At 72.2% G+C, this 50,325-nt stretch carries 46 protein-coding genes and 1 tRNA gene; 11 read left to right on the top strand and 36 right to left on the bottom strand.

All coding sequences use genetic code 11. From position 1 onward, the window contains the following. Positions 1-95 precede the first annotated feature (95 nt). Entirely contained in the window at positions 96-503 is a 408-nt protein-coding gene (locus tag ABD671_RS04820) for a response regulator (RefSeq protein WP_344732108.1), read from the top strand. 148 nt (positions 504-651) lie between these two features. On the opposite strand, the gene ABD671_RS04815 is transcribed toward ABD671_RS04820, so the two are convergent. Further along, positions 652-1,866, bottom strand: a complete 1,215-nt coding sequence (locus ABD671_RS04815) for a 3-hydroxyacyl-CoA dehydrogenase family protein (protein ID WP_344732107.1) — start codon at positions 1,864-1,866, stop codon at positions 652-654. Between the two features lie 58 nt (positions 1,867-1,924). Continuing rightward, positions 1,925-2,434 (bottom strand): GNAT family N-acetyltransferase, encoded by a 510-nt coding sequence (locus tag ABD671_RS04810; RefSeq protein ID WP_344732106.1) that lies wholly within the window; start codon positions 2,432-2,434, stop codon positions 1,925-1,927. Positions 2,435-2,458: 24 nt separating this feature from the next. Between ABD671_RS04810 and nucS the strand changes: the two genes are divergently transcribed. From nucS to ABD671_RS04795, 3 genes are all read left to right on the top strand, one after another. Beyond that, complete coding sequence (gene nucS, locus ABD671_RS04805) at positions 2,459-3,157, top strand: endonuclease NucS (RefSeq protein ID WP_344732105.1); 699 nt, start codon at positions 2,459-2,461, stop codon at positions 3,155-3,157. Between the two features lie 83 nt (positions 3,158-3,240). Then, positions 3,241-3,645, top strand: coding sequence for a hypothetical protein (locus ABD671_RS04800; protein WP_344732104.1), 405 nt, complete (start codon positions 3,241-3,243; stop codon positions 3,643-3,645). A gap of 46 nt (positions 3,646-3,691) precedes the next feature. Beyond that, complete coding sequence (locus ABD671_RS04795; RefSeq protein ID WP_344732103.1) at positions 3,692-4,030, top strand: DUF952 domain-containing protein; 339 nt, start codon at positions 3,692-3,694, stop codon at positions 4,028-4,030. On the opposite strand, the gene ABD671_RS04790 is transcribed toward ABD671_RS04795, so the two are convergent. After that, the gene (locus ABD671_RS04790; RefSeq protein ID WP_344732102.1) at positions 4,014-5,117 is read right to left on the bottom strand and encodes a PAS domain-containing sensor histidine kinase; all 1,104 of its coding nucleotides are present in this window, start codon (positions 5,115-5,117) and stop codon (positions 4,014-4,016) included. The two genes, ABD671_RS04795 and ABD671_RS04790, sit on opposite strands and share 17 nt — an antisense overlap. Positions 5,118-5,267: 150 nt before the next feature. Between ABD671_RS04790 and ABD671_RS04785 the strand changes: the two genes are divergently transcribed. Next, a complete protein-coding gene (locus ABD671_RS04785) occupies positions 5,268-6,395 on the top strand; it encodes an alpha/beta fold hydrolase (RefSeq protein ID WP_344732101.1) in 1,128 nt (375 codons plus the stop codon). A 68-nt stretch (positions 6,396-6,463) separates the two neighbouring features. Here ABD671_RS04785 and ABD671_RS04780 read toward each other — a convergent pair whose 3' ends face one another. The 5 genes from ABD671_RS04780 to ABD671_RS04760 form a co-directional block, all read right to left on the bottom strand. Then, positions 6,464-6,988 carry a ferritin gene (locus ABD671_RS04780; RefSeq protein WP_344732100.1) on the bottom strand — a complete coding sequence of 175 codons (525 nt, stop codon included), beginning with the start codon at positions 6,986-6,988 and terminating at the stop codon, positions 6,464-6,466. Positions 6,989-7,047: 59 nt separating this feature from the next. Beyond that, the gene (locus ABD671_RS04775) at positions 7,048-7,260 is read right to left on the bottom strand and encodes a hypothetical protein (RefSeq protein WP_344732099.1); all 213 of its coding nucleotides are present in this window, start codon (positions 7,258-7,260) and stop codon (positions 7,048-7,050) included. Positions 7,261-7,324: 64 nt separating this feature from the next. Then, positions 7,325-9,340, bottom strand: coding sequence for a protein meaA (locus tag ABD671_RS04770; protein WP_344732098.1), 2,016 nt, complete (start codon positions 9,338-9,340; stop codon positions 7,325-7,327). A gap of 142 nt (positions 9,341-9,482) precedes the next feature. Further along, the gene (locus ABD671_RS04765) at positions 9,483-9,791 is read right to left on the bottom strand and encodes an STAS domain-containing protein (protein ID WP_344732097.1); all 309 of its coding nucleotides are present in this window, start codon (positions 9,789-9,791) and stop codon (positions 9,483-9,485) included. A gap of 64 nt (positions 9,792-9,855) precedes the next feature. After that, a complete protein-coding gene (locus tag ABD671_RS04760; protein ID WP_344732096.1) occupies positions 9,856-10,464 on the bottom strand; it encodes a hypothetical protein in 609 nt (202 codons plus the stop codon). Between the two features lie 60 nt (positions 10,465-10,524). Between ABD671_RS04760 and ABD671_RS04755 the strand changes: the two genes are divergently transcribed. Further along, the gene (locus ABD671_RS04755) at positions 10,525-11,106 is read left to right on the top strand and encodes a cob(I)yrinic acid a,c-diamide adenosyltransferase (protein ID WP_344732095.1); all 582 of its coding nucleotides are present in this window, start codon (positions 10,525-10,527) and stop codon (positions 11,104-11,106) included. Here ABD671_RS04755 and ABD671_RS04750 read toward each other — a convergent pair. Further along, positions 11,095-12,315 carry an MFS transporter gene (locus ABD671_RS04750; protein WP_344732094.1) on the bottom strand — a complete coding sequence of 407 codons (1,221 nt, stop codon included), beginning with the start codon at positions 12,313-12,315 and terminating at the stop codon, positions 11,095-11,097. The genes ABD671_RS04755 and ABD671_RS04750 overlap by 12 nt on opposite strands. A gap of 132 nt (positions 12,316-12,447) precedes the next feature. On the opposite strand from ABD671_RS04750, the gene ABD671_RS04745 reads away from it, so the two are divergent. Beyond that, on the top strand, positions 12,448-15,651 hold the full coding sequence (locus tag ABD671_RS04745; RefSeq protein ID WP_344732093.1) for a DEAD/DEAH box helicase: 3,204 nt from the start codon (positions 12,448-12,450) through the stop codon (positions 15,649-15,651). A 20-nt stretch (positions 15,652-15,671) separates the two neighbouring features. Here ABD671_RS04745 and ABD671_RS04740 read toward each other — a convergent pair whose 3' ends face one another. The 25 genes from ABD671_RS04740 to ABD671_RS04620 all read right to left on the bottom strand — a co-directional run bounded on the left by ABD671_RS04740 (position 15,672) and on the right by ABD671_RS04620 (position 40,937). Further along, the gene (locus ABD671_RS04740) at positions 15,672-16,898 is read right to left on the bottom strand and encodes an MFS transporter (protein WP_344732092.1); all 1,227 of its coding nucleotides are present in this window, start codon (positions 16,896-16,898) and stop codon (positions 15,672-15,674) included. A gap of 29 nt (positions 16,899-16,927) precedes the next feature. Beyond that, positions 16,928-17,368 carry a DUF2550 domain-containing protein gene (locus tag ABD671_RS04735; RefSeq protein ID WP_344732091.1) on the bottom strand — a complete coding sequence of 147 codons (441 nt, stop codon included), beginning with the start codon at positions 17,366-17,368 and terminating at the stop codon, positions 16,928-16,930. Positions 17,369-17,400: 32 nt separating this feature from the next. After that, positions 17,401-17,805: a F0F1 ATP synthase subunit epsilon gene (locus tag ABD671_RS04730; RefSeq protein WP_344732090.1), complete on the bottom strand. Its 405-nt coding sequence runs from the start codon at positions 17,803-17,805 to the stop codon at positions 17,401-17,403. Beyond that, positions 17,805-19,259 (bottom strand): F0F1 ATP synthase subunit beta, encoded by a 1,455-nt coding sequence (gene atpD, locus ABD671_RS04725; RefSeq protein WP_344732088.1) that lies wholly within the window; start codon positions 19,257-19,259, stop codon positions 17,805-17,807. Before atpD ends, ABD671_RS04730 begins: the two co-directional genes overlap by 1 nt. Before the next feature lie 18 nt (positions 19,260-19,277). After that, complete coding sequence (locus ABD671_RS04720; RefSeq protein ID WP_344732087.1) at positions 19,278-20,192, bottom strand: F0F1 ATP synthase subunit gamma; 915 nt, start codon at positions 20,190-20,192, stop codon at positions 19,278-19,280. 3 nt (positions 20,193-20,195) lie between these two features. Further along, positions 20,196-21,824, bottom strand: coding sequence for a F0F1 ATP synthase subunit alpha (gene atpA, locus ABD671_RS04715; protein ID WP_344732086.1), 1,629 nt, complete (start codon positions 21,822-21,824; stop codon positions 20,196-20,198). 56 nt (positions 21,825-21,880) lie between these two features. Beyond that, on the bottom strand, positions 21,881-22,696 hold the full coding sequence (locus tag ABD671_RS04710) for a F0F1 ATP synthase subunit delta (protein ID WP_344732085.1): 816 nt from the start codon (positions 22,694-22,696) through the stop codon (positions 21,881-21,883). Beyond that, positions 22,696-23,259, bottom strand: a complete 564-nt coding sequence (locus ABD671_RS04705) for a F0F1 ATP synthase subunit B (protein ID WP_344732084.1) — start codon at positions 23,257-23,259, stop codon at positions 22,696-22,698. Before ABD671_RS04705 ends, ABD671_RS04710 begins: the two co-directional genes overlap by 1 nt. A 32-nt stretch (positions 23,260-23,291) precedes the next feature. Next, positions 23,292-23,480 (bottom strand): ATP synthase F0 subunit C, encoded by a 189-nt coding sequence (gene atpE, locus ABD671_RS04700; RefSeq protein WP_344732221.1) that lies wholly within the window; start codon positions 23,478-23,480, stop codon positions 23,292-23,294. A 140-nt stretch (positions 23,481-23,620) separates the two neighbouring features. Continuing rightward, positions 23,621-24,397 carry a F0F1 ATP synthase subunit A gene (gene atpB, locus ABD671_RS04695; protein WP_425574880.1) on the bottom strand — a complete coding sequence of 259 codons (777 nt, stop codon included), beginning with the start codon at positions 24,395-24,397 and terminating at the stop codon, positions 23,621-23,623. Positions 24,398-24,470: 73 nt separating this feature from the next. Then, the gene (locus tag ABD671_RS04690) at positions 24,471-24,671 is read right to left on the bottom strand and encodes an AtpZ/AtpI family protein (RefSeq protein ID WP_344732082.1); all 201 of its coding nucleotides are present in this window, start codon (positions 24,669-24,671) and stop codon (positions 24,471-24,473) included. 96 nt (positions 24,672-24,767) lie between these two features. Beyond that, positions 24,768-25,304: a hypothetical protein gene (locus ABD671_RS04685; protein ID WP_344732081.1), complete on the bottom strand. Its 537-nt coding sequence runs from the start codon at positions 25,302-25,304 to the stop codon at positions 24,768-24,770. Between the two features lie 166 nt (positions 25,305-25,470). After that, entirely contained in the window at positions 25,471-26,613 is a 1,143-nt protein-coding gene (locus ABD671_RS04680; RefSeq protein ID WP_344732080.1) for an MraY family glycosyltransferase, read from the bottom strand. Between the two features lie 7 nt (positions 26,614-26,620). Further along, complete coding sequence (locus ABD671_RS04675) at positions 26,621-27,343, bottom strand: L-threonylcarbamoyladenylate synthase (protein WP_344732078.1); 723 nt, start codon at positions 27,341-27,343, stop codon at positions 26,621-26,623. Continuing rightward, positions 27,340-28,185 carry a peptide chain release factor N(5)-glutamine methyltransferase gene (gene prmC, locus ABD671_RS04670; protein ID WP_344732077.1) on the bottom strand — a complete coding sequence of 282 codons (846 nt, stop codon included), beginning with the start codon at positions 28,183-28,185 and terminating at the stop codon, positions 27,340-27,342. The genes ABD671_RS04675 and prmC overlap by 4 nt, the downstream gene beginning before the upstream one ends. Further along, positions 28,182-29,258 (bottom strand): peptide chain release factor 1, encoded by a 1,077-nt coding sequence (prfA, locus tag ABD671_RS04665; protein WP_344732076.1) that lies wholly within the window; start codon positions 29,256-29,258, stop codon positions 28,182-28,184. Before prfA ends, prmC begins: the two co-directional genes overlap by 4 nt. 109 nt (positions 29,259-29,367) lie before the next feature. After that, entirely contained in the window at positions 29,368-29,586 is a 219-nt protein-coding gene (gene rpmE, locus ABD671_RS04660) for a 50S ribosomal protein L31 (protein WP_344732075.1), read from the bottom strand. A gap of 158 nt (positions 29,587-29,744) precedes the next feature. Beyond that, positions 29,745-30,116 carry a response regulator transcription factor gene (locus tag ABD671_RS04655; protein ID WP_344732074.1) on the bottom strand — a complete coding sequence of 124 codons (372 nt, stop codon included), beginning with the start codon at positions 30,114-30,116 and terminating at the stop codon, positions 29,745-29,747. A gap of 3 nt (positions 30,117-30,119) precedes the next feature. Further along, positions 30,120-32,057: a transcription termination factor Rho gene (rho, locus tag ABD671_RS04650; RefSeq protein WP_425574879.1), complete on the bottom strand. Its 1,938-nt coding sequence runs from the start codon at positions 32,055-32,057 to the stop codon at positions 30,120-30,122. Positions 32,058-32,223: 166 nt separating this feature from the next. After that, a complete protein-coding gene (gene thrB / locus ABD671_RS04645; RefSeq protein WP_344732073.1) occupies positions 32,224-33,114 on the bottom strand; it encodes a homoserine kinase in 891 nt (296 codons plus the stop codon). Positions 33,115-33,163: 49 nt separating this feature from the next. Further along, complete coding sequence (thrC, locus tag ABD671_RS04640) at positions 33,164-34,249, bottom strand: threonine synthase (RefSeq protein WP_344732072.1); 1,086 nt, start codon at positions 34,247-34,249, stop codon at positions 33,164-33,166. Further along, entirely contained in the window at positions 34,246-35,550 is a 1,305-nt protein-coding gene (locus ABD671_RS04635; protein WP_344732071.1) for a homoserine dehydrogenase, read from the bottom strand. Before ABD671_RS04635 ends, thrC begins: the two co-directional genes overlap by 4 nt. A gap of 80 nt (positions 35,551-35,630) precedes the next feature. Next, entirely contained in the window at positions 35,631-37,028 is a 1,398-nt protein-coding gene (gene lysA / locus ABD671_RS04630) for a diaminopimelate decarboxylase (RefSeq protein WP_425574885.1), read from the bottom strand. Positions 37,029-37,035: 7 nt separating this feature from the next. Beyond that, positions 37,036-38,703 carry an arginine--tRNA ligase gene (argS, locus tag ABD671_RS04625; RefSeq protein ID WP_344732069.1) on the bottom strand — a complete coding sequence of 556 codons (1,668 nt, stop codon included), beginning with the start codon at positions 38,701-38,703 and terminating at the stop codon, positions 37,036-37,038. A 161-nt stretch (positions 38,704-38,864) separates the two neighbouring features. Then, the gene (locus ABD671_RS04620; protein ID WP_344732068.1) at positions 38,865-40,937 is read right to left on the bottom strand and encodes a S53 family peptidase; all 2,073 of its coding nucleotides are present in this window, start codon (positions 40,935-40,937) and stop codon (positions 38,865-38,867) included. A 190-nt stretch (positions 40,938-41,127) separates the two neighbouring features. On the opposite strand from ABD671_RS04620, the gene ABD671_RS04615 reads away from it, so the two are divergent. The 3 genes from ABD671_RS04615 (at position 41,128) to ABD671_RS04605 (ending at position 44,411) form a co-directional block, all read left to right on the top strand. Next, positions 41,128-42,438: a cytochrome P450 gene (locus ABD671_RS04615; RefSeq protein ID WP_344732066.1), complete on the top strand. Its 1,311-nt coding sequence runs from the start codon at positions 41,128-41,130 to the stop codon at positions 42,436-42,438. A gap of 55 nt (positions 42,439-42,493) precedes the next feature. Then, positions 42,494-42,569 (top strand) — tRNA-Arg (locus ABD671_RS04610). A 336-nt stretch (positions 42,570-42,905) separates the two neighbouring features. After that, a complete protein-coding gene (locus ABD671_RS04605) occupies positions 42,906-44,411 on the top strand; it encodes a hypothetical protein (RefSeq protein WP_344732065.1) in 1,506 nt (501 codons plus the stop codon). A 237-nt stretch (positions 44,412-44,648) separates the two neighbouring features. Here the strand turns inward: ABD671_RS04605 and ABD671_RS04600 are convergent, their stop codons facing one another. Together ABD671_RS04600 and ABD671_RS04595 are read right to left on the bottom strand one after the other, a co-directional pair. After that, entirely contained in the window at positions 44,649-45,587 is a 939-nt protein-coding gene (locus ABD671_RS04600) for an LCP family protein (RefSeq protein ID WP_344732064.1), read from the bottom strand. After that, positions 45,584-46,255 carry a hypothetical protein gene (locus ABD671_RS04595; RefSeq protein WP_344732063.1) on the bottom strand — a complete coding sequence of 224 codons (672 nt, stop codon included), beginning with the start codon at positions 46,253-46,255 and terminating at the stop codon, positions 45,584-45,586. Before ABD671_RS04595 ends, ABD671_RS04600 begins: the two co-directional genes overlap by 4 nt. A 285-nt stretch (positions 46,256-46,540) precedes the next feature. Here ABD671_RS04595 and ABD671_RS04590 point away from each other — a divergent pair, with 285 nt between their 5' ends. After that, positions 46,541-50,296, top strand: a complete 3,756-nt coding sequence (locus tag ABD671_RS04590; protein WP_344732062.1) for a multifunctional oxoglutarate decarboxylase/oxoglutarate dehydrogenase thiamine pyrophosphate-binding subunit/dihydrolipoyllysine-residue succinyltransferase subunit — start codon at positions 46,541-46,543, stop codon at positions 50,294-50,296. Positions 50,297-50,325 lie beyond the last annotated feature (29 nt).

Below are 50,325 nucleotides of genomic sequence, written 5' to 3'. Positions count from 1 at the left end.
CGGTCGGCCGCTGCCGATGAGGGGTGCGTGGAGGCCACGGACGGCCTCCGACGAAGCCGCCGCCCACCCGGGGGCGCCGGCGAGGAGGGACCCTCATGCGCGTGCTCGTCGTCGACGACGACCCCGACCTCGGCCTGCTGGTCGAGCTCTTCCTGCGTCGGGCGGGGCACGAGGTGGTGCTCGCGGCGGACGGCGTCCTCGCGCTGGGCCTGCTGGCTCAGTGCCGGGTCGATGCGCGTCCGATCGAGGTGGTCGTCCTCGACCAGATGATGCCGCGCCTGGACGGCGTCGGGCTGACCCGGGCGATCCGTGCGGACCCGGCCACGACGGAGCTGCCGCTGCTGATGATGAGCGCGCACCACGAGCCCGAGGCGGCACTGGAGGCCGGTGTCGACGGCTTCGTCGGCAAACCCTTCACCAGCGCCGGGCTGCTCGCCGCCCTCGAGACGGTGGTCGCGGGTCGGCAGCGCGACCAGCGAGCGGCGCGGGTGCAGCCGGCCTGACGCGACCCTCTGACGCCGCGGACGGATCCCCTTGCCTGCGCACCGGACGCACGACGGGCGCCGCCGGACCTGCGTCCGGTGGCGCCCGTCGTGAGGGTGCTGAGTGGCGGTGCTGAGTGAGGTTGCTGAGTGACGGTGCTGACCGGGGTCAGCGGTAGTCGTGGAACCCCTGGCCGGTCTTGCGGCCGAGCTTGCCCTCGGCGACGACCTGCTTGAGCGTGTGCGCCGGGGTGAAGCCGGGCTGGCGGAACTCGCGGAGCAGCTCCTCCTGGATCGCCAGCGAGACGTCGTTGCCGACCACGTCGAGGAGCTCGAAGGGACCCATCGGGTAGGCCGCCTGCTCCTTGATCGCGGTGTCGATGACACCGAGCTCGAGGCCGGACTCCGAGAGCTTCACGGCGTCGTTGAGGTAGGGGAACAGCAGCGCGTTGACGATGAAGCCCGCGCGGTCGCCGCAGGACACCGCGACCTTGCCGGTCTTGGCGCACAGGGCGCGCACGGTCTCGTCGACGTCGGCGCCGGTCTGCACGGTGGTGACGACCTCGACGAGCTTCATGACCGGGGCCGGGTTGAAGAAGTGCATGCCGATGACGGCCTCGGGGCGGGAGGTGACCTCCGCGCAGGAGGTGATCGGCAGCGAGGAGGTGGTCGTGGCCAGGATCGCGCCGGGCTTGCAGATGCGGTCGAGGTCGGCGAAGAGCTCCTGCTTGATGTCGAGGTCCTCGGCGATGGCCTCCACCACGATGTCGACCTCGGCCAGGGCGCTGCGCTCGGTGGCGCCGGTCAGGCGGCCGAGGACGGCGGCCTTGGTGGCCTCGTCGGACTTGCCGCGGGCGATCGCCTTGTCGAGCGACTTCTCGATGAAGGTGCGCACGCCGGCGACCTTGTCCTCACCGCGGCCCACGTAGACGACGTCGTAGCCGGCCTGGGCGAAGACCTGCACGATGCCCGAGGCCATGGTGCCGGTGCCGACCACGCCGACGGTGCGGATGTCGTGGCGCAGCTGCGGGGCGTCGTCGGCCGAGGGGGTCTCGGAGTCCAGCGCGATCGCGCCGTCCTCGTAGGCGTAGAAGCCGCGACCGGCGTCCTTGCCCGTGGCGCCCTGGCCGGCGAGGGACTCCAGCAGGTCGGCGGGCTTGTGCAGCGGGTCGCCGGTCTCGGCGTAGCGCGCGGCGAGTGCGTCGCGGACGACGTCGAGGCCGATCTCGTCGAGCACGGTCAGGGGGCCCTTGGGGTAGCCGCAGCCGAAGCGCATGGCGGCGTCGATGTCGGCGCGCGAGGCGTACTTCTCCTCGTACATGCGCACGGCGTGGTTCAGATACGGGTAGATCAGCGTCTCGGCGATCTGAGCGGCGGAGGTCATGCGCCCGATCGTGACACATGTACTACCCGTCGGTAACCGATTCGTCCGGTGTGTGGGATCACATGCGCGACAATCGGACGCGCATCGCGATCCGCGCGCCGTATCCGGTGATCCCGAGCTCGACCTCACGCGCCAGCAGGCGCGCCAGCCACGGCTCGGGGGCGGCGACCTCCTCGAAGCCGAGGGCGGCGTAGAACGGTCCGTTCCACGGGACGTCGCGGTAGGTGCACAGGGTCAGCTCGGGGAAGCCCGCCCACCGCATCTCCTCCCGCGCGGCCGTCACCAGGGCGCGTCCGAGCCCCTGACGCTGATGGCTCGGATGCACGCTCACCTGCTCGAGGTGGGCATGGCCGTCGAGGACGACGACGTGCGCGAACCCCGCGGGCGGCGCTCCGACGACGAGCACGGTGCCGACGGCGTCCCGCTGTGCGCCGGTCGGGGCGGGGCGGCGCAGTTCAGGCGCGGGCCGGCCCCAGAACTCCTCGAACATCGGGCCGCCGGCGTCCTCGATCGCCGCGAGGTGCCGCAGATCGCTGGGACGGGCGAGGCGCACGCGCGGAGGAGCCATGGCGTCACTGTAGATTCGGCGCCCGTGAGACTCGTCGTCGCGCGCTGCCAGGTCGACTACGCCGGCCGGCTGACCGCCCACCTGCCGATGGCCACCCGGGTGCTGATGATCAAGGCCGACGGGTCGGTGCTCGTGCACTCCGACGGCGGCTCCTACAAGCCGCTGAACTGGATGTCGCCGCCGTGCACCGTGCGGGAGGGCAGCGCCGAGGACGGCCGCATCGAATGGACCGTCACCGCCAAGGCGGCCAAGGGCGCCGAGCCCGACACCCTGCGCATCCTCATCGAGGAGGTGCTCCACGACTCCCAGCACGACCTCGGCATCGACCCGGGCCTGCAGAAGGACGGCGTGGAGAAGCATCTGCAGGAGCTGCTCGCCGAGCACCCCGCCACCCTCTCCCCCGGCCTCACCCTCGTGCGCCGCGAGTTCCCCACCGCGATCGGCCCGGTCGACCTCATGTGCCGCGACACCGAGGGGCTCTCGGTGGCCGTGGAGATCAAGCGGCGCGGGGAGATCGACGGTGTCGAGCAGCTGACCCGCTACCTCGAGCTGCTCAACCGCGACCCGCTGCTGACCACCAAGGGCGCCGTGCGCGGCATCTTCGCCGCCCAGGAGATCAAGCCCCAGGCCCGGGTGCTCGCCGAGGACCGCGGCATCGCCTGCGCCGTCGTCGACTACGACGCGCTGCGCGGCATCGACGACCCGACCGACCGCCTGTTCTGACCCACCTGGGCGTGGTGGCGCCCGTCCACAGATCGACGGTGCGCGGGTGGCGGGTCCCGCGGAACCGACCTACCGTGGCAGCCATGGCGAGCGATCCCGGCACGAATCGACGCATCACGCGGCTCGAGAACGACACCGAGTCGATCTACGAGCTGCTCACGGCCATCGGGACCACTCAGCACGACCACACCCGCCGACTCGAGGAGGTCGGGAGCCGCCTCGACGGCCTCGAAGCCGGGCTCACCGCAGTGGCCTCCACGCAGGCCGACCACGGCCGCCGCCTCGACGGCGTCGAAGCCCACCTCACCGGCCTCGACACCCGACTCGACGGCGTCGAAGCCCACCTCACCGGCCTCGACACCCGACTCGACGGCGTCGAAGCCCACCTCACCGGCCTCGGGACCACCCTCGACGATCACACCCACCGTTTCGAGGCCATGGAAGGCACGCTCGCCGAGATCATCCGCCGTCTGCCCGAACCGTCGTGACCGGCACGCCCAGGTTCCACGTGGTTCTGCTGCTCCCCGAACGCCGATGATCATCCACCACCTCGCCCTGCGTACCGACTGGGACGCCGCGCTCGCGATCGGCGAGTACCGCGTCTCCACCCGCGGCCTGACCCTGGAGCAGGTGGGCTTCCTCCATGCGAGCACTCCCGCGCAGTGGCCGGTCGTGCGGGAGCGCTTCTACGCCGACCTCGACGATGCCGAGCTCGTGCTGCTCGACATCGACGTCGGGGTCCTCACCGCGCGCGGCATCGAGGTGGTCGAGGAACCCGGCGAGCCCGGGGGCAGCGAGCTCTTCCCGCACATCCGCGGCGCCCTTCCGTGCGACGCCGTGGTGGCGACGCGTCGGCTCAGCGATCGGGCGTGACGACCCGGGGCAGCACCACCCGGACGGCGGTCCCGACACCGACCTCGCTCTCGGCCTCGATGTGGCCGCCGTGCGCCTCGACGATCGCGCGTGCGATCGAGAGCCCGAGGCCGGCGCCCGGCACCTGCTCGCGCACCGAGAGCGAGGAACGGTAGAGGCGGTCGAAGATGCGCGGCAGTTCGTGGGCGGGGATGCCCGGGCCGGAGTCGCGCACCTCGAGCACGGCCACCGGCCCGGCCTCCTCACCGACGCGGGCACTGAGCACGATCCGCCCCCCGCTCGGGGTGAACTTCACGGCGTTGGTGAGCAGGTTGTCGACCACCTGTCCCAGGCGTTGGGCGTCGCCGCGCACGGTGAGGGACGGCGTCCCGTCGAGCTCGACGCGCAGGTCGATGCCACGCTGCTCGGCGCTGACCCGCGCCGCGTCGGCCGAGCCGCGCAGCACCGAGACCAGCGCGACCTCCTGGTCGGAGACGTGGTGACCGGCGGCGGTGTCGGTGAGGAAGGCCAGATCGAGCAGGTCGTTGACCAGGCGGAGTTCGCGGTCGGCGTTGCGCTCGATGATGGAGAGCATCCGCCGCGAGGTCGGGCTGAGCTCCGCGGCCGCGACGTCGCCGAGCAGCTCGACGTAGCCGATGATCGAGGTGAGCGGGGTGCGCAGCTCGTGGGAGACGGTGGCGATGAGGTCGTCGCGCACCCGGTCGGCCTCCTGCTGCTGACGGATCCGATCGGTGACGTCGGAGACCGCGACCCAGCACCGGTCGGCGCCGTCGTCCTCGAAGTGCGAGGCGCGCAGTTCGGCCGCGAAGGACCCGCCGTCGGGACGGCGGGCGGTCACCGTGACGGGCGCTCGCAGGTCGTCCTCGCCCGGCGAGGAGAAGGACAGGTCGTCGAGCCCGACGCCCAGGAGGCTGTCCATCGACATGCCGACGAGCTCCTCGACCGGCACCCCGAAGGCGGTGGCGCATGCGCCGCTGGCCGCGAGGACGACGCCGTCGTGGTCGACCAGGAGGAGCGGCTCGGGGACGTGCACGAAGCCCGCCCTCCAGGCAGCCTCGACCGCCGGTACCGCTCCCACCTCCCGCACGGTCGAAGCCTAGGACGTCGGCCTCGGCGACCGCGCGGGAACTGAGGTTCTCCGGGACCTCCGACCTGCGGTGGGCGGTAGGCATCGAGGTCACCAGCGTCACATACCGTCAGTCTGTTTCCGACCGCGCTATTGACATACGTTCACCACATGTCGTCGCACCACCCCGCCCCCCGCCGCGCCCTGTCCGCCCTCACCGGTCTCGGCCTCGCCGTCGTCCTCGCCGTCACGGGCGCCTCGGCCACCACCCCCGCCCAGGCCGACTCCCCCGCATCCGCCACGGGTACCCGCGCCACCGGCCCCACCGCGCCCACCGCTCGGGAGTCCCGGATCGTGCGGCGTGCGGTCACCTTCGACGTGGTGAACACCAACGAGAGCTCGGTGGCCTGCACCAGCGACCGCGGGAGCTACACGCTGCGCGGCACGCTGGTGGGCAGCCGTCGCGCGGTGAGCGGAGCCGACGGCGGCGGCCGGATCAACGTGCTGGTGCACGACGTCGGCACCGGCGGATGGTTCTGGCAGGCGCCGCAGCGGGCCTACGACTACGCCGGCGCCCTCGCCCGCCGCGGCGAGCTGACCCTCGTGCTCGATCGCCTCGGCTACGACGGCAGCCCCCTGGACGACGGCCGCGCGACCTGCCTGGGCGCGCAGGCCGACATGCTGCACCAGGTGATCCAGCGCCTCTACGCCGGCAACTACGCCTTCGCCGACGGCCGCGGGATCGCGCCGCCGCACGCGCTGCACGTGGTCGTCCACGGCCACGCCGTCGGCGCGGCCATCGCGCAGCTCGAGGCGGCCGACCACGACGACGTCGACGGCCTGGTGCTGATGTCGTGGTCGGACACCAACGCCTCCCAGCGCGCCGTCCAGGAGGCCGGCCGGCAGACGCTGACCTGCCTCGGCGGAGCCTCCTACGCCTCCTACGGCGAGACGGCGAACGACTTCGCCTCCCTGCTCTTCGCCGACGCGGTGCCGAGCGTGCTGCGCCGTGCGACGGCGCTGCGCAACGCCGTCCCGTGCGGCGACGTCACCAGCCTGTCGGGCCTGCTGCTGGCCTCCCTGGCCACGACCGGGCGCATCGAGGTGCCCGTGCTGCTGCTCTTCGGCTCCGAGGACGCGCTGAACCGGCCCGGCTCGGCCGATCGCCAGGCTGCGCGCTTCGGCGCGAGCCCGAGCGTCACCACCCGGACCTTCGCCGGCGTCGGCTCCGCGCTGCCGCTGGAGCGCAAGGCGCCGCAGGTGCAGCGCACGGTGCTGCGCTGGCTCGATCGGCACTGAGCGGCACCGAGCGCCCCCGACCCGACCGGCACCGACCCGATCGAAAGCCCGCCGTCCGCGGGCCGGTCTCAGACGCCGGCGATCGGCGGAGCGGTGGGGTCCTCGCCCTCGCCGCCGGTCTCCCGGGCGACCCACTCCTCGATGTTCTCGACGTCGTCGAGGTTGCGGCGCACGACGGTGAGCAGGTCGCTCATGGTGGCGACCTCCTCGACCTGCTCCTTGATGAACCACTGCATGAACTGCTCGCTGGCGAAGTCGTACTCCTCGCGGGCGGTGCGCAGCAGGGCGTTGATCTGCTCGGTGACCCGCTTCTCCTGCTCCAGGGCCAGGGCGACGGGTGCGGCGACGTCGGCGAAGTCCGAGCGCGGAGCCTCCACGCCGGGGATGCCGACGGTCGCGTCGGTGTCGAGGAGGTACTGCACCATCATCAGCGCGTGCTCGCGTTCCTCGAGCGCCTGCTGGTAGAAGAAGGCCGCCATCTGCGGCATCGTCTGGGCGTCGTAGTAGACCGCGCAGGCGAGGTACTGGTTGTGGGCGGCCAGCTCGTTGCCGATCTGGGCGTTGAGCTGCTCGGCGAACCGGGCTGCGACCACGGGTGACTCCTGGAGGATCGTGAGGACGGCGACCTGCCGGCCAAGGGGGCTGAGGCGGCTCAGGCGGCCTTGACGAGGTCCTTCTTGCTGAACTTCTTGCCGTCCACGCGGACGAGCTTGCGGTGCTTCACCGTATACCCGCACGGGAGCGAGCCGTCCTTGAGCATGCGCAGTGGACAGCGACCGCACTTCGACTTCGAGGCGCAGCACTTCAACTTCGGAGCCTTGACCTTCTTCTTCGAAGCCTTCGCGGCGCCTTTGCCCTTGCCCATGGGAGCAGGCTATCAGAACAGGTAAGGCGAGGCTTACCTGATCTGCGTCACATCGGTCGGCGGATCAGTCCAGGCCGTTGGCCGTGCGGATCACGCCGACGATGCCGTCCATGATCTCGGTGAGGCCGAAGTCCTTGGGCGTGTAGACCGCCGCGACGCCGAGCTCCTTGAGCCGGCGTCCGTCGGAGTCGGGGATGATGCCGCCCACGATCACCGGGACGTCGCCGATGCCGGCCGCACGCATGCCCTCGAGCACCGCCGGCACGAGCTCCATGTGCGAGCCCGAGAGGATCGAGAGGCCGACGCAGTGCACGTCCTCGGCGACGGCGGCCGACACGATCTGCTCCGGGGTCAGGCGGATGCCCTGGTAGATCACCTCGAAGCCGGCGTCGCGGGCCCGGACGGCGACCTGCTCGGCGCCGTTGGAGTGACCGTCGAGGCCCGGCTTGCCGACCAGCAGGCGCAGGCGACCGCCGAGCTCCTCGCCGGTGGCGCGCACGCGCTCACGGACGGCGGTCAGCTCGGCACCGGCCTCGGCCACGCCGATCGCGCCGCTGACGCCCGTCGGGGCGCGGAACTCGCCGAAGACCTCGCGCAGGGTGCCGGCCCACTCGCCGGTGGTCGCGCCGGCACGGGCGGCGGCGAGGGTGGCGTGCATGAGGTTGGCGTCGGTCTTGGCGGCCTCGGCGAGCGCCCGCAGGGCCTCGGCCACCGCGGTCTCGTCGCGCTGGGCCTTCCAGTCCGCCACCGACTCCTGCGCCAGCCGCTCGGCCTCCGGGTCGGCGACCATGATGGCGCCGTCGAGGTCGGAGGTGAGCGGGGAGGGCTCGGTGGTGGTGAACTTGTTGACGCCGACGATGATCTCGTCGCCGTTCTCGATGCGTGCGCGGCGGGCGGCGTGCGCGGAGACGAGCTCCTGCTTCATGTAGCCGGAGTCGACCGCGGAGATCGCTCCGCCCATCGCCTGGACGCGGTCGATCTCGGCCTTCGCCTCGGCCACGAGCTGGGCGACCTTGGCCTCGACCACGTGGGAGCCGTCGAAGATGTCCTCGTACTCGAGCAGGTCGGACTCGTACGCCAGCACCTGCTGCAGGCGCAGCGACCACTGCTGGTCCCACGGACGCGGCAGGCCGAGGGCCTCGTTCCATGCGGGCAGCTGGACGGCGCGGGCGCGGGCGTTCTTGCTCAGCGTGACGCCGAGCATCTCCAGCACGATGCGCTGGACGTTGTTCTCCGGCTGCGACTCGGTCAGGCCGAGGCTGTTGACCTGGACGCCGTAGCGGAAGCGGCGCATCTTGGCGTCGGTGACGCCGTAGCGGTCGCGGGCGATCTCGTCCCACAGCTGCACGAAGGCGCGCATCTTGCACATCTCCTCGACGAACCGCACGCCGGCGTTGACGAAGAAGGAGATGCGGCCGACGACCTTCTCGAAGTCGGCCTCGTCGACCTGACCCGAGGCCTTGACGCGGTCGAGGACGGCGATCGCGGTGCACAGCGAGTAGGCGAGCTCCTGCGCGGGCGTCGCACCGGCCTCCTGCAGGTGGTAGCTGCAGATGTTGATCGGGTTCCACTTGGGGATCTGGTGGACCGTGTAGGCGATCATGTCGGCGATCAACCGCAGGGAGTGCTCGGGCGGGAACACGTAGGTGCCGCGCGAGAGGTACTCCTTGATGATGTCGTTCTGGGTCGTGCCGGCCAGCTGGGCGGCGACCTCCTGGGGCGTCAAGTCGGGGTTCTGCTCCTCGGCCACCACCTGGTACATCGCCAGGAGCCACATGGCGGTGGCGTTGATGGTCATCGAGGTGTTCATCGACGTGAGCGGGATCTGGTCGAAGAGCTTGCGCATCTCCCCCAGGTGCGGCACGGGGACGCCGACCTTGCCGACCTCACCGCGCGCCATGACGGAGTCGGGGTCGTACCCGGTCTGGGTGGGCAGGTCGAAGGCGACCGAGAGGCCGGTCTGCCCCTTCGCCAGGTTGGTGCGGTAGAGCTCGTTGGACGCCTTCGCGGTCGAGTGACCGGCGTAGGTCCGCATCACCCACGGCTTGTCCTTGGCCTGAGCGCTCGTCGACTCCGTCATGAGGGTCAGGGTAGGCCCATATCTACCCGTTGGTAACCGGCGTCCGTGTGGGGAAACCGACACGGACGCCGCCCGCCGGCCGCGCGGACGGGAGGGGCGGCCGGGACGCTCGGGCGCTGATCAGGCGGTGGTCAGGCGGTGGTCAGGCGCTGATCGGCTCGCGCTCGACCTCGACGACCCGGATGAGATGGGTCAGGTGCAGCATGCGCCGCACCGCCGGCGTGCACCCGCGCAGCCGGACCAGCTGCCCGCTGCGGGCGGCCGCCAGCGAGGCCGCTCCCAGGACCCGCAGCGCGGTGAGGTCGACGACCTCGACCCCGCTCAGGTCGACGACGACGTCGTCGTCGAGGCGGCGGATCTGGTCGTGCAGCGCGTCGCGCACCGCGGAGGTGCTGCGCACGTCGAAGTCGCCGCTCAGCACGAGCGTGGGTCCGTCGGTGATGATGTCCATCGGCCCTCCCCAGGGTTGGCGCGCCGGGCGGACCCGACACGTGCCGTCACCACCATGACGCGTCTCAGGGGCGATCGGTTGCATCCGGATCGGCACGGAGTGTCACGACCTGACCCTGGACCAGTCCAGCCAGACCGGTGCCCACGCCGATCAGCGCCATCCCGATCGCGCCCTGCGGGGCGAAGATGTGGTCGGTGTGCACGAGCCACGCACCCGGCACCAGGAGCAGGCCGAGCAGGGCCGCCCGCGGACGCCGTCGGGCGAGATCGAGGGTGAGCGCGACGACCGCGACGAGCAGCGCTGCCGAGCCGACCTCGCCGATCGGCGTCCCGAGTCGGAAGAGCAGCGAGACCTCCTCCGGGCGCGGGACGCCCGGCCCGATGCGGCGGGTGACCCAGCCCGCGGCCAGCCCGCTGACGACGTCGAGCGCGGTGTAGAAGGTGGCGTACCCATAGGCGGCGAGCCGCACGAGCCAGGCCAGCGGGTCGCGGCGTCCGGCCACCACCCGCATCAGGGCGAGCCCGACGAGCGGGAAGACGACCAGACCCGCGAGGTGCAGGCCGAACCACGAGCGGGCGGTGTCGTAGGTCAGATGGTGCGGGTGCAGGACGCCCGCGGCGCCGAGCGCCAGCCCGGGCAGGGCCAGCAGGAGCGGGAGGCGCAGGCGGGTCATGCTCCGAACCTACGCGGACCGCGGGCGGGGCCTGCCCGACGGCTCGTTAGGCTCGGCGCCATGGTGAACCTGACGCGCATCTACACCCGCACCGGCGACGGCGGGGAGACCCGGCTCGGCGACATGAGCGTCACCACCAAGAACGACCTGCGCCTGCACGCCTACGCCGACGTCGACGAGGCGAACGCGACCCTCGGGGTGGCCATCGCGCAGGGGGCGCTGGACGACGACGTCGTCGCCGTCCTGACCCACGTGCAGAACGACCTGTTCGACGTCGGTGCCGACTTCTGCACCCCCGTCGTCCCCGACCCCGCGTACCCGCCGCTGCGCATCACCCAGGACTACGTCGACCGGCTCGAGGCCTGGTGCGACCGCTACAACGAGGACCTCGAGCCGCTGCGCTCCTTCATCCTCTCCGGCGGCACGCCGGGGGCCGCGCACCTGCACGTCGCGCGCACGGTGGTGCGACGGGCCGAGCGCGCCGCCTGGGCGGCCTTCGAGGTGCACGGCGAGACCATGAACAAGCTGGCGATCACCTACCTCAACCGGCTCAGCGACCTCGTCTTCATCCTGGCCCGGCATGCGAACCGCGAGCGCGGCGACGTCCTGTGGGTGCCGGGCGGGGAGCGCTCAGCCGACTGACGTCGCCGTGCCGGCGCCCGGACGCAGGCGCAGCGCCCACACGGCCAGACCCAGCAGCGGCAGGGCCGCACCGAACCAGCAGACCGCCGCCCAACCGCCCGCCTCGTGCAGCGCACCGGTGACGGCGGACGACGCCGCCCCACTGAGGAACACCGTGCCCATGAACACGGTGTTGATGCGGGCCCGGGCCTCGGGTCGCAGCGCGTAGATCTCCTGCTGGGCCATCACCTGGTGGCTCTGCACGGCGAGGTCGAGCAGGACGCCGCCGAGCGCGAGCACCCACAGGTGCGCCGAGCCGAGTCCGGCCGCGGCCACCGCCAGCGAGGCGAGCAGCAGCATGAGACCGCTGGCGCTGCGGCCCCGACCGCCGTCGGCCAGCCGGCCACCGAGAGGTGCCGCCGCGGCACCCGCCGCGCCGACGAGGGCGAAGACGCCGATGCCGGCCTGGGAGAGGCCGTGCTCGTCGTGGAGTTCGTAGGAGATGGCGGTCCAGTAGGCGGTGAACGCACCGAAGATCGCTCCCTGGCACAGCGCCCGGGCCCGGAGCACCGGCTCGGTGCGGGCGATCTCGACCACCGTCGCGAGCAGCGAGCCGTAGCCCGCGGTGTGCTCGGGTCGCCGCGTCGGCAGCACCCGCCGCAGCACGACGGCCAGCACCAGCATGAGGACGGCGGAGATCGCGTAGATCGCCCGCCAGCCCAGCACCTCGGCCACCAGGCTCGCGACCGTGCGGGCGAGCAGGATGCCCAGCAGCAGACCGCTCATCACCTGGCCCACGACGCGGCCGCGGGCGTCCTCGGGTGCGAGGTGGGCTGCGAAGGGCACCAGGATCTGCGCGACCACCGAGGTCACGCCCACCAGCACCGCGGCCAGCCCGAAGAGCCAGAAGGACGGCGCGAGCGCGGCCAGGGCGAGCGCCGCGGCGGTGCCGAGGAGCACGCGGGTGACCAGCGACCGGTTCTCGACCAGGTCGCCGGTCGGCAGCACGAGGAGCAGCGCGGCGGCGTACCCCAGCTGGGTCAGGGTGACCACGAGCGCCGCCGTCCCCTCCCCCACGCCGAAGGCGCCGGCGATCTCGCCGAGCAGCGGCTGGCCGTAGTAGAGGTTCGCGACGGTGGCACCGCACGCCACGGCCAGCAGCACGACCAGCGCCCGGGGCGGGGCGGTGGCGGGAGCGTCGGTGCCGGAGCGGGGGCTGGTGGTCGTCATCGGTGATGGGCAACCCACGAGGGGGCCGCACGATTCCGGCCCACCCCTCCGGCCCACCCCTCGGCGGGGGCGGGTTCCACCTGGGGATGAGGTGCGCGGGTTGTCGGCAGCGGTTGAGAGGATGGCCGGGCCATGGACATCCTCGACCTGCTCGCCGACAGCGACCCAGCCGACTTCTTCGGCGAACGCGAGCTCGAGCGGGGTGCCGAGTACTACGCGCACGACCGCCTCTTCTACGTCGAGAACACCACGCGCGAGAGCGATCGGGTCAGCGCCATGTGCTTCGCCCACGGCAGCGGGCGGCAGACCTACGTCGTCCACCTCGACGCGCGGGTGCACGCCGGGCGGTTGAGCCTCGGCACCACCTGCACCTGCCCGGTGGGCCGGCAGTGCAAGCACGGCGCGGGCCTGTACTGGGCCGTGCGGCCGGTGCGATCGGTGTCGCGTCCCCGCACCTGGCGCGAGGAGTTCGACGAGCTCACCCTGGTCGCCGACGACCTCCTCGACGCGGGGCGCGCTGTCGGCGTCGCGCTCGCCTTCGAGCGCGAACCGGCTCGCTACGGCTACGGCGGCAGCGGCAGCCGCATCACCCTGCGCCCCATGCGCCCGGGCGCACGACAGCCCTGGGTGCGCACCGGACTGTCGTGGAACGACGTCCCGCGGGCGGTGCGCGACGGCGACTACGACGCGCGCCAGCTCGCCGCCCTCGACGCGCTGCAGCGCTCCCTGGGTGCGGCGAACCACTGGTACAACGCCGCCACCGCTCCCCCGCTCGACGACTTCGGGCCGCAGCTGGTGCCGCTGCTGCGTCAGGCGCGCGACGCCGGCGTCGTCCTGCTGCCCATCGGGTTGCCGCCCCTCGAGGTGCTCGACGGCACCGCCCGGGTGGCCGTCGACGTCGTCGAGCGAGGCACGGGCGCCAGCGTGCTCGTCGGCATCGCCCATCCCGCCGGCTTCACCGACGGCGAGGAGGTGCAGGTCATCGGGTCACCCGCGCACACCGCCCTCCTGCCGGTCGGCACGCACCTGGCGCTGGTCGAGCTGGCCCCGCCGATCCGGGGGGCGGCCCTGGCCCTCCTCCAGCGCGCGGAGCCGATCCTGGTGCCGGCCGAGGAGGTCCCCGAGCTCACCGAGCGGCTCGGGGCGTTGACCCGGGCGCTGCCGGTCGCCTCCTCCGACGGGTCCGTCGAGGTGCCCGAGCTGCCCGCGCCGCGGCTGCGGGTCACCGTCACCTGGCAGAGCGCCGCGCTGGCCGACGTCCACTGGGAGTGGTGCTACGGCACGCTGCCGCCCTTCGATCTCGACGAGACCGACACCGCACCCGGTCCGGTGCTGCGCGACGCCGAGGCCGAGGCGGCGATCACCGCGCGACTCGACCCCCTTCCCGACCGCGCCCGCAGCACGAGCGCAGGCGCCGACGCCCTCCACCTCGCCCTGCTCGCCCTGCCGGTGTGGCGGTCGGTCGAGGGGGTCGAGGTCGTCGAGCACGACCCGCCCGCCTTCCGCGAGAGCCACGAGGCGCCGCAGTTCTCCTTCGAGGCGGCGCCGCCGGCCGACGACGGGCTTGCGGCGGGCGCCGGCCACCGCCCCGAGCACACCGACTGGCTCGATCTCGAGGTGATGATCCGGGTCGAGGGGCAGCAGGTCCCCCTGGCCCACGTGCTGGAGGCCCTGACCCTCGGTCAGACCCATCTCGTGCTGCCCAGCGGGCTCTACCTGAGCCTCGACCGGCCCGAGTTCGCCCGCCTCGCCGAGATCGTGAAGGCGGCCGCCGAGGTGCAGCGCGCCCCCGACGGGCAGCTGCGGGTCGGCCGGCGCGACCTCGGACTGTGGGCGCAGCTCGACGATCTGGGCATCGTCGACGCCCAGGCGGCGGAGTGGGTCGCCAAGGCGCGGGCCCTGCGCGACCTGGTCGAGCTCCCCCGGCCCGAGCCGATCGGCGTCGCCTCCACGCTGCGGTCCTACCAGCTCGAGGGCTTCCGATGGCTGGCCTTCCTCTGGCAGCACCGGCTCGGCGGCATCCTCGCCGACGACATGGGGCTCGGGAAGACGCTCCAGGTGCTGGCGCTCATCGCCCACACCCGAGCCGAGGAGCCGCTGCCCTTCCTCGTGGTCGCGCCCACCAGCGTGGTGTCGGGCTGGGCCTCCGAAGCCGCCCTGCACACACCCGGCCTGCGGGTGCGCACCGTGGAGGCCACCGCCGCCCGGCGCGCCGAGACGCTGGCCGAGATCGCCGAGGGCGCCGACGTCGTCGTCACCAGCTACGCCCTCCTGCGGCTCGACGCCGCCGAGTACGCCGGCATCGGCTGGGCGGGCGTCGTCCTCGACGAGGCCCAGCAGGTCAAGAACCACCAGAGCAAGGCGTACGCCGCGGTCAAGAGCCTCGGCGCGCAGTTCCTGGTCGCGGTCACCGGCACGCCCTTCGAGAACCGCCTGATGGAGCTGTGGTCGCTGCTCTCCCTCGCCGCCCCCGGGCTGTACTCCCACCCCGGCAAGTTCACCGAGACCGTCGTCCGGCCGGTCGAGCGCAACGGCGACGCCGCCGCCCTGGGCCGGCTGACGGCGCGCATCAAGCCCTTCGTGCTGCGCCGCACCAAGGAGCTCGTCGCGGCCGATCTGCCCCCCAAGCAGGAACAGGTGCTCCACGTCGAGCTCAACGCCCGGCACCGTCGGCTCTACGACGCCCACCTGGCCAAGGAGCGCCAACGCGTGCTGGGCCTCGTGGAGGAGGACTTCGACCGCAACCGCGTCGCGATCCTGGCCGCCCTCACGCGTCTGCGTCAGCTCGCGCTCGACCCCGGGCTGGTCGACGAGGCCCACGCCAATGTCGGCTCGGCGAAGCTCGACGTGCTGCTCGACCACCTCGCCGAACTGGCCGCCGAGGGCCATCGCGCCCTGGTCTTCAGCCAGTTCACGACCTACCTCAAGCGGGTGCGCGAGCGGCTCGAGCAGGCCGGCATCGCCTCGGAGTACCTCGACGGCGCCACCACCGCGCGCGGACGCGTCATCGAACGCTTCCGCACCGGCGAGGCCCCGGTGTTCCTCATCAGCCTGAAGGCGGGCGGCACGGGTCTGACCCTCACCGAGGCCGACTACGTCTTCGTACTCGACCCGTGGTGGAACCCGGCCGCCGAGGCGCAGGCCGTCGACCGCGCCCACCGCATCGGCCAGCAGCGCACGGTCATGGTCTACCGGCTCGTCTCCACCGAGACCATCGAGGAGAAGGTGATGGCCCTCAAGGACCGCAAGGCCGCGATCTTCAGCCAGGTGGTCGACGGCGGCGCCGGGCTCTCGGCCGGGGTGAGCGCGGAGGACATCCGCGGGCTGTTCGACTGACCGGGTCGCGTCAGGCCGCGTCAGGGCACCGGCGTCGTCCGCGGTTCGCGGGCGGCCAGCACGCTGATCGCCGCGGGCAGCATGAGCACGGTCACCGCGAGCACCGACTCCAGCGTGCCGATGGCATCGCCGAGCCGGCCCAGCAGCGGCGGACCCGCCAGGAAGGCGCCGTAGCCGATCGTCGAGACGACGCTGACCCGCGCCGCGGCCCGGGTCGGGTCGTCGGCGGCCGCGCTCATCCCGACCGGGAACCCCAGCGAGGCTCCCAGGCCCCAGATCGCGATCCCGACCGCCACCACGGGCCAACTCGTCTCGATCTGCGCCACCCTGCCGCCGTACACCGTCACGAGGCTGCCGACGGCCGCAGCCGCCGCACATGCCCACAGCACCGGCGCCCGGCCGAAGCGGTCGAGAAGCGGCGGGCCGAGCAGCCGTCCGGTCGTCATGGCCGTGACGTAGAGCGCGAAGCCGCTCACCCCGGCCCAGTGCGGCACGTCGTAGCCGTCGATGAGGCCGAGGGAGAGCCAGTCGTTGGCCGTGCCCTCCACCATCGCGAAGGCCAGCACCATCACCCCGATGGCCAGCGTGCGGGGCTCCAGCCACGCCGAGCGGCCGCGCACGGCGCTCGCGGCGTCGTCCGGTGTGCTCTGCTCGACCGGAGCGAACCGGCCGCCGGCCCACCACCCGGCCGCGGCGACCAGGACGACGGCCCCGATGAGATGCACCGGCATCGGCACGTGCAGCGCCGCCATCGGGATGCCGATCGCGGCGCCCGCGATGGATCCCATGCTCCACCCGGCGTGGAAGCGGGGCATCACGGTGCGACCTAGCCGGCGCTCGACCTCGGCGGCCTCCACGTTCATCGCGACGTCCCACACCCCGATGCCGACGCCGTAGAGCACCCAGCCGGCGGCGGTCGCCGCGACACTGCCCGAGGTGGCTGCGATCGAGGCGATCACCAGGCCGACGAGATCGAGCCCCGCACCGAGGCGCACGACTGCGCCCGCACCCCAGCGGTCGATGAGCCGACCGGCACTGGGCAGCGCGACCAGCGAACCGACCGCGATCGCCAGGAGCAGCAGGCCGAGGTCGGCGTTGTCGAGATCGAGGGACGAGCGGATGTCGGGCAGCCGCGAGGCGAGGGAGGCGAAGAGGACGCCGGCGACGATGAAGGCGGTGCCGACGGCGTCGCGGATCGCGCGGACCTCGGACGGGGTCTCGGAGTGCTCCGGCGCCGTGCTCACCATGGCGCCAGCCAATCACGCCGGAAGCGCGATCACGGCATCTGGGCGCCGGGTGGCTTGGCCTCCAACCAGGCCTGGAACCCGGTCAGCGAGGCGGGCCCCATGGCGAGCTCGACGTCGCGGCCGTCAGGTGCCCGGCACACGATGACGAGGTGGTCGGGGTAGAGCGCCATCTCCTCCGGACCCTCCGCTGCCCGGCGTCCCTCGTAGACGAGGTCGGTGCGCTGCCAGACCATCTTGGGCCGGACCGAGAGGGAGAAGATGCGGAACCACTCGAGCTGCTCGTCGGCGTAGCGCCCGACCCCGAGAAGCCAACCGCGCCCGGCCCTGTCGGACCGAGCGCGGTAGCTGAGCTCGAACGTGCCGCCGTGACGGGCGATCACGCGACGGCGCACCACGAGGGCGACACCGTAGAGGAGGATCAGGCCGAGGAGCGCGCCGACGACGTCGACGACGGCTTCCCACAGCGGCATCCGATCCCCTTCTCCTCGCCGGTGGGAGGAGCCTAGCGAACGCCTGCGCGCGCCTTCTCGACGGCCCGGATGCGCGCCTCGGCGCGACGGATGCGCAGCTCGCGCTCGTCGCCCGTGGGCAGGCCCTGGGCCTCGTCGAGCATGGCCCGAGCCTCGTCGACCGCGATCTCCTCGGCGAGCAGCGCGCGCTCGGAGAGCACCGAGACGCGGTTGTTCGCCACCGAGAGGAACCCGCCGTCGACCGTCGCCACGACCACACCGTCGGCGGTGTTGATCTCGACGACGGCGTCGGTCAGCAGCGAGAGCAGCGGCGCGTGCCCGGGGAGCACACCCACGTCGCCCTCCACCGTCCGGGCGATCACCATCGACGCCGGGCCGGACCAGACGGTCCGGTCGGCGGCGACGAGGGCGACCTCGAGGGAGGTGTCTGCTGCCATCAGAGGCTCTTCTGGATCTCGGCCCACTTCTGCTCGACGTCGTCCAGACCGCCGCACATGAAGAAGGCCTGCTCGGCCACGTGGTCGTACTCGCCGTCCGCGATCTTGTTGAACGCCTCGATGGTGTCGGCCACCGGGACGGTCGAACCCTCGATGCCGGTGAACTGCTTGGCGACGTAGGTGTTCTGGGACAGGAAGCGCTGGATGCGGCGAGCGCGGGACACGATGATCTTGTCCTCTTCGGAGAGCTCGTCGACACCGAGGATCGCGATGATGTCCTGGAGCTCCTTGTTGCGCTGCAGGATCTGCTTGACGCGGATCGCGCAGTCGTAGTGCGCCTGACCGATGTACTGCGGGTCGAGGATCCGCGAGGTCGAGGTCAGCGGGTCGACGGCCGGGTAGATACCCAGCGAGGCGATCTCGCGGGACAGCTCGGTGGTGGCGTCGAGGTGGGCGAAGGTGGTCGCCGGAGCCGGGTCGGTGTAGTCGTCGGCCGGCACGTAGATCGCCTGGAGCGAGGTGATCGAGTGACCACGCGTCGAGGTGATGCGCTCCTGGAGCGTGCCCATCTCGTCGGCCAGGTTCGGCTGGTAGCCCACGGCGCTCGGCATGCGGCCGAGCAGGGTGGAGACCTCCGAGCCGGCCTGGGTGAACCGGAAGATGTTGTCGATGAACAGGAGCACGTCCTGGTTCTGGACGTCGCGGAAGTACTCCGCCATCGTCAGAGCCGACAGGGCGACGCGCAGGCGGGTGCCCGGCGGCTCGTCCATCTGGCCGAAGACCAGGGCGGTCTGGCCGAGAACCCCGGCCTCCTCCATCTCGACCATCAGGTCGTTGCCCTCGCGGGTGCGCTCGCCGACGCCGGCGAACACCGACACACCACCGTGGTCGCGCGCCACACGGGCGATCATCTCCTGGATGAGCACGGTCTTGCCGACGCCCGCGCCACCGAAGAGGCCGATCTTGCCACCCTGCACGTAGGGGGTGAGCAGGTCGATGACCTTGATGCCGGTCTCGAACATCTGGGTCTTGGACTCCAGCTGGTCGAAGGCCGGGGCCTTGCGGTGGATGCCCCAGCGCTCGTTGACCTCGAAGGTCTCGCCCTCGGCGAGGTTGAGGACGTCGCCGGTGGCGTTGAAGACCTTGCCGAGGGTGGCGTCGCCGACCGGCACCGTGATCGGGCCGCCGGTGTCGCGCACCTGCGCGCCGCGGACGAGGCCGTCGGTGGGCTTCAGCGAGATGGCGCGGACCATGCCGTCGCCGATGTGCTGGGCCACCTCGAGCGGGAGCACGGCGGTCTCGCCGCTGAGGGTGACCTCGGTCTCCAGCTTGTTGTAGATGTCGGGCATGGCGTCGACGGGGAACTCCACGTCGACGACCGGGCCGATGACACGGGCGATCCGACCGACCGAGCCGGTGGCGCCGTGCGTGGTCTCTTCAACCGTTGCGGTCATGGGTGTTCTCCTACTGGATCAGTCGCTGGCGGAGGTGGCATCGGCCAGCGCGTTGACGCCACCGACGATCTCGCTGATTTCCTGGGTGATGCCGGCCTGACGGGCCTGGTTCGCGATGCGGGTGAACTTCTTGATGAGCTCGTCGGCGTTGTCGGTGGCCGACTTCATCGCCTTCTGGCGGGCGGCGAGCTCGGAGGCCGCCGCCTGCAGGAGGCAGAAGAAGATGCGGCTCTGGACGTACTGCGGGAGCAGACCGTCGAGCACCGCCTCCGCGGACGGCTCGAACTCGTAGAGCGGCAGCAGGTCGCCGGCCTCCGGCGCCTCGGTGCCCTCGACGACCTCGAGCGGCAGCAGGCGCACCGCGGTGGGCTCCTGCGTCAGCATCGAGACGAACCGGGTGTAGACGACGTGGACCTCGTCGACGTCGTCGCCACTGCCCTGCTCGGCGAGGAAGGCCTCGATGAGGGTCTCGCCGATCTCGGCCGCGACGTCGTAGTTCGGCTGGTCGGAGAAGCCGGTCCACGACTGCACCACCGGGCGCTGGCGGAAGCGGTAGTACGCCTCGCCCTTGCGTCCGGCGATGTAGGTGGCGACCTCCTTGCCCTCCTCGCGCAGCTTGGCGGCCAGGCTCTCGGCCTCCTTGAGCACGTTGGAGGAGTAGGCACCGGCCAGACCACGGTCGCTCGTGACGATGAGGACGGCGGCCCGTCGCGGGTTCTCGGCCTCGGTGGTCAGCGGGTGATCCACGTTGGAGAAGGTCGCCACGGCGGACACGGCGCGGGTGAGCTCACGGGCGTACGGCGCTGCCGCCTGGGCCCGCTGCTGCGCCTTGATGATGCGGGACGCAGCGATGAGCTCCATGGCACGCGTGATCTTCTTCATCGACTCCGTCGACTTGATCCGCGCGCGGTACTCACGCAGCGATACGGCCATGCGTCAGCTCCGCTTCTGCTTGACGATGGTCTCCTGACCCTCGTCGGCGAGCGCGTCGGCCTCGGCCTCGTGGCCGGCCTTGATCCCGCCGCCCGAGCCCTGGAACTGGGCGAGGAAGCTGTCGTAGGCGGCGGTCAGGCCCTCCTCGACCTCGAACTTCAGGCTCTCGCGGATCGAGGCCAGCAGGCCCTCGTGCGAGAGGCGCAGGTAGTCGAGGAACTCCTGCTCGAAGCGCAGCACGTCGGAGGTCTCGATCGCGTCGAGGCGGCCGGTGGTGCCGAGCCACAGCGAGACGGTCATCTCGTCGATCGGGTACGGCGAGTAGGCCGGCTGCTTGAGCAGCGCCATCAGGCGCTGACCGCGGGCGAGCTGCTGCTTGGAGGCGGCGTCGAGGTCGGAGGCGAACATCGCGAAGGCCTCCATCGCGCGGAACTGCGCGAGGTCGACCTTGAGCGAGCCGGTGACGGCCTTCATCGCCTTGGTCATGGCCGCGCCGCCCACGCGCGAGACCGAGACGCCCACGTCGATGGCGGGACGCTGGTTGGCCGCGAACAGGTCGGACTGGAGGAAGATCTGACCGTCGGTGATGGAGATGACGTTGGTCGGGATGAACGCCGAGACGTCGTTGGCCTTGGTCTCGATGATCGGCAGACCGGTCATCGAGCCGGCGCCGAGCTCGTCGGAGAGCTTCGCGCAGCGCTCGAGGAGGCGGCTGTGCAGGTAGAAGACGTCGCCCGGGTAGGCCTCGCGGCCCGGCGGGCGGCGCAGCAGCAGCGACACGGCGCGGTAGGCCTCGGCCTGCTTGGTCAGGTCGTCGAAGACGATCAGGACGTGCTTGCCGTCGTACATCCAGTGCTGGCCGATGGCCGAGCCGGTGTAGGGGGCGAGGTACTTGAAGCCGGCGCTGTCGGAGGCCGGGGAGGCGACGATGGTGGTGTACTCCAGCGCGCCGGCCTCCTCGAGGGCACCGCGCACCGAGGCGATGGTCGAGCCCTTCTGGCCGATGGCGACGTAGATGCAGCGCACCTGCTTCGAGGGGTCGCCCGACTCCCAGTTCTGCTTCTGGTTGATGATCGTGTCGATCGCGATCGTGGTCTTGCCGGTCGCGCGGTCGCCGATGATCAGCTGACGCTGGCCGCGGCCGATCGGCGTCATGGCGTCGATGGCCTTGATGCCGGTGGCCAGCGGCTCGTGCACCGACTTGCGCTGGACGACGGTGGGCGCCTGGAGCTCGAGCGCACGACGCTCGGTCGTGGCGATCTCACCCAGACCGTCGATCGGGGTGCCGAGCGGGTCGACGACACGACCGAGGTAGGCGTCACCGACGGGAACCGAGAGGATCTCGCCGGTGCGGCGGACCGGCTGGCCCTCCTCGATGCCGGCGAAGTCACCGAGGATGACGACGCCGATCTCGCGGTCCTCGAGGTTCAGCGCGAGGCCGAGCGTGCCGTCCTCGAACTGCAGCAGCTCGTTGGCCATCGCCGACGGGAGACCGCTGACGCGGGCGATGCCGTCACCGGCGGAGGCGACCGTGCCGACCTCCTCCTTGCTGGCGGCCTCGGGCTGGTAGTCGGCGACGTACTTCGCCAGTGCGTCGCGGATCTCCTCCGGCCGGATGGAGAGCTCCGTCATGGTGGTGCCTTCTCTCTTGTCTGTCGTCTGAAGTCTTCGGGTGCGGCCGAGCTGGCTCAGCCCGCGATGCGGCGGCGTGCGTCGGCGAGGCGACTGGCGACCGTGCCGTCGATGACGTCGTCCCCGATCTCCACGCGGATGCCGCCGATGACGCTGGGGTCGACCAGCAGGTTGAGATGCACCTGGCGGCCGTACTGGCGCGCGAGCGCGCCGGCCAGGCGGTCCTGTTCGGCGTCGGAGAGCGCGCGGGCGACCCGGACGGTGGCCACGCTCTCCCCCCGCACCTCGGAGGCGACCTTCTGGTACTCGCCGAGCGCGACCGCGAGGGTGCGGTAGCTGCCCGAGAGCGCCTGGGTCACCAGGGTGACCGTGGCGGGCAGTGCCTTGCCACCGAGCAGGTCGGCGACGAGCGCGGCCTTGTCGGCCTGGCTGCGCGCCGGCTCGGAGAGGGCGTCGCGCAGCGCCGGCTCGCCCTTGACGAGCTCGCCGAAGGCGAAGAGCTCGTCGGCGAGGCGGCCGGCGTCGTCGCCGGTCGAGCGCACCGCGGCGACCACCGAGAGGTGCTCGAGGGCGTCGGCGAGGTCACGCGTGGTGGTCCAGCGCCGACGGACGGCGTCGGCGACGAGGTCGAGGCTCGCACCGCCGACCTTCCCGCCGAACACCTCGCGCGCCAGGCCCGCCTTCGCCTCCGCCGGCACCGAGCCGTCGGTGAGGAAGCGGCGCAGGGCGCCCTCGGACCGCAGCGTGAGCGCGACCTGGAACAGGTCGGCCCCGACCGCGGTCGCGGTCTCGGTCGACCCGGAGACCGCGGACTGCAGCCCCTGGGTCAGCGCGGCCACGGCCTCGGCCGAACCGCCACGGAAGCTCGCCATCAGTTGACCCCCGGGGTCCCGGCCTCGAGGTCGGCGAGGAAGCGCTCGACGACGCGGCTCTGACGGGCCTCGTCCTCCAGCGACTCGCCCACGATGCGGCCGGCGAGACCGGTGGCCAGCGCGCCGACCTCGGCCCGCAGCGAGGTGACCGCCTGCTGGCGCTCGGCCTCGATCTGGGTCTTGCCGTGCTCGACGATGCGAGCGGCCTCGGTCTGCGCCTGCTCGCGCATCTCGGCGATGATCGCGGCGCCCTGCTCGCGCGCCTCCTCGCGGATGCGAGCGGCCTCGTGCCGGGCGTCGGCGAGCTGCTTCTCCAGCTCGGCCAGCTTGGCGTCGGCCTCGGCCTGCTTGGTCTCGGCCGCGGCCAGGCCGCCCTCGATCGCCGTGGTGCGCTCAGCGAACGTGGCCTCGAAGTTCGGCACCACGAACTTCTTCACGGCGAAGAAGAGGATGCCGAAGACGACGAGGGAGAGGGCGATCTCGACGAGATGCGGGACGAGGGGGTTGAGCTCCTCGCCCTCTCCCGCAGCCCTCACCACGAGGGGAGAGATCAATGCGTGCATGCCAGGTCCTTCCGGTCCCGCGATGGGTCAGGTCAGCTGAGGACGAACGCGAGGGCGATGCCGATGATGGCGAGCGCCTCGGCGAGCGCGAAGCCCAGGATGGCGATGGACTGCAGGCGGCTCTGGGCCTCCGGCTGACGGGCGACACCGCTGATGTAGGCCGCGAAGATCAGGCCGATACCGACGCCGGGGCCGATGGCCGCGAGGCCGTAGCCGATCATGTTGAGCGAGCCGTTGATTTCACCAAGCACGGTGATGTCCTTTCGGTTTGGTGCTACTTCGAGGTGGTGTTACCGGGGGTGGTGCGGGGTGCTGCCGGGTGGTGCGGGTGCGCTGGACGACCGGTGCGGACCGGTCGGTCTCAGTGCTCGTCCGCGATGGCGCCAGCGATGTACATGGCGTTGAGCAGGACGAAGACGTAGGCCTGGAGGAACTGGATCAGCACCTCCAGCATCGCGACGGCGATGAAGAGGATCCACGACACGATGCCGACGGGGACGTAGGCCGCGCCCATCTGGATCAGGTGCTCGCCGCCGAGGGCGAAGAGGATCAGCAGGAGGTGGCCGGCGAACATGTTCGCGAAGAGTCGCAGGGCCAGCGTGACCGGCCGCACGAGGATGTTCGACATGAACTCCAGCGGCACGAGCAGCAGGAGGATCGGGCCGCCGACGCCCGAGGGCACGCTCTGCAGCTTCAGGTAGCCGATCGGACCGTGCTTGACCATGCCGGCGGCGTTGTAGATGACCCAGCTCAGCGCCGCGAGCCCGTAGACCATGCCCGAGCGCGAGAACGTCGGGAACTGGATGAAGGGGATGGTTGCGAAGAAGTTGTTGAGGAAGACGAAGAAGAAGAGCGTGAACAGGTAGGGCACGAACTTCTGGAAGTCGTGGCTGCCGATGATGTCGCGGCCCAGCGAGTTGCGGACGAAGGAGTAGGCCTCCTCGCCGGCGAACTGCAGCTTCCCGGGGACCATCGCCCGCTTGCGCGAGGCGAGGTAGAAGAAGGCGAAGACGAGGATCGCCGCGAGGACGACCTGCAGCATCGGCTTGGTGACGCCGGAGCCGGCGATGCCGGGCAGGTCGAAGTCGGCAGGCCCCGGGGGCGTGAAGGACTCGGCCTTGATCAGAAGGCTGGTCACCATGTGTCCTCGTTCTCCTCTGCGGGTCGTGCGTCGTGGTGGTCCAGGTGCGGGGGTCGTGCGGTCGTCCGGCTCATCGCTCGTCCTCCGGCGGCGGCGCCTTGACCGCCTGCCAGGTGGCGAACAGGCCCAGTGCCGCCCCGATGAGGATGCCGACCACCACGAGGTAGTCGGTGTCCAGCCATCGGTCCAGCGCCCATCCGACGGCGCCGTAGACAAGCACGCCCGCCACGAGTCGTCCGAACGCCACCCACGGGTCACCCAGAGGCGTCACCTCGGGGTTCTCGCGAGCGGGCGTCGGGGGGTCGTGCCGCTCGGACGGAGAGTCTTCTCGTCCCATCGCGAACCGGACAATAGCAGTCGACATGGGTCAGCGCTCACCCGCCTGAATCCGGTCCGCGGAGCGGTCGACGGAGGCCTCCGAGGAGGTCGCGGAGGAGGCTGCGGAGGAGGCTGCGGAGGAGGTCGCCGCGGGCAGGTCGTAGACCGGGATCCGCCGCCGGGTCGCCAGCGCGACGTGGCCGGCGGTCCAGCCCAGGACGGCGGCGATGGCGGCACCGCCCAGCCAGCGCCGGTCGAGATCGGACTCCAGGACGCCGGAGCGCTGGAGGATCACGAAGACGAGCGCGAGGGCGAGCACCTGGAGCAGGTAGGTGAGCAGCGCGAAGAGCAGCGCGAACTGGGGGGCCAGCCCGGCGACGACGTCGACGGAGGCTGCTCCCATCAGCATCACCCCGACCACGATCGCGGTGCCGGCCAGAGCGCCCAGAGCGCCCGCGGACCCCGCTGCGACGGCGCCGACGGCCGTGAGGGCCAGGCCCGCGACGGCGGCGAGTCCGGCCGCACCCAACAGGACGCCGCCGCCGGTGGCGGGAGCGGTGACCTGCTTCGACGCGGTCGTCATCATCGGCGGCCGTTCTGTGGAGGTGGGGCGGGCTGGATCGGGAGCGCCGGACCCCGTTCTCAGGGGCCTTTCAGCAGCTCGTGAAAACTATCACAAGGTCTCCGGCGGGCAGCAACTGGATCGATCCAGAGCGACCGCTCCCCCACGCTGCGCCACCGAGCGCGGGGCGTCAACCCTCCACGCGCAGGGCCGCCGGCCGGTGCAGGATCGGCACGACGAAGGTCAGCACGACCACCCCGAGCGTGCACACGCCGACCGCCGACCACACCCACACGCCCCGGTAGAGGCTCGCCGTGACGGTGCCGAACCCGATGAGGGCGGCCCACAGCCACATGATGAAGGCGGCGCGGCGCTGGGAGTGGCCGATCTCCAGCAGGCGGTGGTGCAGGTGCTGCTTGTCGGGGGCGAAGGGCGAACGACCCGCGCGGGTGCGCCGGACGACGGCGAGCACGAGGTCGAGCATCGGCACCACGAGGATCGCGAACGGCGGCAGCAGGAGCGGGAGCAGCGTCGGCAGCAGGGACGCCGTCCCGCCCGAGCCGTCGCGGGAGATGTCGGCGGAGTCGAACTGCCCGCTCAGGGTGACCGCGCTGGCCGAGAGCATCAGGCCGATGAGCATCGATCCGCTGTCGCCCATGAACAGCCGTGCGGGGTTGACGTTGTGCGGCAGGAACCCCGCGCACGCGCCTGCCAGCGCGATCGCCAGCAGCGCCGGCGCGGTGGCGCGCGGAGCCGAGTTGATCGAGGTCAACTGGTAGGAGAAGAAGAAGAACGCCAGCGCGCCGATGCCCACGACACCGGCCGCGAGCCCGTCGAGGCCGTCGATGAAGTTGACCGCGTTGACCGTGGCCACGACGACGAAGCCGGTGAGCAGGGCGCCCTGGGCGGGGTCGAGGGCGAACACGGTGCCGCCGGAGCTCGGGAAGTAGTAGAAGCGGATGCCGAAGCCGATCAGGAAACCCGCCGCGAGCACCTGGCCGCCGAGCTTGGTCAGCGCGTCGATCTCGAAGATGTCGTCGAGCACGCCGACGGCGCAGATGAGGATGCCGGCCACGACCACCACCCCGGCGTCGCGGAGCACGAACGGCCCGCCGGCCTGGGAGATGAACGGGAGCTCGCGCGCCACGAGGTAGGCCGCCACGATCCCGCCGAGCATCGCCAGGCCGCCCATGTACGGGATCGGCTCGTCGTGCACGTCGCGGTCGCGCACCCGCGCGACGGCGCCGGTGCGCAGGGCGATCTCCCGGGCGATGACGGTCAACAGGTAGGTGATCGACGCCGCCACGAGGAAGACCAGGGCGTACTCCCGCACCCGCTCCTCAGCCCCCGGGCGTGGGGTCGGCGGGCTGGGCGGGCTCGGCGGGCTCGGCCGGCTCGTCGGCGCCGTCGAGGGTGACGGTCGCGCCGAGCGGCTCGAGGACGGCGTTGAGGTCCTCCAGCGACAGCGCGCCCACCCGCAGCACCCGGCCCTGGGCGCCGGTGACGTCGACGATGGTCGAGGCCTCGCCGCCCGGTGCGGGGCCGCCGTCGACGATGACGTCGACGTCGTCGCCGAGCATGTCCTCGGCCTGGTCGGCGTCGGTGGCCGCCGGCATGCCGGTCTTGTTCGCCGAGCTGACCGCCAGGGGGCCGGTGCGCTCGAGGATCTCGCGGGCGATCTCGTGGTCGGGCATCCGCACTGCGACCGTGCCGCGGGTGTCGCCGAGGTCCCACTGGAGCGAGGGCTGCTGGTGGCACACGATCGTCAGCGGGCCGGGCCAGAACTCCTCGACCAACGCCCGCGCGTAGGCGGGGATGCGGATCGCGAGCGCGTCGAGGGTGCTGGTGGCGCTCACCAGCACGGGCGGGGGCATCTCGCGGCCGCGACCCTTCGCGGCCAGCAGGGCGCGGACGGCGTCGTGGTCGAACGCGTCGGCGCCGATGCCGTAGACGGTGTCGGTGGGGAGCACGATCAGGCCGCCCCGCTGGATCACGAGGCTGGCGGCCTGGATGGCCTCCTCGCGCTCGTCGTCGGTTCCGGTGGAGTAACGCACGGGGGTCATCGTGCCAGCCGGGCGGTCGTGAAGCGCGCGCGACCGGCCAGGTCGCGGTGATCGCGCACGTCGAGCCAGCGTCCGGTGGCCGCGAACACGGCCGGCGCGGACTCCCCCTGGACGTCGGCGTGCTCGGCGCCGACGACGCCGCCGGGCCGCAGCAGCAGGGCCGCCCGCTGCGCCAGCACGCGCATCGCGACCAGGCCGTCGTCGCCGGAGAAGAGCGCGAGGTGCGGGTCGTGGTCGCGCGCCTCGACGGCCACCGACTCCCAGGCCTCCCACGGGATGTAGGGCGGGTTGCACACGACGACGTCGACGGTGCCGAGGAGGTCGTCGAACTCCTCGGCCATGTCGCCCAGGCGCAGGTCGACGCCGGTGCCGGCGAGGTTGCGCTCGGCCCACGCGTGGGCCGCGGGGTCGAGCTCGACGGCATGCACGCGGGCGTGCGGCACCTCGTCGGCGATGCTGCGGGCGATCGCGCCCGAGCCGGTGCACAGGTCGACGACGACCGGAGCGTCGAGGCCGGCGGCCTGCTCGATCGCCCAGCCGGCGAGCAGCTCGGTCTCGGGCCGCGGCACGAACACGCCCGGCCCCACCGCCAGGTCGACGTGGCGGAACGCCGCGGTGCCGGTGAGGTGCTGGAGCGGCTCGCGCGCGCAGCGGCGCTCGACCAGGGCGCTGAACGCGCTTGCGTCGTCGGCGCCGACGGCGTCCTGCAACGGCAGCAGGCCGCGGGGGACGCCGAGCAGGTGGGCCAGCAGCGTCTCGGCGTCGGGGCGCGGTGAGGCGACGCCGGCCGCGGCGAGGCGCGCCTCGGCGTCCGCGAGGAGGTCGCGGGACCGGGTCGTCACTGCTCCCCCAGCGCCGCCAACCGAGCGGCGAGGTCGGCCTCGACGCAGGAGTCGAGCACCGGCTGGAGATCGCCGTCGAGCACCTGATCGAGGTTGTAGGCCTTGTAGCCCGTGCGGTGGTCGGAGATGCGGTTCTCGGGGAAGTTGTAGGTGCGGATGCGCTCGGAGCGGTCGACGGTGCGCACCTGGCTGCGCCGGGCGTCGCTGGCCTCGGCGTCGGCGGCCTCCTGGGCGGCGGCGAGCAGCCGGGAACGCAGGATGCGCAGGGCCTGCTCCTTGTTCTGGAGCTGGCTCTTCTCGTTCTGGCAGCTCACCACGATGCCGGTGGGCAGGTGGGTGATGCGGACGGCGGAGTCGGTGGTGTTGACGCTCTGGCCGCCGGGCCCCGAGCTGCGGAACACGTCGATGCGCAGGTCGTTCTCGTCGACGCTGACATCGACCGGCTCGGCCTCGGGGAGCACCAGGACGCCGGCGGCGCTGGTGTGCACGCGGCCCTGCGACTCGGTGACGGGCACCCGCTGCACCCGGTGGACGCCGCCCTCGAACTTCAGCAGGGCGTAGGGCGTGGTGCCGGGCTCGGAGGCGCCCTTGGCCTTCACCGCGACGGTGACCGACTTGTAGCCGCCGAGATCGGACGGCGTCGCATCGATCATCTCCACCGACCAGCCGCGCCGTTCGGCGTAGCGGGTGTACATGCGCAGGAGGTCGCCGGCGAACAGGGCGGACTCCTCGCCGCCCTCCCCCGACTTCACCTCGACCAGGACGTCCTTGTCGTCGGCCGGGTCGCGGGGCACCAGCAGGCGGCGCAACCGCTCCTCCGCCTCCGCACGACGCTGGTCGAGGCCGAGGGCCTCCTCGGCGAAGGCCGGGTCGTCGCCCGCGAGCTCGCGCGCCGCCTCGGCGTCCTCCCCGAGCCGCTGCCACTCCCGCCAGGTGCCGATCGTCGCCGACAGCGCCGCGTAGCGCTGGTTGAGGCGCTTGGCCAACCGGGCGTCGGCGTGGGTCTCGGGCGCGGCGAGCCGCGACTCGAGCTCGGCGTGCTCCTCGAGCATGGTCTCGACGGCTTCGAACACCGGGATCCTCTCGGGACGTCGGGTGGCGGACGGCGGATGGCGGGCGCGGGAACGACACGAGCGCCGGCCCTCGCCCGGAAGACGGGCGGGGACCGGCGCTCGGAGTCGGCTACTTGCTCTGCTTGGCCTTGGCGTAGCGCGCCTCGAAGCGGGCCACGCGGCCGCCGGTGTCGAGGATCTTCTGCTTGCCGGTGTAGAACGGGTGGCACTGCGAGCAGACGTCGGCGTGGATCGAGCCGGAGGTCGCGGTGCTGCGGGTGGTGAACGACGCGCCGCAGGTGCAGGTGACCTGGGTGACGACGTACTCCGGGTGGATGTCCTTCTTCATGGGTCCTCGTCTCGGTGAACGGGCACCGGGTCGCCGTCGCGGGTTGCGGGGCGTGAACCGGAGCCAAGGAACAAGTCTGCCAACAGCGACCGGGCCGCGCCAATTCCCCGGCAGGCCTGCTGCCGTGCGACCGGTGGAATCGGCGCGAGCGGTGCGGGTCAGCCGGCCCGGGCCAGCAGCGCCTCGACGCGGGCCGCGAGCTCGCGGGGGCTGAAGGGCTTGGTGACGTACTCGTCGGCGCCCGCCTCGAGCCCGGTGGCGACGTCGTCCTCCTGCGCGCGCGCCGTGAGCAGGATGACCGGCAGCCCGGCGAGCTCGGGGTCGGCCCGGATCTCGGCGACCGCCGCCAGGCCGGTGAGGCCCGGCATCATCACATCGAGGACGGCGAGGTCGGGCCGCTGCTCCCGGCAGGCCGCCAGGGCCGCCCGGCCGTCGGAGACGACCGTGACGTCGTGCCCGAGCGAGGCCAGCTTGAACTCGACCAGCTCGCGGATGTCGAGATCGTCGTCGGCGATGAGGATGCGGGCCATGGCTCAGCGCGCCTCCGCGCCACCCCGCTGGACCTGCATCAGCAGGTCGATGTTCGTGCGCGAGGAGGCGATGCGGCGCAGGAGGTCCTCCAGCGCCGGCTGCGGCCCGTCGGGCAGCACCGCCCGCAACCCGTCGACGACGGCGAGTTCGGAGGTGCCCACGAGCAGGTCGAGCTTGCGGGTGCCCGAGGCCGCGACGTCGACCGCGGGGAACAGGCCGGCGCCGGCCAGGTCCGAACGCAGCCGCAGCACCTGGTTCGCCGTCCCCGTGAACTCCTCGAGGATCAGCTCGTCGGTGGCCGAGCCGGTGTCGGCCTGCACGGTCGCCACGATCGTCAGCGAGCCGCCGTTCTCGATGTTGCGGGCGGCCCCGAAGAAGCGCTTGGTCGGGAAGAGCGCACCGGAGTCGACGCCGCCGGCGAGGGTGCGGCCGCCGGCCGCGGCAGCCAGGTTGTAGGCCCGGCCCAGGCGGGTGATGCCGTCGAGCAGCACCACCACGTCGTGGCCGAGCTCGACGAGGCGCTTGGCCCGCTCGATCGCCAGCTCGGCCAGGACCGTGTGGTCGGTGGCGGGCCGGTCGAAGGTCGAGGCGACGACCTCGCCCTTGACCGAGCGCTGGAAGTCGGTGACCTCCTCGGGACGCTCGTCGACGAGCACCACCATGAGGTGGCACTCGGGGTTGTTGCGGGTGAGCGCCGCCGAGATGCGCTGGAGGATCGTGGTGCGACCGGCGCCCGGCGGGGAGACGATGAGGCCGCGCTGGCCCTTGCCCAGCGGCGCGACGAGGTCGATGACACGGCCGACCGCCTCGGCGGGGTCGGTCTCCAGGCGCAGGCGGTCCTGCGGGTGCAGCGGCGTCAGCTTGGCGAACTCGACCCGGTTGCGGGCCGACTCGGGGTCGGCGCCGTTGACCGAGTCGATGCGCACCATCGGGTTGAACTTCTCCTTGCGCTCGCCCTCGCGGGGCTGGCGCACCTGACCGACGATCGCATCGCCGCGACGCAGACCGAACTTCCGCACCATGGTCAGCGAGAGGTAGACGTCGTCGACGCCGGGCAGGTAGCCGCTCGTGCGCACGAAGGCGTAGTTGTCCAGGACGTCGAGGATGCCGGCCGCCGGCACCAGCACGTCGTCGTCGAGGATGATCGTGTCGGGCTCGTGGCGCTGGCCGCCGGCCACCCGGGTGCGGTCGCGGTCGCGGCCACGGCGGCGCCGGTTGCGGCTGCGACCCTCGCCGTCGAGGTCGCCGTCGAGGTCGCCCTCGGCGCCGTCCTGCTGCCCCTGCTGGTTCGGCTGGTTCTGGTCCTTCGGCTGGTTCTGCTGATCCTTCGGCTGGTTCTGCTGGCCGTTCTGCTGGCCGTTCTGCTTCTGGTTCTGCTGGGGCTTCTGCTTCTGCTGGCCCTGCTGGCCACCCTGGCCACCTTGGCCCTGCTGGCCACCCTGGCCCTTCTGCTGACCCTTCGCCGGCGCCTGCTGGCCGTTCTGCTGGCCGTTCTGCTGGCCGTTCTGCTGGGTCCGCTGGGCGGGCCGCTCCTGCGCCGCCGGCGCGTCGGCGTCCTGCCCGCCCGACTCCTCGCGGACGCCGCCGGACTGCTCGGGCTGCTCGCGTTCAGCGCGCTCAGTCCGCTCGGGCCGCTCAGTCCGCTCAGTCCGCTCGGGCCGCTCGGCGGCGGACTCCTCCCGCGCCGGGGCGGGGGTCGCCGGCTCGGCGGAGGAGTCCCTCCGGGCAGCGCCCTGGGCACCCGACTGGCCACCCGACTGGGCAGCCTTGATGGCGTCGATGAGCTGGGCCTTCTTCATCGACCCGGCGCCGGAGACGCCGAGGTCGCCGGCCAGGGACTTCAGATCGGCGAGCAGCATGCCGCCGAGACCTCCCGCCCGCTTCTTCGCCGGGCTCTGGGCCGGCGCGTCGGAGGGGGCAGGGGTGCTGGTGTCCGTCACGTGAATCCTTCGGGCGGTGCACGGCCGACGGGGGACGTCGGCGGATCGTCATGGATCCGGAGCCACGGCGGCCGCTGGAGCGGCGAGGCGACGGTGCGCCGGAGAGCCGCCGAGACCGGCGGCACGTCACCGAGACCGGGGACGTGCGTTCAGGGTAGCACCGCGGTCAGTCGGCGGCGCGGACGCCGACCGGCGAGACGGCCAGCGCCTCGGCCTGCCATCCCGGCGGACAGGAGCCCAGGACGACGTCGGCTGCCGGCAGCCCGGCGTCCGCACCCGATCCCGGCGCGGCGACGAGGGCCAGCACGGTCGGACCCGCCCCCGAGACCACGGCGGGGACGCCGTCCGCGCGCAGCCGGTCGATGAGCGCGAGCGAGTCGGGCATCGCGGGGCGCCGGTACTCCTGGTGCAGGTGGTCGCGGGTGGCTCGCAGCAGCTGGTCGGGGCGGCCGGCCAGCGCCGCGACGACGAGAGCGGCGTTGCCGGCGTCGGCGGCTGCTGCGGCATGGGGCACGGAGGCCGGCAGGAGTCCGCGGGCGGCCTCGGTCGAGAGCGGGGTCGGCGGCACGAGCACGACCGCGCCGATGCGCGGGTCGACCGGCGAGCCGACGGCGTACCAGCCCTCGGCGTCGTGGCCGGAGATGGTGAACCCGCCGAACCAGGCCGGTGCCACGTTGTCGGGGTGGCCCTCGATGTCGGCCGCGAGCGCGAACGCGGCGGCGTCGTCCAGGCGTGCCGGGCCGTCGGGCACGAGTTCGCGTGCCAGCCAGACTCCGGCGACGATCGCCGCCGAGGAGGAGCCCATCCCCCGCGCGTGCGGGATGCGGTTGCGGCACTCCAGGCGCAACCCGGGCGCCTCGGCGTCCAGGAGGCTCCAGGTGCGCGTCATGGTGCGGACGACGAGGTGGGACTCGTCGAGCGGGACGCCGTCGCCCTCCCCCTCGACGACGACCTCGAGGCCGTGGTCGAGCACGGTGGCGCTCAGGTCGTCGCGGAACTCCAGCGCCATGCCGAGGGAGTCGAAGCCCGGGCCCAGGTTGGCGGTCGTGGCGGGCACGCTGACCCGCGCCGACGTGCCCGGTCGGAGAGTGGTCGCCACCGCGGGCTCAGGCGAGGCCGGCAGCGCGGGCGGCGTCGTCGACATCGGCGTCCACGACGATGTCGACGAGCGGGCCGAAGCCCTCCAGCGCGGTGGCGGTGTCCTTCAGGCCGTGTCCGGTGACGGTGACGACGACCTGGGCGCCCGCGTAGGACTCCCCCTGCGCGAGCTCCTGGAGCAGACCCGCGATGCCGGCGGCCGACGCGGGCTCGACGAAGACGCCGTCGTGCTGGGCGAGCTCGCGCTGGGCGGCGAGGATCTGGTCGTCGGTGACGGCGGCGAACCGGCCCTCGGACTCCTTGGCCGCCTTCTCGGCGAGGTGCCAGGACGCCGGGTTGCCGATGCGGATGGCGGTGGCCTTGGTCTCCGGGTGCGGGAACGGCTCGCCGGTGACCAGGGGGCTCGCGCCCTCGGCCTGGAAGCCCCGCATGACGGGCCGCTTGGTGGCCATCCCGAGCTCGAGGTACTGGGTGTAGCCCAACCAGTAGGCCGAGATGTTGCCCGCGTTGCCCACCGGCAGCAGGTGGTAGTCGGGGGCGTCGCCGAGGAAGTCGCAGATCTCGAACGCCGCGGTCTTCTGGCCTTCCAGACGCACCGGGTTGACCGAGTTGACCAGGGCCACCGGATAGGCCTGCGACAGGCCACGGGCCATCGCCAGGCAGTCGTCGAAGTTGCCGCGCACCATGATCACCTGGGCGCCGTGCATGATCGCCTGCGCCATCTTGCCGGCGGCGATCTTGCCCTCGGGCACGAGCACCAGCGGCTTGAGCCCGGCCTTGGCGGCGTAGGCCGCCATCGAGGCCGAGGTGTTGCCGGTGGAGGCGCAGACCACCGCCTGGGCGCCCTCGTGCTTGGCCACCGAGATGGCCGCGGTCATGCCGCGGTCCTTGAAGGAGCCGGTGGGGTTGTCGCCCTCGACCTTGAGGTGCACGGTCGCGCCGGTGAGCCCCGAGAGCCACTCCGAGTGCACCAGCGGGGTGCCGCCCTCGCGCAGCGTGACCGCCGGCGTGCCCTCGGGGATGTCCAGCAGGGCGCGGTACTCCTCGATGACCCCGCGCCACTGGCGGGTGCGGGTGAGCTGGTCGGCGGTCACTCGTTCTCTCCTTCGACGCGCATCACCGAGGTGACGTCGCGGACGATGTCCATCTCGCGCAGGTGCGCGACGGTGGCGGACAGCTGGGCGTCGGTGGCCTCGTGGGAGACGACGACGAGCTGGGCGTCGTCGTCGCGGCCCTCCTGGCGGACGGTCTGGATCGACACGCCGTGCTCGGCGAACGCCGTGGCCACCGCGGCCAGCACGCCCGCGCGGTCGTCGACGTCGATGGCGACGTGGTAGCGGGTGCGGGTCTCCCCCATCGGCAGCACCGCGCGGTCGGCGTAGGCCGACTCGCCCGCCCCGCGGGTGCCCGCCAGCCGGTTGCGGGCGACGGTGACGAGGTCGCCGAGCACCGCGGACGCCGTCGGCGAACCGCCGGCACCCGGGCCGTAGAACATCAGCTGGCCGGCGGCCTCGGACTCCACGAACACCGCGTTGTAGGCCTCGCGGACCGAGGCGAGCGGGTGCGAGCGGGGGATCATCGCCGGGTGCACGCGCACCGCGACGGCGTCCTCGCCGGCGGCGGTGGTGCGCAGTTCGCAGATCGCCAGCAGCTTGACGACGGCGTCCATGTCGCGGGCCGAGGCGACGTCGGCGGCGGTGACGTCGGCGATGCCCTCACGGTGGACGTCGGAGGCCGTGACCCGGGTGTGGAAGGCGAGCGAGGCGAGGATCGCGGCCTTCGCGGCGGCGTCGAAACCCTCGACGTCGGCGGTCGGGTCGGCCTCGGCGTACCCGAGCTCCTGGGCCTCCTCGAGCGCCTCGGCGAAGCCGGCGCCGGAGGAGTCCATCTTGTCGAGGATGAAGTTGGTGGTGCCGTTGACGATGCCCAGCACGCGGGTGACGCGGTCGCCGGCCAGGGACTCGCGCAGCGGGCGTAGGATCGGGATCGCGCCGGCCACCGCGGCCTCGTAGTAGAGGTCGCGCCCGGCCTTCTCGGCGGCCTCGTAGAGCGTCGGGCCGTCTTCTGCGAGCAGCGCCTTGTTGGCGGTGACCACGCTCGCGCCGTTCTCGAGGGCGGCCAGGATGAGCGAGCGGGCGGGCTCGATGCCGCCGACGACCTCGATGACGAGGTCGACGTCGGGGCGGGTGACCAGCGCGTGGGCGTCGGTCGTGAGCAGACCCTCGGGCACCTCGATCTCCCGTGGGGCGTCGAGGCGGCGGACCGCCACGCCCACCAGCTCCACGGGCGCGCCGATGCGTGCCGCCAGGTCGTCGGCCTGCTCACCGAGCAGACGGACCACCTGCGACCCGACCGAGCCGCAACCGAGGACGGCGACCTTGAGGGGTGTGCTCACCGGCACAGGGTATCGGCGGTCGGCGCCGGGACTGATTTCGCCGACGAGCGGCGGACAGGCGCGGCGGTCGTCGCCCGCCGTCAGCCCACGTCGGTGGCGAGCAGGTCGTCCTCGGTCTCGCGGCGCACGATGACCCGGCTGGCGCCGTCGACGACCGCGACGACGGGCGGGCGCAGGGCGTGGTTGTAGTTCGAGGACATCGAGCGGCAGTACGCGCCGGTGCCCGGGACGGCGACGAGGTCGCCGGGGGCGATGTCGCCGGGCAGGAACTCGTCGCGGACGACGATGTCGCCGGCCTCGCAGTGCTTGCCGACCACGCGGGCCAGCACCGGGGCGGCGTCGGAGCCGCGGGAGGCCAGCGTGCAGGAGTAGTCGGCGTCGTAGAGGGCGGTGCGGATGTTGTCGCTCATGCCGCCGTCGACGCTGACGTAGGTGCGCACCGCGCCGGCGTCGAGCGTGACCTGCTTGACCGTGCCGACCCGATACAAGGTGCACATCGCCGGTCCGACGATGGCGCGGCCGGGCTCGATCGAGAGGTGCGGGACGGCGATCCCGCGGGCCCGGCACTCCTGCTCGACGATCGAGGTCAGGCCGGCGGCGAGGTGCGCGGGCTCGGCCGGCTCGTCCTGGCTGGTGTAGGCGATGCCGAAACCGCCGCCGAGGTCCATCTCGGGCATCACGTGGCTGAGCTCGTCGGCGACCCGCTGGTGCAGACCGAGCACCCGGCGGGCCGCGACCTCGAAGCCGGCCGTGTCGAAGATCTGGCTGCCGATGTGGGAGTGCAGGCCCACCAGCTCGAGCCCGTCGGTGGCCAGCACCCTGCGGGTCGCCTCGAGGGCCGCACCCGAGGCGATGGAGAACCCGAACTTCTGGTCCTCGTGGGCGGTGGCGATGAACTCGTGGGTGTGCGCCTCCACCCCGGCGGTGACGCGCACCATCACCCGGGCCGAGCGCCCGAGCTCGCGGGTGATCGTGCCGAGCCGCTCGATCTCGTCGAAGGAGTCGACCACGATGCGCCCGACGCCGAGGGTGACCGCACGCTCCAGCTCGGCGACCGTCTTGTTGTTGCCGTGGAACCCGACGCGCTCCATGGGCACGCCCGCACGCTCGGCGACCGTCAGCTCGCCGCCGGAGCAGACGTCGAGGCACAGACCCTCCTGCGCCACCCACCGCGCGACGGCGACGCTGAGGAACGCCTTCCCGGCGTAGTAGACGTCGTAGCCGGCGAACCCGTCGCGGAACGTCCGCGCACGGGCCCGGAAGTCGGCCTCGTCGAGCACGTAGGCCGGCGTCCCGTGGACCGCGGCCAGCTCGGGCAGCGGGACGCCGCCGACCTCCAGGACACCGTCCCGCTTGCGCGCGGTGGTCGACCACAGCTGCGGCAGCAGCGCGTTGACGTCGTCGGGCTGGCGCAACCACGCGGGGCCGCGCAGCGCGCCGGGCGCGTGGGCCCAACCGGCCTCGTGGGTCATCGCGATGCTCCGCTCACATGCGCTCGGGCGCGGAGACGCCGAGCAGATCGAGACCGTTGGCGAGCACGGTGCGGACGGCGACCGCGAGCACGAGGCGCGCCTCGTTGGCCGGCGAGACCGGCTCGTCGCCCTGCGGCAGCAGGCGGCACTCCTTCGTGTCGTACCACTTGTTGAACGCCGAGGCGGTGTCCTCGAGGTAGCGGGCGATGCGGTGCGGCTCGCGCAGCTCGGCGGCCGAGGCGACGACCCGCGGGAACTCCGCCAGCGCGCGCAGCAACTCGCCCTCGCGCTCGTGGGAGAGCAGGGCGGGGTCGAAGTCGACGGGCGGGGTCATGCCCAGGTCGGCGGCGTTCGCGATCATCCGGCACGTGCGGGCGTGGGCGTACTGCACGTAGTAGACGGGGTTCTCGGCCGACGCCTTGGTGATCTCGGCGACGTCGAGGGTGAGCGGGGAGTCGGCCGGGTAGCGCACGAGGGAGTAGCGCAGCGCGTCGACGCCGATCTCGTCGGCGAGCTCCTCCAGGGTCACGATGGTGCCGGCCCGCTTGGAGAGCTTGAGCTCCTCGCCGTCGCGCAGGATCTTCACCAGCTGCCCGATCATCACGTCGAGGGTCTGCGCGGGGTCGTCGCCGACGCAGGCGGCCATCGCGCGCAGCCGGCCGACGTAGCCGTGGTGGTCGGCGCCGAGCAGGTAGATGCAGTGGTCGAAGCCCCGGCTGCGCTTGTTGAGGTAGTAGGCGGTGTCGGAGGCGAAGTAGGTGAGCTCGCCGTCGGACTTGATGAGCACCCGGTCCTTGTCGTCGCCGAAGTCGGTGGTGCGCATCCACAGCGCGCCGTCCTGCTCGTAGACGTGGCCGAGGTCCTTGAGCCGCTGGAGGGTCTCGGGCACCGAGCCCGACTCGTGCAGGGAGAGCTCGGAGAACCACACGTCGAAGTGCGTGTTGAACCGGTCGAGCTGCTCCTGCTGCTGGCGCAGCTGGATCTCGTAACCGGCGGCCCGGACGGCGTCGCGGCGCTCGTCGGCGGGCAGGTCGAAGATGCCGGGGTGGGCCTGACCGACGGCGGTGGCGAGGTCGTCGATGTAGCCGCCCTGGTAGCCGTCGGCCGGAGCCGGGAGCCCGAGCGCGGCGGCGATGATCGAGTCGGCGAAGTGGTTCATCTGCACGCCGCGGTCGTTGATGTAGAACTCGCGGGTGACCTCGGCGCCGGCGGCGCTCAGCACCCGGCCGATCGCGTCGCCGAGCACGGCCCAGCGCGTATGGCCGAGGTGGAGCGGACCCGTGGGGTTGGCCGAGATGAACTCGACGTCGATGCGGTGCCCGGCGAGGGTCTGGGTGCGGCCGTAGGCCGCGCCCGCCGCAACGATCTCGCCGGCCACCTGGCCCTGGGCGCCGGCGGCGACGGTGATGTTGAGGAAGCCCGGTCCGGCGATCTCGACCGCGGCGACACCCTCGCGCGCCTCGAGGCCGGCCTGCATCAGCTCGGCGAACGCCCGCGGGTTCAGACCGGCCTTCTTGCCCAGCTGGAGGGCCACGTTGGTGGCGTAGTCGCCGTGCCCCTTCTGACGCGGACGCTCCACCGTCACCGTGGTCGGGACGCCGTCGGGCAGGGTGATCGCACCCTGGTCGGACAGCGTCGTCAGCACGTCGACGATCGCGGTGGAGAGCTGCTCAGGAGTCACTGCACCAGCCTATCGGCGGCGGCCCCGGCGACCGCATCGGGTTATCGGGCGCGGACGCCGGGCCGGCCCCCGGGCACAGGACCGTCCCGGCCGGGTGGCGAGCACCCGACCGGGACGGCGATAAGGGTGGGCGAGGAGCCCCCCCGACGCAGGACCGTCGGTCAGCCGGCGGCCTTCAGCAGCGCGACCAGCGCCTTGGCCCGCGGGGCACCGAGACCGGTCGAGTCGTCGTACCCCTTGAGCGCGTGCAGCGTGGCCAGGTTGCCCAGCGTGCGCAGGCTGTAGGAGACCGCACTGGTGGCGTCGGTCGGGTCGGCGTAGTCGGGACGGACGTTGCCGATCGTGCTCTGGCCACCGGCCGCCTTGTCGACGCTGACGGCGTCCGGGTCGTAGAAGAGCTTGGCCGGTGCGCCGGGCTTGGCCGCGGCACCGTAGAGGGTCGGGTTGACGTTGCCCAGACCCTTGCCGCCACGAGCTCCCACGGCGAGGGCGAGGAGGCCCGAGAACAGCGGGCACGACAGGCTGGTGCCGCCGATGCGGTACTCGCCGTAGGCCACCTTGCCGCCGGCGAAGGTCTCGGTCTGCCCGACGAGCATGCCGGTGGTCGAGTCGGCGTCCATCGAGATGTCCGGCTCGACACGGCCGGCGCTCACACCGCCGAAGGTCGCCAGGCTGTCGGGGACGACGCCCTTCTGCCAGTCCGGCTCGGCGTACAGCGTGCTGACGCCGCCGCCACCGCCACCGGAGAAGGTCGAGTTCTTCAGGTCCCAGGACTTGTTGTCCGCGGTGAGCACGTTCTTGCGGGTGCCCCAGTAGGTCTCGAGCGTGCGGCTGCCGTCCTTGGCGATGTGCAGCGAGGTGCCGCCCACCGCGGTGACCCCCGGGCTGGTCGCCGGGAAGTCGGCGGTGCGCGCGCCGGCGGCCGACGGGTCGGTCTCGTCGCCGTCGTCGCCGGAGGAGAAGTCGATCGTCACGCCGAGGCTCGCGGCCATGGTGGTCACCTGGTCGAAGACCAGCTGGTCGGTGGGCAGCGGGGAGTCGCCGCCGGTGCCGTAGGAGTTGCTGACGATCTGGACGTCGCCGCCCTCGACGAGCTGGCCGAGCGCGACGTAGAGGAACGGACCGAACGGCGTGAGCGCACCCTGGTAGACGACCTTCGCGTCGGGCGCCATCCCGTGCACGGCCTCCACGTCGAGGGTCTCCTCACCGGCCCAGCCCTGCGGGTCGAGCAGCAGGCCGCTGGGGTCCTCGGGCAGCGAGCTCAGTCCCGGCGGGGAGTTGTCGACGAACTGGCCGTCGGCGAAGGGCTTGTCGCCGTGCTTGGTGGCGTAGGCGTTGGCGTCGTCGAGGATGGTCGGGGAGGCGTAGGCGTCGACGATGCCGACGCTCGCGCCCTTGCCGGTCAGCTTCGTCGCGGGGATGCCGTAGGCGCTGCGCAGCTGGCGCGGGGTGTAGCCGCAGATCGCGAGCGGCTCGCGCACGCCCTGGTAGGTCGGCTGCGTGGTCGCGGTCTTCTGCCCGTAGTAGGACGAGCACGGGCGGGCGTTCTGGAAGGCGGGCGACGGGTCGGCGTCCGGGCCGTCGAGCACGTGGGTCGGACGCAGCGGCTGGTCCTGGGCCAGTCCGGCCACGTTGGCGACCACGCCGCGCAGCGCGGTCGGCAGCACCGGCGCCGTGAGCGGCGAGCGCAGCAGCGAGCCCGCGACGTCGAAGAGGCCGAAGCTGGTGGAGAAGAGACGTCCGACGAGGCCGGCGGGGCCCTGGACCGTCACGAAGGTGCGGTCGGGGCTGACCTGGACGACCTCCAGGCCCGCCGCGCTGACGACGCTGCGCACGGTCGCGACGGCGGCCGGCTCCGGCGCGAAGCGGGCGCGGTACTGGCGCGGGGTGAGGAAGTGGCGGTAGCGCGAGGAGGTCGGGTCGCTGACCTCGGTGGCCACCTGCTGCAACTCGTTCGTGTGGCGGCCCGCCAGCTGGAGGACGAACGGCACGGGGGTGTCGGCGGCGACGGCGCGCGCCGGCGTCCCGTGTGCCCAGGAGGGCAGCACCTGGGAGAGGACGCCGGGCAGACCGGCGACGAGCGCGGTCGAGTCGGCGTCGAGGGCCTCGGCTGGTGCTAGACCGCCGACGGCGACCAGGGCGGCGGCCAGGAGCATGGGGACGGCGAGCGACGTCGCTCGGCGCTGTCCGCGCAGGCGTCGTTCGGGGCTGGGGATGGGGCCGGAGCGGGTCACGCGTTCTCCCTGGGGACGGCGAAGGACCGGGGTGCGGTCGGGCGCCCCGGATCAGGGCGCCTGATCCTGGCCAACCGTCGTCTGTGCGGCGAGGTGACGGGCGAGGACGGCTTTCTCAGACAGAACTCAGGGCTCCTTCAGGCTCGGGACGACGCCGTGCCGGCTGCGCAGGCGGCTCTAGGGTGATGTCGTGACGATCGACGTCCTCTCCCCCGTCCGTTCGGGACTGCGCTGGGGCCTGGGTCACGGGCTGCCGGGCCTCGCGATCCGTCAGGGCGCCCGGGGCGGCGACCTGGTGTCGCGGCTGGTCGTCGACCCCGACCTGCGCCAGGACCCCTTCCCCGCCTACGAACGCATCCGCGCGGACGCCGCGGCCCGCGGCTCCGTGTTCATCGACAACGGCCGGCTGATGGGCACCGTCGATCACGCGGCGGCCACCGAGATCCTGCGCAGCGACGACTTCGGGGTCGCCTTCGAGCTGCCCGGCCGGTTGCAGCGTGCCTTCGCGTGGTCGCTCGACCCCTGGGCCGCCGGCCCGGTCGACCCGCCGTCCATGCTGGCCGTCGACCCTCCGGTGCACGGGCGCTACCGGCGGCTGGTCACCCGCTGGTTCACCGCCCGCGAGGTCCGTGGGTTGGAGGAGCGCATCACCGAGACCGCGACGCGCCTTCTCGACGGGCTGGCCGCGCAGGGCTCGCGGGTCGACCTCGTGGAGGAGTACGCGGCCCTGCTGCCGGTCGCGATCATCGCCGAGATCCTCGGGGTGCCCGCGCACCAGCACGCCCAACTGCTGGCGTGGGGCAACGGCGCCGCGATCACCCTCGACCCCGCCCTGACCTGGCGCCAGTACCGCGGGGCGCAGCAGCACGTGCGGGCCCTCCACCGGTGGCTCGACGACCACCTCGCCGCCAAGCGCCGCTCCCCCGGCGACGACCTGCTCAGCGCGTTGGCCACCCTCGAGGACGACGACCTCACCGACCTGGAGCTGCGCGGCATCGGCCTGCTCGTGCTCGGCGCCGGCTTCGAGACCACGGTCAACCTCATCGGCAACGCCGTCGCGCAGGTGCAGTCCCGACCCGAGGTGCGTGCCGCCGTCCGCGACGATCCGGGGCTCTGGGGCGGCGTCGTCGAGGAGACCCTGCGCTTCGACTCCCCCGTCCAGCTCACCTTCCGTTCGGCCCTGACCGACACCGTGGTCGCCGGCAGCCCGGTGCGGCGGGGCACCGGCGTCCTGACCTACCTGGGCGGGGCCAACCGCGACCCCGCCGTCTTCGCCGACCCGGCCCGCTTCGACCCGACGCGCGACGACGCCGGGCGCCACCTGGCGTTCTCCTCCGGGGTGCACTACTGCCTGGGCGCGAGCCTGGCCCGCGCGGAGGCGACGATCGGCCTGCGGCTGCTCCACGAGCGCTTCCCCGACCTGCGCCTGGACGGCGAGCCGACCCGCCGTCCGACGCGGGTGCTGCGCGGCTACGAGCGGATGCCCGTCGCCCTGCGATGAGCCTCGGACCGGATTCGGTGCGACCCGCGGCGACCTGTAAGGTCGTGCCGCGTCGGCCCTCGTAGCTCAGGGGATAGAGCACTGGTTTCCGGTACCAGGTGTCGCAGGTTCGAATCCTGCCGAGGGCGCCAGCCGACCTCTCCCGCATCGGGAGTCCCGACCCCGCCGTCCCGGCGGGGTCGCTGTCGTTCCGGGACCCGTGGCCGATCGGGAACGGCGGGCACCCGACTCCTCCCCGGTCGTGCACGGGTCACTCCTCCGCCACAGCGGATCCGGACGCGTGCAGGCGACTGGACGACGGACCGGACCGGTCTAGACCGAGTGTGACGTGGGCCTAACGCCCCGATCAGCCCCTCGTTACCTGCCTGAGGGAGGTGGGACCCATGGGGGTTCCATCACTCGGGGAGGGTTCTCGACCCATCTCCTCCTCCGGAGACAGCGAGCCACTGCTCACGAAAGTAGGAAGAGTGAAGAAGCAACTCAAGCGTGCGGTCGCCACAGCCGCCGTGTGCGCCGTGGGAGCCACCGGCACCCTGTCGTACCTCCCGTCGGCCCACGCCGACGAGGCTGCCAGCACCACGACGTCGTCCAGCTCCAAGCCGGTCGCGACCCAGTTCGGTCGCGAGGCGTGGGCGTGGGGCACCAAGGTGCTCGCCAACGGCATCGACGTCTTCAGCCTCAAGGACGCGCAGGCCAAGCAGCACTGCACCGACCTCGCGGGCCTGAGCAGCGTGGCCAACTCGGTCGCCTCGGTCACCAGCTACCTCCCCCAGGAGCTGCAGGACCTCGTGTCGATCTCGCCGGTCACCAGCACCACGCAGACCTACCAGGACAAGGCCGCCGGCATCGACGGCGTCCGGGCGACCAGCACGATCGCCGACGTCCAGATCGGCGGCAACACCGTCGGCGGCGTGACCCTGCCGAAGCTGAGCATCGAGGGTCTCACCAGCGTGGCCGACTCCTTCCACGCCGCCAACGCGTCGAAGAAGTGGGACACCAACGAGTCCTTCGCCTTCCAGGGCATGAAGATCGACTACGACGGCAGCGTCGTCGACGGCACCCCCCTGGCCGACCTGCTCGACATCCTCAACCAGGTCGCCGCGCCGGTCACCCAGATCGTCAACCAGGTCATCCAGCTGCTCCAGTCGGTCGGCAAGGTCACCATCCCGGGTCTCGCGGAGATCTCCCTCGGTACCGCCTACCACAAGATCACCGACAACTCGGCGGCCTCGAAGGCCTACGCGCTGCGCATCAACCTCTTCCCGGCCACCGACCGCCTCGGCGACGTCCTCGAGCTGGGCCAGGCCAAGTCGCGCATCTCCGCGCCGCTGACCAGCGCCTTCTTCCGCTCCAACATGATGGGCCTCGACCTCGCGGCCGGTAACGACCTGCTCCACCTCGGTGGCATCCAGCGTCGCACCATCCCCTGCGAGGGCACCTCGGGCCAGACCCTCAGCAAGCACGTCGACAGCACGTCGTTCCCGCTCGCGATCCCGGGCGTCAGCGACACCGCGCTGGTCGACCTGTCCGACATCACCTACGCCTACAGCGGCCAGCAGCTCAGCCGCGGTCGCGCCAAGGGCATGGTCAGCAGCTCGCTGGGCACCCTGAAGATCCCCGCCCTCGGTCTCGAGGTGCAGGGTCTGAAGACCGTCATCAACCTGTTCCGTCCGAGCGCCACCGCCGCCGTGCAGAAGCGCCGGACCGTCACGGTCGGCGACATCCTGGTCGACGGCAAGTCGCTCCTGGGCGGCGTGAAGCCGGTCCTGGGCAAGATCTACGAGTTCGTGGACAAGCTCACCGGCGACACCAACGTCATCCAGTTCGGTGCGGCCATCCCGAAGGCCGACAACCGCTCGGGCACGGGCGTCGAGGGCATCCGCCTCACGATCCCCGGCCTGGCGACCAAGCTCAGCATCGGGTGGGCCCAGGCCCACATCCTGCCCCTCGGCAAGATCAAGGGCGCTCGCTGACACCTCGCTCCATCCGACGGGCCCGCATCGCACGATGCGGGCCCGTCGGCCATTTCCGGCAGGTTCGGGCAGGTTCCGGGCGGTTCCGGGCGGTTCCGGGCCCTGGATGCCTCGCACCGCGGGCATGCCGAGACCGACACGTCTCGTCACCGCCGCCTCACCCGGACCGGATGAGGCGGATCGCTCGCTCGCCGGTGCAGACCGCGCTGGGAGCGGGGAGGGACCCGGCGGCGGGACTCAGCAGCCCTTCGGGAGCGTGGCGTCGTCGCGGGCCTCGTCGCCGAAGCGACGGGCCATGTCGACGTAGGGCAGCACCACGCTGGCGCCGCCGATGTTGCCGATGCTGCCCTGCACCACGCAGCCGGTGATGCGACGGGGGTCGACCTGGGCGACCGCCTGGGCGATCTTGAACAGCTCGGCCGGCCCGAGATCGGTGTAGAGGTGCTGCATGACCGTGGCGACGCCGGATTCGATGAAGCCGGGTCGGTCGGCCTGATCGGCGATGCGGGCCTGGATGCCCCGGATCACCCGCTGCTGGTTCGCCGAACGATCGAAGTCCCCGGCGGGGAGCTGGTGGCGGCTCCGCGCGAAGGCCATCGCGCTGTACCCGCCCAGGCGGATCTTCCCGGCCTGGAAGCCGTTCGGCTTGAGGTTCTCGTCGAAGAAGTACCGCGGATTGTCGACCGTGATGCCGCCGATGTCGTCGACCATCTGCTCGAAGAACGGGAAGCGGGTCACGAACACGTAGTCGGGCTGGATGCCCACGAGGTCGCCGACCACCTGGCCGAGCAGCTTCGGGCCGCCGAAGTAGAGGGCGGCGTTGATCCGGTTGGAGCCGTAGCCGGGGATCTCGACCCAGGAGTCGCGCGGGATGCCGATGGAGGTGGCCGCGTGCGTGCGCAGGTCCATCCCGATGAGCTGGAGCGCGTCACCGCGGGTGCGGGTCATCTCCTCCCCCGGTCGGGCGTCGGAGCCCACGGCGAGGATCCAGAGCACGTTCGGGCTCAGATCGACGGCGCCCGCGCTCTGGGCCCGCACCAGGCTCACCTGGGTCGAGCTGACCGCGGCGTTGGGGACGACGGCCGCCGTCAGGGCGAGGACGCCGCCGAGGACGCCCGCGCGGACGGCAGTGCGCCGGCCGCGGCGGCGTACGGAGCGGGTACGGCGCGCGCTCACGAGGCGCTCCCTTCGCTGGAGTCGGTCGAGCCGGTCGAGCCGGTCGAGTCGGTGGAGCCGGTCGTCGGCGACGGCGAGGGATCGCCGCTGCTCGACGCACTCGCCGCGGGGCGACCGCTCAACCCCTGGGCCACGTCGTACCCGAAGACGGTCCAGCGTCCGCCCTCGAAGGTGAGGAAGAGCCGGCCCAGGAGTGTGCGGTCGACGGCGGTGTCGCCGGTGGTGGTGTAGTCGAGGCGGACGCGTGCGGTCGCGGTGCGGGCGACGCCACGCACGGCGAGCAGATCGACCGCCAGGGTGCGCCGGGTCGCGGTGAGGCCGTCGATGTCGTCGGCGACCGACGCCGCGGTGAGCTCGTCGAGGTCCTGCCGGGCCGACCGCGCCGCACCGGCGGTGAACCCGGGGAAGGCGTCGGCGAAGTCCGCCCGCGGGAAGGGGCCGGTGAAGGCGGCGTCGAGCCAGCCGTCGACGACCTCCTGGACCTCGTCGACGGCCTTGGTCGTGGCTGCGGTGTCGAGCTTGCCGACGACCTCCCCCGCGCGGGCAGTGGTCGTCAGCGGCGGCGCCGCCGAGGGGCTGCCCGGACCGGCCGGGGACTTCTCGTCGGACCCGCTGCAGGACGCCGCAGCGAGGCTCAGCGAGAGCGCGAGGACGACGCCCGGCGCCATGCTCCTCAGAGGGCTCCGCTCGAGGCTCCTCAGGGGGCTCGTCACACGGGTCCGCACACGGGGACGGTGGCGCACGGAGGGGCCTCGCAGCATGCCCCCATCCTCCGGGACCGGCCCGCGGCCCGTCGTCGCGACACGCCCGCCGCGGGCCGTCCGATGTGCGGTTGCCGACACCCTGTCCGAAAGTCCACCCCAACCTCGGCATTCGGACCGTGGGGGGACTAGCCTTGAGGACGGTCCCAATCCACCCAACCGCGCGCTCATCCGGAAGAGGCGAAGCAAGTCGTGCCGCAGTCCCCAGGCCATCAGACCCCATCCACCACGACGGACCCTGCCGCCGACTTCGGAGCCAACGAGTGGCTCGTCGAGGAGATGTTCGACCGCTTCCAGGCCGACCCCTCGAGCGTCGACCCCGCCTGGGCCGCCTACTTCCGCGCGCAGCACGGCACGGGCAACGGCTCGGCCAACGGCAACGGGACCGCTCCCGCCGCCGCTGCTCCGGCTCCTGCTGCTCCGGCCCCCGCCGCAGCACCTGCTCCGGCCCCCGCCGCCCCCGCGGCTGCTGCTCCGGCCCCCGCCGCCGCGCCCGCGCCGGTCGCCGAGCCGCGCCCGGTGGCCAAGGCCGCCGAGCCCGCGAAGGGCACCAGCGCCCCGGTCCCGAAGGACACCCGCCCGGCGGCGCCGTCGGAGGCCAACGACGAGCCGGTGCTGACGGTGCTGCGTGGCGCCTCGGCCCGCACCGCGCAGAACATGGACGTCTCGCTGACGGTGCCGACCGCCACCTCGGTGCGCACGGTCCCCGTCAAGCTGCTGTGGGACAACCGCATCGTCATCAACAGCCACCTCGCGCGCGCCCGCGGCGGCAAGGTGAGCTTCACCCACATCATCGGCTACGCCCTGGTGCAGGCCGTGAAGTCGATGCCGGAGATGAACGTCGGCTTCGACGTGATCGACGGCAAGCCCAACCTGATCACGCCGGCCCACATCAACCTCGGCCTCGCGATCGACCTGCAGAAGCCCGACGGCTCGCGCCAGCTCCTCGTCCCGGCCATCAAGGCCTGCGAGAACATGGACTTCGCGGCCTTCTGGACCGCCTACGAGGACATCGTCACCAAGGCGCGCGACAACAAGCTCGCGGTCACCGACTTCCAGGGCACCACGATCTCGCTCACCAACCCCGGCGGCATCGGCACCAACCACTCGGTGCCGCGCCTGATGAAGGGTCAGGGCGCGATCATCGGCGTCGGCGCGATGGAGTACCCGCCGGAGTGGCAGGGCGCCTCGGAGGAGGCCATCGCGCGCAACGCCATCAGCAAGGTCATGACGCTCACCTCGACCTACGACCACCGCGTCATCCAGGGCGCGCAGTCGGGCGAGTTCCTCAAGCGCGTGCACCAGCTGCTGCTCGGCAACGACGGCTTCTACGACGAGATCTTCCGCTCGCTGCGCATCCCCTACGAGCCGATCCGCTGGTCCAACGACATCGCGACGTCCCACGACGACGAGATCAGCAAGCAGGCGCGCATCCTCGAGCTGATCCACGCCTACCGCGTGCGCGGCCACCTCATGGCCGACACCGACCCGCTGGAGTACCGCCAGCGCAGCCACCCCGACCTCCGGGTGGAGTCCCACGGCCTCACCCTGTGGGACCTCGACCGCGAGTTCGCCACCGGCTCGTTCGGCGGCGAGGGCCGGCGCTTCATGAAGCTGCGCCACATCCTCGGCATCCTGCGCGACTCCTACTGCCGCACCACCGGCATCGAGTACATGCACATCATGGACCCCGAGCAGCGCCGGTGGATCCAGGAGCGTGTCGAGCAGCCGCACAGCAAGCCTCCGCGCGAGGAGCAGCTGCGCATCCTGCTCAAGCTCAACCAGGCCGAGGCCTTCGAGACCTTCCTGCAGACCAAGTTCGTCGGCCAGAAGCGCTTCAGCCTCGAGGGCGGCGAGACCACCATCCCGGTGCTCGACGAGATCTGCGAGGCGGCCGCCGAGGCCGGCCTCGACGAGGTCGCGATCGGCATGGCCCACCGTGGCCGCCTCAACGTGCTCGCGAACATCGTCGGCAAGAGCTACTCCCAGATCTTCCGGGAGTTCGAGGGCAACATCGACCCCCGCACCGTGCAGGGCTCGGGCGACGTGAAGTACCACCTCGGCGCCGAGGGCGAGTTCGTCAGCGGCAAGGGCGACAACGTCAAGGTCTCCGTGGCCGCGAACCCCTCCCACCTCGAGGCCGTCGACCCGGTGCTCGAGGGCATCGCGCGCGCCAAGCAGGACGTCCTCGACCGCGGCGCGGCCTACCCGGTGCTTCCCGTGCTCGTGCACGGCGACGCGGCGTTCGCCGGCCAGGGCGTGGTCGCCGAGACCCTCAACCTCTCCCAGCTGCGCGGGTACCGCACGGGCGGCACGATCCACGTGGTCGTCAACAACCAGGTCGGCTTCACCACCTCGCCCGGCTCCTCGCGCTCGTCGCTGTACTGCACCGATGTCGCCCGCATGGTGCAGGCGCCGATCTTCCACGTGAACGGCGACGACCCCGAGGCCTGCATCCGCGTGGCCCGGCTGGCCTTCGAGTACCGCCAGGCGTTCAACAAGGACGTCGTCATCGACCTCGTCTGCTACCGCCGCCGCGGCCACAACGAGGGCGACGACCCCAGCTACACCCAGCCGCTCATGTACGACCTCATCGAGCAGAAGCGCTCGGTGCGCAAGCTCTACACCGAGTCCCTCATCGGCCGTGGCGACATCACGATCGAGGAGGCCGAGCAGGTCCTGCGCGACTACCAGCAGCAGCTCGAGCGCGTCTTCACCGAGGTGCGCGACGCCACCAGCCAGCCCTCGGAGTGGACCACCGTCCCCGACTACCCCGAGAAGCCGGCCGGCGACGCGATCACCGCCGTCCCGCTGGAGGTGCTCAAGCGCATCTCGGATGCGTACGTGACCCCGCCCGAGGGCTTCACGGTGCACCCGAAGGTGATGCCGCAGCTGCAGCGTCGCGCCACCGCGATCACCGAGGGCCCCATCGACTGGGGCACCGGCGAGATCCTCGCCTTCGGCTCGCTGCTGATGGACGGCCGCCCCGTCCGCCTGGCCGGTCAGGACTCGCGGCGCGGCACGTTCGTGCAGCGCTTCGCGACGATCATCGACCGCACCAACGCCGACGAGTGGACGCCGCTGTCCAACCTCACCGAGGACCAGGCCAAGTTCCACGTCTACGACTCGCTGCTCTCCGAGTACGCAGCACTCGGCTTCGAGTACGGCTACTCCGTGGCGCGTCCCGAGGCGCTGGTGCTGTGGGAGGCCCAGTTCGGCGACTTCGTCAACGGCGCCCAGACGGTGATCGACGAGTTCATCACCGCCGGCAAGACGAAGTGGCGCCAGGACTCCGGCGTCGTCCTGCTGCTCCCGCACGGCTACGAGGGCCAGGGACCCGACCACTCCTCGGCCCGCATCGAGCGGTTCTTGACGATGGCGGCCGACGAGGCGTTCGTGGTGGCCCAGCCCTCCACGCCCGCCTCCTACTTCCACCTGCTGCGCCAGCACGCGCTCGGGTCGGCCCACCGCCCGCTGATCGTCTTCACCCCGAAGTCGATGCTCAAGCGCAAGGAGGCCTCCTCGGCGCCCGCCGACTTCACCAGCGGCACGTTCCAGCCCTTCATCGCCGACGCGACCGCCGACCCGGCACAGGTCGACACGCTGCTGCTGTGCTCGGGTCGCGTCACCTGGGACCTCATGGTCGAGCGGGCGAAGCGGGAGAACAGCGGCCGGTTCGCTATCGCGCGGGTCGAGCAGCTCTACCCGCGCCCAACGGCCGAGATCCAGGCCGAGATCGCCCGCTACCCCCACCTCAAGGAGGTCCGGTGGGTGCAGGACGAGCCGGCGAACATGGGTCCGTGGCCGCACTACGCGCTCAACGTGTGGCCGCACGTCGAGGCCACCGTCGTGCCGGTCACCCGTCCGGAGTCGTCCTCGCCGTCGGTGGGCACCGTCAAGCGCCACACCGCGGAGCAGAAGGAGCTCCTCGACCGCGCGTTCGCGTGATCGCGTCCTGATCCGCCGACGGCGGCCGG

This window comes from Nocardioides fonticola (genome assembly GCF_039536805.1).
Classification (GTDB): domain Bacteria; phylum Actinomycetota; class Actinomycetes; order Propionibacteriales; family Nocardioidaceae; genus Nocardioides; species Nocardioides fonticola.
This window is presented reverse-complemented; position numbering and strand designations above follow the sequence as displayed.

Bases quoted from the DNA above. Each gene is read 5' to 3' on its own strand.
- ABD671_RS04595 (WP_344732063.1), bottom strand. From the start codon at position 46,255: ATGGCGCCGGGCGTCGTCCTCGCGCTCTCGCTGAGCCTCGCTGCGGCG.
- ABD671_RS04755 (WP_344732095.1), top strand. From the start codon at position 10,525: ATGGTGAACCTGACGCGCATCTACACCCGCACCGGCGACGGCGGGGAG.
- ABD671_RS04740 (WP_344732092.1), bottom strand. From the start codon at position 16,898: ATGGTGAGCACGGCGCCGGAGCACTCCGAGACCCCGTCCGAGGTCCGC.
- rpmE (WP_344732075.1), bottom strand. From the start codon at position 29,586: ATGAAGAAGGACATCCACCCGGAGTACGTCGTCACCCAGGTCACCTGC.
- ABD671_RS04785 (WP_344732101.1), top strand. From the start codon at position 5,268: ATGTCGTCGCACCACCCCGCCCCCCGCCGCGCCCTGTCCGCCCTCACC.
- ABD671_RS04770 (WP_344732098.1), bottom strand. From the start codon at position 9,340: ATGACGGAGTCGACGAGCGCTCAGGCCAAGGACAAGCCGTGGGTGATG.
- ABD671_RS04745 (WP_344732093.1), top strand. From the start codon at position 12,448: ATGGACATCCTCGACCTGCTCGCCGACAGCGACCCAGCCGACTTCTTC.
- ABD671_RS04815 (WP_344732107.1), bottom strand. From the start codon at position 1,866: ATGACCTCCGCCGCTCAGATCGCCGAGACGCTGATCTACCCGTATCTG.
- atpD (WP_344732088.1), bottom strand. From the start codon at position 19,259: ATGACCGCAACGGTTGAAGAGACCACGCACGGCGCCACCGGCTCGGTC.
- ABD671_RS04705 (WP_344732084.1), bottom strand. From the start codon at position 23,259: ATGCACGCATTGATCTCTCCCCTCGTGGTGAGGGCTGCGGGAGAGGGC.
- atpE (WP_344732221.1), bottom strand. From the start codon at position 23,480: ATGATCGGCTACGGCCTCGCGGCCATCGGCCCCGGCGTCGGTATCGGC.
- ABD671_RS04775 (WP_344732099.1), bottom strand. From the start codon at position 7,260: ATGGGCAAGGGCAAAGGCGCCGCGAAGGCTTCGAAGAAGAAGGTCAAG.
- ABD671_RS04685 (WP_344732081.1), bottom strand. From the start codon at position 25,304: ATGATGACGACCGCGTCGAAGCAGGTCACCGCTCCCGCCACCGGCGGC.
- ABD671_RS04750 (WP_344732094.1), bottom strand. From the start codon at position 12,315: ATGACGACCACCAGCCCCCGCTCCGGCACCGACGCTCCCGCCACCGCC.
- ABD671_RS04810 (WP_344732106.1), bottom strand. From the start codon at position 2,434: ATGGCTCCTCCGCGCGTGCGCCTCGCCCGTCCCAGCGATCTGCGGCAC.
- ABD671_RS04760 (WP_344732096.1), bottom strand. From the start codon at position 10,464: ATGACCCGCCTGCGCCTCCCGCTCCTGCTGGCCCTGCCCGGGCTGGCG.
- ABD671_RS04800 (WP_344732104.1), top strand. From the start codon at position 3,241: ATGGCGAGCGATCCCGGCACGAATCGACGCATCACGCGGCTCGAGAAC.
- ABD671_RS04765 (WP_344732097.1), bottom strand. From the start codon at position 9,791: ATGGACATCATCACCGACGGACCCACGCTCGTGCTGAGCGGCGACTTC.
- ABD671_RS04735 (WP_344732091.1), bottom strand. From the start codon at position 17,368: ATGCCGCTGTGGGAAGCCGTCGTCGACGTCGTCGGCGCGCTCCTCGGC.
- ABD671_RS04730 (WP_344732090.1), bottom strand. From the start codon at position 17,805: ATGGCAGCAGACACCTCCCTCGAGGTCGCCCTCGTCGCCGCCGACCGG.
- ABD671_RS04655 (WP_344732074.1), bottom strand. From the start codon at position 30,116: ATGGCCCGCATCCTCATCGCCGACGACGATCTCGACATCCGCGAGCTG.
- ABD671_RS04720 (WP_344732087.1), bottom strand. From the start codon at position 20,192: ATGGCCGTATCGCTGCGTGAGTACCGCGCGCGGATCAAGTCGACGGAG.
- ABD671_RS04820 (WP_344732108.1), top strand. From the start codon at position 96: ATGCGCGTGCTCGTCGTCGACGACGACCCCGACCTCGGCCTGCTGGTC.
- ABD671_RS04710 (WP_344732085.1), bottom strand. From the start codon at position 22,696: ATGGCGAGCTTCCGTGGCGGTTCGGCCGAGGCCGTGGCCGCGCTGACC.
- ABD671_RS04675 (WP_344732078.1), bottom strand. From the start codon at position 27,343: ATGACCCCCGTGCGTTACTCCACCGGAACCGACGACGAGCGCGAGGAG.
- ABD671_RS04795 (WP_344732103.1), top strand. From the start codon at position 3,692: ATGATCATCCACCACCTCGCCCTGCGTACCGACTGGGACGCCGCGCTC.
- atpA (WP_344732086.1), bottom strand. From the start codon at position 21,824: ATGACGGAGCTCTCCATCCGGCCGGAGGAGATCCGCGACGCACTGGCG.